This is a genomic window from Gracilimonas tropica DSM 19535, assembly GCF_000375425.1.
Classification (GTDB): Bacteria; Bacteroidota; Rhodothermia; order Balneolales; family Balneolaceae; genus Gracilimonas; species Gracilimonas tropica.
This window is the reverse complement of the sequence record NZ_AQXG01000002.1, coordinates 115,343-173,013: the sequence shown is the minus strand read 5'-3', so window position 1 is coordinate 173,013 and position 57,671 is coordinate 115,343. Positions and strand designations below refer to the sequence as shown.

General features: G+C 42.6%; 51 protein-coding genes, 1 tRNA gene and 1 other RNA gene (1 of these 53 cut by a window edge). 33 read left to right on the top strand and 20 right to left on the bottom strand.

The genetic code is table 11. The features are described 5' to 3' along the window. The 11 genes in view from B151_RS0104425 to B151_RS19365 are tightly spaced (at most 16 nt apart) and all read right to left on the bottom strand, a layout consistent with a single transcriptional unit that may run on beyond the window. A protein-coding gene (locus B151_RS0104425; RefSeq protein ID WP_020402397.1) for a Na(+)/H(+) antiporter subunit D crosses the window boundary here: on the bottom strand, nucleotides 1-753 show its start. The gene continues 975 nt to the left of window position 1, outside the view; only the first 753 of its 1,728 coding nucleotides appear in the window; its start codon is at nucleotides 751-753; its stop codon lies beyond the left edge, outside the window. Beyond that, nucleotides 743-958 (bottom strand): hypothetical protein, encoded by a 216-nt coding sequence (locus B151_RS0104420; protein WP_020402396.1) that lies wholly within the window; start codon nucleotides 956-958, stop codon nucleotides 743-745. Before B151_RS0104420 ends, B151_RS0104425 begins: the two co-directional genes overlap by 11 nt. 2 nt (nucleotides 959-960) lie before the next feature. Further along, nucleotides 961-2,445, bottom strand: a complete 1,485-nt coding sequence (locus B151_RS17965) for a monovalent cation/H+ antiporter subunit D family protein (protein ID WP_020402395.1) — start codon at nucleotides 2,443-2,445, stop codon at nucleotides 961-963. Nucleotides 2,446-2,461: 16 nt separating this feature from the next. Beyond that, complete coding sequence (locus B151_RS0104410; RefSeq protein ID WP_020402394.1) at nucleotides 2,462-3,955, bottom strand: complex I subunit 5 family protein; 1,494 nt, start codon at nucleotides 3,953-3,955, stop codon at nucleotides 2,462-2,464. Continuing rightward, nucleotides 3,952-4,320, bottom strand: a complete 369-nt coding sequence (locus B151_RS0104405) for a cation:proton antiporter subunit C (protein ID WP_020402393.1) — start codon at nucleotides 4,318-4,320, stop codon at nucleotides 3,952-3,954. Before B151_RS0104405 ends, B151_RS0104410 begins: the two co-directional genes overlap by 4 nt. Then, nucleotides 4,313-4,753, bottom strand: coding sequence for an MnhB domain-containing protein (locus B151_RS0104400; RefSeq protein ID WP_020402392.1), 441 nt, complete (start codon nucleotides 4,751-4,753; stop codon nucleotides 4,313-4,315). The genes B151_RS0104405 and B151_RS0104400 overlap by 8 nt, the downstream gene beginning before the upstream one ends. Then, the gene (gene mbhE, locus B151_RS0104395; RefSeq protein ID WP_020402391.1) at nucleotides 4,743-5,057 is read right to left on the bottom strand and encodes a hydrogen gas-evolving membrane-bound hydrogenase subunit E; all 315 of its coding nucleotides are present in this window, start codon (nucleotides 5,055-5,057) and stop codon (nucleotides 4,743-4,745) included. Before mbhE ends, B151_RS0104400 begins: the two co-directional genes overlap by 11 nt. Continuing rightward, nucleotides 5,054-5,299, bottom strand: coding sequence for a Na(+)/H(+) antiporter subunit B (locus B151_RS0104390; RefSeq protein ID WP_020402390.1), 246 nt, complete (start codon nucleotides 5,297-5,299; stop codon nucleotides 5,054-5,056). The genes mbhE and B151_RS0104390 overlap by 4 nt, the downstream gene beginning before the upstream one ends. Further along, nucleotides 5,299-5,628, bottom strand: a complete 330-nt coding sequence (mnhG, locus tag B151_RS17960; protein ID WP_020402389.1) for a monovalent cation/H(+) antiporter subunit G — start codon at nucleotides 5,626-5,628, stop codon at nucleotides 5,299-5,301. Before mnhG ends, B151_RS0104390 begins: the two co-directional genes overlap by 1 nt. Next, a complete protein-coding gene (locus B151_RS0104380) occupies nucleotides 5,621-5,902 on the bottom strand; it encodes an MrpF/PhaF family protein (RefSeq protein ID WP_020402388.1) in 282 nt (93 codons plus the stop codon). Before B151_RS0104380 ends, mnhG begins: the two co-directional genes overlap by 8 nt. Further along, nucleotides 5,902-6,462: a Na+/H+ antiporter subunit E gene (locus tag B151_RS19365; RefSeq protein WP_020402387.1), complete on the bottom strand. Its 561-nt coding sequence runs from the start codon at nucleotides 6,460-6,462 to the stop codon at nucleotides 5,902-5,904. Before B151_RS19365 ends, B151_RS0104380 begins: the two co-directional genes overlap by 1 nt. Nucleotides 6,463-6,859: 397 nt before the next feature. Here B151_RS19365 and B151_RS0104370 point away from each other — a divergent pair, with 397 nt between their 5' ends. The 25 genes from B151_RS0104370 to arsB all read left to right on the top strand — a co-directional run bounded on the left by B151_RS0104370 (nucleotide 6,860) and on the right by arsB (nucleotide 36,409). Continuing rightward, nucleotides 6,860-8,590 (top strand): sensor histidine kinase, encoded by a 1,731-nt coding sequence (locus B151_RS0104370; protein WP_020402386.1) that lies wholly within the window; start codon nucleotides 6,860-6,862, stop codon nucleotides 8,588-8,590. 580 nt (nucleotides 8,591-9,170) lie between these two features. After that, nucleotides 9,171-11,192, top strand: a complete 2,022-nt coding sequence (gene nuoL / locus B151_RS0104355; RefSeq protein WP_020402383.1) for an NADH-quinone oxidoreductase subunit L — start codon at nucleotides 9,171-9,173, stop codon at nucleotides 11,190-11,192. 16 nt (nucleotides 11,193-11,208) lie between these two features. Beyond that, a complete protein-coding gene (locus B151_RS0104350) occupies nucleotides 11,209-12,819 on the top strand; it encodes a complex I subunit 4 family protein (protein WP_020402382.1) in 1,611 nt (536 codons plus the stop codon). A 7-nt stretch (nucleotides 12,820-12,826) separates the two neighbouring features. After that, on the top strand, nucleotides 12,827-13,111 hold the full coding sequence (locus B151_RS0104345; protein WP_020402381.1) for a 4a-hydroxytetrahydrobiopterin dehydratase: 285 nt from the start codon (nucleotides 12,827-12,829) through the stop codon (nucleotides 13,109-13,111). Between the two features lie 9 nt (nucleotides 13,112-13,120). After that, the gene (locus B151_RS0104340; protein ID WP_020402380.1) at nucleotides 13,121-14,584 is read left to right on the top strand and encodes an NADH-quinone oxidoreductase subunit N; all 1,464 of its coding nucleotides are present in this window, start codon (nucleotides 13,121-13,123) and stop codon (nucleotides 14,582-14,584) included. 130 nt (nucleotides 14,585-14,714) lie between these two features. Then, nucleotides 14,715-14,963: a CopG family ribbon-helix-helix protein gene (locus tag B151_RS0104335; protein WP_020402379.1), complete on the top strand. Its 249-nt coding sequence runs from the start codon at nucleotides 14,715-14,717 to the stop codon at nucleotides 14,961-14,963. Next, nucleotides 14,944-15,357, top strand: coding sequence for a type II toxin-antitoxin system VapC family toxin (locus tag B151_RS0104330; protein ID WP_020402378.1), 414 nt, complete (start codon nucleotides 14,944-14,946; stop codon nucleotides 15,355-15,357). The genes B151_RS0104335 and B151_RS0104330 overlap by 20 nt, the downstream gene beginning before the upstream one ends. Nucleotides 15,358-15,483: 126 nt before the next feature. Next, nucleotides 15,484-15,876 (top strand): 30S ribosomal protein S6, encoded by a 393-nt coding sequence (rpsF, locus tag B151_RS0104325; protein ID WP_020402377.1) that lies wholly within the window; start codon nucleotides 15,484-15,486, stop codon nucleotides 15,874-15,876. 27 nt (nucleotides 15,877-15,903) lie between these two features. Next, entirely contained in the window at nucleotides 15,904-16,155 is a 252-nt protein-coding gene (gene rpsR / locus B151_RS0104320; protein WP_020402376.1) for a 30S ribosomal protein S18, read from the top strand. A gap of 19 nt (nucleotides 16,156-16,174) precedes the next feature. Beyond that, nucleotides 16,175-16,621, top strand: a complete 447-nt coding sequence (gene rplI, locus B151_RS0104315; protein ID WP_020402375.1) for a 50S ribosomal protein L9 — start codon at nucleotides 16,175-16,177, stop codon at nucleotides 16,619-16,621. 124 nt (nucleotides 16,622-16,745) lie between these two features. After that, nucleotides 16,746-18,668 carry a protein-disulfide reductase DsbD family protein gene (locus tag B151_RS0104310; protein ID WP_020402374.1) on the top strand — a complete coding sequence of 641 codons (1,923 nt, stop codon included), beginning with the start codon at nucleotides 16,746-16,748 and terminating at the stop codon, nucleotides 18,666-18,668. A 130-nt stretch (nucleotides 18,669-18,798) separates the two neighbouring features. Continuing rightward, nucleotides 18,799-22,215 (top strand): hypothetical protein, encoded by a 3,417-nt coding sequence (locus B151_RS0104305; RefSeq protein ID WP_020402373.1) that lies wholly within the window; start codon nucleotides 18,799-18,801, stop codon nucleotides 22,213-22,215. Nucleotides 22,216-22,384: 169 nt separating this feature from the next. Beyond that, nucleotides 22,385-23,098 (top strand): MotA/TolQ/ExbB proton channel family protein, encoded by a 714-nt coding sequence (locus B151_RS17950; protein ID WP_020402372.1) that lies wholly within the window; start codon nucleotides 22,385-22,387, stop codon nucleotides 23,096-23,098. Between the two features lie 31 nt (nucleotides 23,099-23,129). Next, nucleotides 23,130-23,396: a hypothetical protein gene (locus B151_RS0104295; RefSeq protein WP_020402371.1), complete on the top strand. Its 267-nt coding sequence runs from the start codon at nucleotides 23,130-23,132 to the stop codon at nucleotides 23,394-23,396. A gap of 15 nt (nucleotides 23,397-23,411) precedes the next feature. Further along, complete coding sequence (locus tag B151_RS0104290; protein WP_020402370.1) at nucleotides 23,412-23,957, top strand: ExbD/TolR family protein; 546 nt, start codon at nucleotides 23,412-23,414, stop codon at nucleotides 23,955-23,957. Then, entirely contained in the window at nucleotides 23,957-24,403 is a 447-nt protein-coding gene (locus tag B151_RS0104285; protein ID WP_020402369.1) for an ExbD/TolR family protein, read from the top strand. Before B151_RS0104290 ends, B151_RS0104285 begins: the two co-directional genes overlap by 1 nt. An 81-nt stretch (nucleotides 24,404-24,484) precedes the next feature. After that, entirely contained in the window at nucleotides 24,485-25,519 is a 1,035-nt protein-coding gene (gene thiL / locus B151_RS0104280; RefSeq protein ID WP_020402368.1) for a thiamine-phosphate kinase, read from the top strand. A 129-nt stretch (nucleotides 25,520-25,648) separates the two neighbouring features. Then, the gene (gene ftsH, locus B151_RS0104275; RefSeq protein WP_020402367.1) at nucleotides 25,649-27,763 is read left to right on the top strand and encodes an ATP-dependent zinc metalloprotease FtsH; all 2,115 of its coding nucleotides are present in this window, start codon (nucleotides 25,649-25,651) and stop codon (nucleotides 27,761-27,763) included. A 128-nt stretch (nucleotides 27,764-27,891) separates the two neighbouring features. After that, nucleotides 27,892-30,759: a TonB-dependent receptor gene (locus B151_RS0104270; protein WP_169332183.1), complete on the top strand. Its 2,868-nt coding sequence runs from the start codon at nucleotides 27,892-27,894 to the stop codon at nucleotides 30,757-30,759. Nucleotides 30,760-30,793: 34 nt separating this feature from the next. Further along, nucleotides 30,794-32,434, top strand: coding sequence for a T9SS type A sorting domain-containing protein (locus tag B151_RS17945; protein WP_020402365.1), 1,641 nt, complete (start codon nucleotides 30,794-30,796; stop codon nucleotides 32,432-32,434). Nucleotides 32,435-32,711: 277 nt separating this feature from the next. Then, on the top strand, nucleotides 32,712-33,044 hold the full coding sequence (locus tag B151_RS0104260; RefSeq protein WP_020402364.1) for an ArsR/SmtB family transcription factor: 333 nt from the start codon (nucleotides 32,712-32,714) through the stop codon (nucleotides 33,042-33,044). Between the two features lie 218 nt (nucleotides 33,045-33,262). Next, a complete protein-coding gene (locus tag B151_RS0104255; protein WP_026166467.1) occupies nucleotides 33,263-34,165 on the top strand; it encodes an arsenite methyltransferase in 903 nt (300 codons plus the stop codon). Between the two features lie 89 nt (nucleotides 34,166-34,254). Beyond that, nucleotides 34,255-34,863 carry an arsenate reductase/protein-tyrosine-phosphatase family protein gene (locus B151_RS0104250; protein ID WP_020402362.1) on the top strand — a complete coding sequence of 203 codons (609 nt, stop codon included), beginning with the start codon at nucleotides 34,255-34,257 and terminating at the stop codon, nucleotides 34,861-34,863. 51 nt (nucleotides 34,864-34,914) lie between these two features. After that, nucleotides 34,915-35,364 carry a DUF6428 family protein gene (locus tag B151_RS17940; protein ID WP_020402361.1) on the top strand — a complete coding sequence of 150 codons (450 nt, stop codon included), beginning with the start codon at nucleotides 34,915-34,917 and terminating at the stop codon, nucleotides 35,362-35,364. 1 nt (nucleotide 35,365) lies between these two features. Further along, the gene (gene arsB / locus B151_RS0104240) at nucleotides 35,366-36,409 is read left to right on the top strand and encodes an ACR3 family arsenite efflux transporter (RefSeq protein ID WP_020402360.1); all 1,044 of its coding nucleotides are present in this window, start codon (nucleotides 35,366-35,368) and stop codon (nucleotides 36,407-36,409) included. Nucleotides 36,410-36,769: 360 nt separating this feature from the next. Here the strand turns inward: arsB and B151_RS0104230 are convergent, their stop codons facing one another. After that, nucleotides 36,770-37,657, bottom strand: a complete 888-nt coding sequence (locus tag B151_RS0104230) for a DUF72 domain-containing protein (protein ID WP_026166465.1) — start codon at nucleotides 37,655-37,657, stop codon at nucleotides 36,770-36,772. 116 nt (nucleotides 37,658-37,773) lie between these two features. On the opposite strand from B151_RS0104230, the gene ssrA reads away from it, so the two are divergent. Beyond that, nucleotides 37,774-38,142, top strand: a transfer-messenger RNA (tmRNA) gene (gene ssrA, locus B151_RS19855). A gap of 113 nt (nucleotides 38,143-38,255) precedes the next feature. Continuing rightward, entirely contained in the window at nucleotides 38,256-38,642 is a 387-nt protein-coding gene (locus tag B151_RS0104225; RefSeq protein ID WP_020402357.1) for a RidA family protein, read from the top strand. Nucleotides 38,643-38,649: 7 nt separating this feature from the next. Here the strand turns inward: B151_RS0104225 and B151_RS0104220 are convergent, their stop codons facing one another. The 4 genes from B151_RS0104220 to B151_RS0104205 form a co-directional block, all read right to left on the bottom strand. Continuing rightward, complete coding sequence (locus B151_RS0104220; RefSeq protein WP_020402356.1) at nucleotides 38,650-41,286, bottom strand: TonB-dependent receptor; 2,637 nt, start codon at nucleotides 41,284-41,286, stop codon at nucleotides 38,650-38,652. Continuing rightward, nucleotides 41,286-42,242 (bottom strand): FecR family protein, encoded by a 957-nt coding sequence (locus B151_RS0104215; protein WP_020402355.1) that lies wholly within the window; start codon nucleotides 42,240-42,242, stop codon nucleotides 41,286-41,288. Before B151_RS0104215 ends, B151_RS0104220 begins: the two co-directional genes overlap by 1 nt. 77 nt (nucleotides 42,243-42,319) lie before the next feature. Then, nucleotides 42,320-43,612 carry a hypothetical protein gene (locus B151_RS0104210; protein WP_020402354.1) on the bottom strand — a complete coding sequence of 431 codons (1,293 nt, stop codon included), beginning with the start codon at nucleotides 43,610-43,612 and terminating at the stop codon, nucleotides 42,320-42,322. 147 nt (nucleotides 43,613-43,759) lie between these two features. Continuing rightward, nucleotides 43,760-44,365, bottom strand: coding sequence for an RNA polymerase sigma factor (locus B151_RS0104205; protein ID WP_020402353.1), 606 nt, complete (start codon nucleotides 44,363-44,365; stop codon nucleotides 43,760-43,762). A 60-nt stretch (nucleotides 44,366-44,425) separates the two neighbouring features. Between B151_RS0104205 and B151_RS17935 the strand changes: the two genes are divergently transcribed. Continuing rightward, nucleotides 44,426-45,232, top strand: a complete 807-nt coding sequence (locus B151_RS17935; RefSeq protein WP_020402352.1) for a M23 family metallopeptidase — start codon at nucleotides 44,426-44,428, stop codon at nucleotides 45,230-45,232. Nucleotides 45,233-45,296: 64 nt separating this feature from the next. On the opposite strand, the gene B151_RS0104195 is transcribed toward B151_RS17935, so the two are convergent. Both B151_RS0104195 and B151_RS0104190 read right to left on the bottom strand, forming a co-directional pair. Beyond that, entirely contained in the window at nucleotides 45,297-48,134 is a 2,838-nt protein-coding gene (locus tag B151_RS0104195; protein WP_020402351.1) for a M16 family metallopeptidase, read from the bottom strand. 416 nt (nucleotides 48,135-48,550) lie between these two features. Beyond that, nucleotides 48,551-51,007 (bottom strand): penicillin acylase family protein, encoded by a 2,457-nt coding sequence (locus tag B151_RS0104190; protein ID WP_020402350.1) that lies wholly within the window; start codon nucleotides 51,005-51,007, stop codon nucleotides 48,551-48,553. A gap of 298 nt (nucleotides 51,008-51,305) precedes the next feature. Here B151_RS0104190 and B151_RS0104185 point away from each other — a divergent pair, with 298 nt between their 5' ends. Beyond that, nucleotides 51,306-51,791: a DinB family protein gene (locus B151_RS0104185; protein ID WP_020402349.1), complete on the top strand. Its 486-nt coding sequence runs from the start codon at nucleotides 51,306-51,308 to the stop codon at nucleotides 51,789-51,791. Nucleotides 51,792-51,904: 113 nt separating this feature from the next. On the opposite strand, the gene tnpA is transcribed toward B151_RS0104185, so the two are convergent. Together tnpA and B151_RS0104175 are read right to left on the bottom strand one after the other, a co-directional pair. After that, a complete protein-coding gene (gene tnpA, locus B151_RS17930) occupies nucleotides 51,905-52,339 on the bottom strand; it encodes an IS200/IS605 family transposase (RefSeq protein WP_020402348.1) in 435 nt (144 codons plus the stop codon). A 215-nt stretch (nucleotides 52,340-52,554) separates the two neighbouring features. After that, complete coding sequence (locus B151_RS0104175) at nucleotides 52,555-53,598, bottom strand: GMP reductase (protein ID WP_020402347.1); 1,044 nt, start codon at nucleotides 53,596-53,598, stop codon at nucleotides 52,555-52,557. 202 nt (nucleotides 53,599-53,800) lie between these two features. On the opposite strand from B151_RS0104175, the gene truA reads away from it, so the two are divergent. The 4 genes from truA to B151_RS0104155 all read left to right on the top strand — a co-directional run bounded on the left by truA (nucleotide 53,801) and on the right by B151_RS0104155 (nucleotide 57,493). Continuing rightward, nucleotides 53,801-54,538: a tRNA pseudouridine(38-40) synthase TruA gene (truA, locus tag B151_RS0104170; RefSeq protein WP_020402346.1), complete on the top strand. Its 738-nt coding sequence runs from the start codon at nucleotides 53,801-53,803 to the stop codon at nucleotides 54,536-54,538. A gap of 70 nt (nucleotides 54,539-54,608) precedes the next feature. Next, a tRNA-Asn gene (locus B151_RS0104165) sits at nucleotides 54,609-54,680 on the top strand. Nucleotides 54,681-54,974: 294 nt separating this feature from the next. Further along, a complete protein-coding gene (locus B151_RS0104160; RefSeq protein WP_020402345.1) occupies nucleotides 54,975-55,304 on the top strand; it encodes a nucleotide pyrophosphohydrolase in 330 nt (109 codons plus the stop codon). Continuing rightward, the gene (locus B151_RS0104155; RefSeq protein WP_020402344.1) at nucleotides 55,301-57,493 is read left to right on the top strand and encodes a DNA/RNA helicase domain-containing protein; all 2,193 of its coding nucleotides are present in this window, start codon (nucleotides 55,301-55,303) and stop codon (nucleotides 57,491-57,493) included. The genes B151_RS0104160 and B151_RS0104155 overlap by 4 nt, the downstream gene beginning before the upstream one ends. The last annotated feature ends 178 nt before the right edge of the window (nucleotides 57,494-57,671 follow it).

Here is a 57,671-nt window from a genome sequence, read left to right as displayed (position 1 = left end):
CATGATCACCCCAACCCAAATGAGTATATCCCAACCCGGGAATAAACGGATCATTACATATACTGCCGATTTTGTTGTGAGCGCACACATGAAGATGGCTCCGGTGATGGTGGCTTTAGGATATGCATCTGCAAGCCAGGCATGTAATGGAGGAACGGCCGTATTAAGGGCTACTCCAAGTAACATAAATATATTGGCAAGATTATAAACCGGCTCAATGCTTTCAACCATCATAGAGCCGCCATTGGAAAGATGTAACAGAATGCCGGTGAGCAATAAGCCTCCTCCAAATGAGTGAACCAGGAGATAGCGCATACCGGCCTTATCAGACTCTTTTGTTTTACGTGCCCATATCAGGTAAGCGGAAGTAACCGCCATAAGCTCCCAAAAAATAAAGAGGGTGAAGAAATCACCGGCAAAAGTAACTCCAAGTGCTCCACCGGCATAGGCAAGTGCTGATGTTTGTTGTACCAGGTCTTTAATATGGAAAGCATAAATTCCGCCAATAATGGTGATCAACGAAAAAACAATACCAAACACTCTGCTCAGGCTGTCAACGGAAAGAAGATGCAGCTCGTAACTGGCAAAAGAAGTTTGCAATAGGCTGCCTTCCGGGAGAGTCCAAACAAGGAACAATGCTATACTGGGAAAAAGAATAAACGCAGAATTCCGGGCCCGCTCCGGTATCAGCGGGAGAACAACGGCTCCTAAGATCAAAATAACAGCGGGTACAGAAAGAAGCTCAACGATCATAATAGTCTTCGTCGCTTAAGATGAATATTTTGCCTAATCCTTTGGTCACAAAAATCAGTGCTAAGCATCCCAAACCTCCCCAAATGGCATAAAAAGCGGGTACATGGTTCCACCAATGGGAGGCATAGTCGGCGAGGTAAGTAAACTCGAGGATCAGGCTTACTATTAACAAAATTCCAAGTACGATCCAGTGCCAGTTTTTCATGATTACATAGGATTAAAGATGCTTGCAGCAACAGTTGATGCCATATCAAAAAAGTGAAAAAACAGATCCGGGTTCAATCCAAAAAGAATGGACAGCAGGGCCGTTCCACATAATGGAACCACCATAAATGGGGAAGCTTCTGTATGTCCTTCTAACTCAGGTCCACCTTTCTTGAAGTAAGCGCGGTGAATGATAGGGAAGAAGTATCCCACATTCAGCAATCCACTGATCACCAGGATCAGGACTGGGATCAACATCCCACCTTCAAGCGAACCGGTTGCCAGATACCACTTACTCACAAATCCATTTACCGGGGGAATTCCAGCCAGTCCCATTGAACCAACCGTGAATGCAGCCATGGTCCAAGGCATAACTTTAGCGATTCCGTTCAGGTCGCTGATATTCTTTTTGTGAAGATTGACCATAATGGCACCTGCACAGAAGAAGAGCGTGATCTTCATAGTGGCGTGAAACGAAATGTGGAGCATACTTCCAATTAGTCCCGTCTCAGTTAGTAATGAAACCCCTAACACAATGTAAGAGAGGTGTCCAACCGTGGAATAAGCCAATCGCCTTTTTAGGTTATCCTGAGCAAAGGCTAACAGGGAAGCCACGATAACCGTGACTCCTGCCAATACCATCAAAATATCGTTCAACCCGAATTCGGCCATCATTTCAGGCCCGAAAATGAATCCTACTACCCTGATAACTCCAAAAACGCCAGATTTTACAACAGCCACAGCATGCAGCAATGAACTTACGGGAGTGGGTGCAGCCATCGCCGAGGGCAACCAGCTGTGTAGCGGCATGATACCTGCTTTCACCCCAACACCTCCGAGAAATAGTAAAAAGATGACAACGGCCATGGAGTGGGAGACCTCAACATCCCCAAAGATACCACCGGGTCTGAATTCCAATGTTCCGGTTAATGCATAGGTTATTCCGGCGGCAGCAATAAGCAATAGGCCGGCTGTAAGGGTGTAGGTCAGGTATTTTCGTCCGGCAGCAATGGCTTTTTTATTCTCACTGTGAATCACAAGCGGATAGGTTGCCAGTGTCAGCATCTCGTAAAAGATTATGAATGTCAACAGGTTACCGGAGAAGGCAATACCGATGGTGGAACTCAAACAAATGGCAAAACTTGCAAAGTAGCGGGTCTGTTTCTTCTCGTGGTGACCACGCATATACCCGATGGAATAAAAAGAGGTAAAGATCCAAAGTCCGGATGCGATCAAAGCAAAGAAAACCCCAAATGTGTCGGCTTTTAGTACTAGTGGCAGGTTGGGAGCGATCTCCAGAAGTTGAAGTTCAATGGTATTTCCCTGCAGTGCAGAAGGTAATAGCGATAATACGAGCAGAAATTTTATGACTCCTGCCAAAATAGTCCAAAATTCGCGCAGGTTGGGTTTTCGTGAACTCAGCAAGATGAACGGTACCGCAGCCAGCGATACAAGAACAGCATATAAAGGGATGTACGTAAGCTCCATGGAGTTATTTACCTATTTAAAATCCTGCCGGAAACATGGTGAAAATTACATTTACGATATAAGCATTAAAGATACCTACCAACAATAACCCGATCGCCATTACGGCCATTGGGAACATCATACTTGCAGAAACTTCATTACGTTCTGCAACATCTGTTTCGTCAGATGTCTCGGCTTCGGGATCATTGAGATATACTTTCTCTAAAATTCGGAAGAAATAGACGGCATTCAGCAATGAACTGATCAAAATGACAGCCAATAATATCCAGTTACTGTTTTCAATGGTTCCCAATGCCAGGTACCATTTCGAGAAAAAGCCCGCAAGGGGAGGCAAGCCCACCATTGAGATAGCTGCAGTTGTAAAAGCAGCCATGGTCCAGGGGTATTTCTTCCGGTAAGAATTGTTGAATTTCGTGATCAGGGAATGGCCTTCTTTTAAGCGCAGGCTGCCGGATACAAGAAATAGTAATGCTTTCATCAGAGCATGGTTCAAAACATGGAGAACGGCTCCGATAAAACCAAAAGGGTTAGCCAGGCTAATTCCCATAATGATATATCCGATCTGGGAAACCGAACTGTAAGCCAGCATTTTCTTAAGCTCACTTTGTGCAATAGCCATCACCGATCCATAGAGAATCCCAATTCCGGCAAAAATACCTATGATGGTTGTGATGGGTAGCTGGTGATCGATGAGTTCAACCCCAAAAAGAAATAAAACGATTCGAAGCAAAATATAGGCCGCAACTTTGGTGCCTATAGGCGCAATCAGTGCTGATGAAGTGGAGGATGCAAAGGTATACGAATCGGGTAGCCAGCCATGTAACGGGAAAAGGGCTGCCTTCACACCGACTCCAACCAACATTAAAATGAGCGCGGCCACTACCGACGAATGCCCTATAACCTGAGGCAACATAGCATGCATATCTATGATATTCAGCGTACCGGTTACGGTGTAAAGGAACCCAACACCTAACAAATAAAGTGAACCGCCTACTGTACCAATGATCAAATATCGAAAAGCAGAAAAGGGAGCTCGTTTGGAACCGATGCCAATCAGTGCATAGCTGGAAAGGGAAGATATCTCCAAAAATACATATAAGTTGAACAGATCTCCGGTAAGTACCATGCCATTGAAGCCAAGCATCAGTAACATGGAAATAGCGTAAAAAGCCATTTTTTTGCCTGGGAATTCCCTATCGCTAATAAGCTTGGAATGTATCAGTACCAAAAATGCGACTGTATTAATCACAAGAACTATGAAAGCCGCAAGTCCGTCATAAACAAATTCAATTCCAATTGGAGGAGCCCAACCGCCAAAGGCATACCGGATGGTTTCTCCGGTTTGGATGATATTCATAAAACCCCAGGCCGAAAAGAAAGTGGCAATCCCACTGCCAAGTAAGCTCAGGTGCCTGACAACCTTACGGTTCCAGAATGCGACCACAGGAATCAGAATCGCAAAAAAGATATATGTAGCAGGTATTAAAGCCGGTATATCGGATCCGATCATTGAATCTTATCTAAAAGTTCTTCTTCGTTTAAGGTGCCGTAGCGGTTATAGATGTTGATCATAAGTGCGAAAGCAACCCCAAGAGTGGCTACCCCAACAACAATAGCAGTAAGCATTAGTGTGTGGGGCAGAGCGTTCAAATAATTTGATACTTCACTGACGGGAAGGTTATCGGCTTTTACCGGTACGGTAGCCCCATTTTTCATGGCAACTGAAACAAAAAACAAAATAACGCCTGCCTGAAAAATGGAGAGTCCGATGATCTTCTTCACCAAATTCTTTTTGATCAACATGCCATAGAGGCCAATCGCCAGCAGAATAATGGTAAACCAATACGCATAATGTCCCATAAAGAAATCAAGCATAGTCTTCTCCTTTTACCATGTTGTCATAGATCAGAGTTAATACCGTCATAACGGTAAGTCCAACCCCGATCTCGATGATGAGAATTCCCCAATATCTCAGGTATGCAGGCTCAAGGCCCGGAATGGGAAGTTCTCCGTAATCTAGGAAATATCCGCCCATTAAAAGTGCAAGCAACCCCGTTCCGAAATAGATAAATACTCCAAAAGCTGCCAGGGGCCGTGCGAGATAATCCTTGAATTGAAGTTGGGCAAGTTTGGTCCCACTGGCAATACGGATCAACAGCAATGCTGCGGCCAGCAAGGTACCGCCTTGAAATCCGCCGCCTGGAGAGTAGTGGCCGTGGAAGATCACATAAAAACCAAAGACCATGATGTATGGACTTAAGAACCGGGTTCCCAATAACACAATAGGACTTGGAGATCTATTCGTCATCTTCTTCTCCTTCTTTTCGGTTTCTTAGTAATAAAAAAGTGATAAGTCCTGCAGTGAAGATCACGATCTGCTCGCCAAGGGTATCAATAGCACGATAGTCACCGAGGATGACCGTTACGATATTTGGGGTATGGGCATCGTGATAGGCCTCCTGAATGTAATAGTTGCCGGGAACAGGAGTTCCGGTCATGCTAACTTCCTGATTCATCTGGTTGTCAGGATCTCCACGAAATGGAAGATCCGATGCAGCAAAAAGCAGCAAAAGAGTAAATGCTATGATCAAAAGTAATTTAAGGTACTTCAATCTTCTGTCTTATAAGTGGTTTGGTAAATGGCAACAACTAAAAGGATCCCGGTAACACCGGCTCCTACAACCGCTTCGGTAAAGCCCACATCAACAGCGCCCATGGTGGTAAACATCAAGGCCATCAAAAAACTGAACATGGTTAACATGACGGAGGCTACCAGCAGATCTTTAGATTCCAGCGCAATAACAGCGGTGATCAGCAAAAAGATGAATAAGATGAGTTCAAGTTCCCAGTACATCAGCCTTCCTTATCTTCTTTTTTATGATCTTCAAATGTGGGTTTGAGTCCTGCATGTAAAGCTGCCCGTGCCAAAGCATGAGCACCAATAGGATTGGCAAGAAGAATGAATAACAGGACCAATATCAGTTTTCCACCGTCGATGGTAAAGCCTTCATAAATGATCAGGCCAATGATGACAAGCATCATACCCAGCGTATCACTTTTACTGGTGGCATGCGTGCGTGAGTAAAAATCAGGGAGCCGTATAGTGCCAATGCTTCCGATCAATAAGAAGAAAATGCCGGCAGTAACAAGAATTATGGTAAAAACAGAGGTTATATCAATCATCGAAACGGACATTTACTTTATCGGAAGAAAAGTATTTGGCGATGGTTAACGATCCCACAAAACCGAGGATCGCATAAGCCAGTGTAATATCGATAAACATGCCGATACGGTCGAAAATGTAACCGATCAAACAAATCAGGACAATCGTTTTAGTGGCTATGGCATTGGTTCCCACAAGCCGGTCAAAAACGGTCGGTCCTTTTACCACACGATAGGCCGGTACGGCTATAATAGCCGTTAGAATAACTGCAGCATAGAGAAAGAAAGAATCCATTATCCTAATTCCTCCTTACTTTGTAAAACCTTAAAGTCAGAAACCACGGGGTGTAAATCTTTAGTGAATAATTTCAAAACTTGCCGGGGCATCTCGTCGCTTGCGATACCTTCAAAAGAATTGGGGGAAATGGCATGTACGATGAATTCATCCCCCTGAATATCAACGGTAAGGGTTCCGGGTGTCAATGTTATAGAATTCCCAAGAATCATTTTACAATGAGGGTTTGGGTAGTTTACTTTGAATTTTACCACGGATGTTTGAATGGGCAGGGATGGGCTCAAAAGGATCTTGGCTACATGGATGCCGGAAATCACGATCTGAACAAGCAGCCATCCAAAATAAAAGGGGACATAACTAAACCTGATATCATAGATGACATCGGTTTCCCCTTCAAAATAGGTATGCTTTTTGAGGCGATAGTTAATGGCCAATACAATACATACACTGATCACTCCCATCAAGCTGTGGGTGAAGTCAAAATAACCGCTCATCAGGTACCAAAATCCCATAAGCACAACAAAAGAAACAATAAGACTCTGAGAAGATATTGACTTCAAGTGATCATCAATTTTAGGTTAAGGGAATTTTATGGCCTCAAACATACAAATTCTGAGAATTACGCGAAACGAAAATCAGGCAGTTCTCAATACTATATTATATAACCGACCAGGATTGCTAAAAAACGAAACTAAAAATGAATTTTTTGTGAACACAGTTCCAGGCTGCGGACAAAAAAAATTAAGCGATTAAAATAATAGCCAAAGTGTTTATTTGAAAACGGGGAGGATTAAGTTTTGTGCCCGAAGCGTTTAAAGATTGTAAATGGGAGAGACGGAATGAGAAAAAAGGAAAGTGCGAAAGTTTTTTATTGAGCTGAATTTTAGGTATTTAACATATAAATGTGGGAGAGTTGGGTTATTGGAACTCACCTGTTTAAAAGTAGAAAGGTACGATATGGCTAATAAGGTAGAACAGGTGACCCGGTATTTTGCTGTCGGTGTGGTAATGATTTTCGCATTAGTAATGGGGTACATTCTGTATGAGTTATCCGGTACCAAGAGGTACTTTGGACGTCAGTTGGTAGAACAATCATCCCAACGAATTCAAAGTGAATTGGATGAATTTTTCAAGCCGATTGAAAATATAATGCTGACTGTAAAAAAACAGCAGGAACTAAATTTGCTGGAGAATTTTGATGTTGTTTCTTTGAACCGGTTTTTAATTCCTATAATAGACAGGTACCCGCAGGTTTCTTCCATAGCACTGGCCGACAGCAGGGGCTACGAATTCAATGTTCTACCCGCTGATTCCACAGGCTATTATTGGTTAAACCGGGAAGTCTATGTGGATAAATGGGGTATGAAAGAAAAATGGCAGCAATGGAATTTTAAGGATTCTCCTAATCGAGTTCGACTCTGGGAAGAACCCTTGCAAACTGACCCCAGAAATCGTGCCTGGTTTCAAAATGCACTTAAAGAAAAAAGCAGGCAAATATATTGGGCCGAACCATATGCTTATATGACCGGTCAGCTTGGCCTAACAGCTTCCGTTGCCTGGAATTCATCCGTGGATACCTTACAGCATATATTGGCTTTCGATGTGACTCTGGATGATCTAACGAAGTTGTCACAAACATTGAGTGTTACCGATAACGATAAAATATTCATTCTCACGAAGACCAATAAAGAAATCGTAGGATTTCCTAAAGAGTATAAGGAGTCCGATTCTTCAATGATTTCCAATATATACCTTTCTAAACCGCAGGAGATTGGCAATCCTGCACTAACTAAACTTCTTGATCATCCTAATGATACCATAGTTTCATTTTCGAGTGTGGGGCAAAATTGGTGGGGAATCACTAAAACTTACTCGATCAATTCCTCTCAAGAACTTTTGATCGCTGTCCTTGTGCCGGAACAGGATTATGCATATGAAATAAACAGCACCCGTAATGTCATGATCTTCGGTTTTCTATTGATCCTGCTCCTTTCATCCATATTGATGTTAAATCATAACAAATTGATAAAATTGGGAGTTGAGCTGAATAGAAAAAATGATCAGATCAATCAGCAAAAGGATCGGTTATTTGCTGAAGTCCACCACCGGGTAAAAAATAATCTTGCAGTAATGGCGGCCTTACTTGAGTTGGAGCAGATGGAAAATGAAAACCGGGAAGTACAGCAAGTGTTAATCCAATCACACCGAAGAATAAAATCTATGGCCACCATACAAGAAGTAATGTATAAGTCTGATGAATTGAACAGGGTTTTTGTAGCGGATTTTGTTCCCGGAATATTAAATTTAAGTAAAAGTGATTTTACCAAATTTGGAACCACTATAAACCATTCGATTGATTCGGTACAAATCAATACAAACCAAGCATTGACTTATAGCCTGCTGCTTAATGAGTGTATGAACTGTATTTCAAAATCAAGAATGGAAGAGGATAAGGAGCTAAGTTTTACGATTAAACAAACAGAAGGTCATCTTATTACAGAAATTGGAACAGATTCCAAGGTAGATTTCTTTGAAACAAGTGCTGGGATCGGGAAACAGTTAATTACCGTCTTATTGTCTCAGCTTGGGGCAAAAATTGAAAAACTCCGTGAGGATGAAGATATAACCTACATTATTTCTTTTGTGCTAAAAGATAAAAAGGGAATAGCCAGTAACTTTAATTATTAAACACCAGTGTGTTAAAAGCGGAGTCCCCGGGAAAGTGAATTTTTAGCAATGAGAGCACCATTGCCAGGAGAAGATCAGGGAGAGCTTGAATATTTTTTTAGTGTTCATGCTGATATTTTCAGTTTCAGTCCTTCTTTCCACTTTAGGTTTCCAACGCTCTTCCGCTTAAGGGGTATCCGCCTGAACGATCCGGTTGTTGAATTTAAGCTGAAAGGCCTGGTGCGATCCATTTACCTTCTCTCTGTTATATTTGTTACTAATTGAGTGTTCTTTGAGTTTATGTAACATTGCATATCATTAAATAAAAAATCGCCCCCTCGATCTCTCGCAAATCATTGTCAAAAAAAACCAAAGCCGATAAATCAAACGACCGGTTTATAAATTAGAATCCCCATTCGAAACCACTTCACAATTCAATCTTCCTTTCTGAATGTTCGATGTTCTTAAACCCATTCTAAATTCCGTAAAATTCATCCAAAACAGTCTTTACCTTGCAGAAGATTTTTGTATCTTTGCCATCCATTTTGGAACCGTGATCAGCGCGGTTCCCTTTTTATTGCAATTAAATAAAGACTAACTGATGGAATCCGCCTCGGCGTTATTTACTCTCATTATTGCTCTTCCACTGCTGGGTTTTCTGATTAACGGGATTACCGGGCTTTTTGTAGAAAATTATCGTACCAAAAAACAGCTGATCGGGATCATTGCCAACACAATGGTATTTATTCCATTTGTGATCGCGGTGTATTTCTTCCTGAACATGAATGCCGAGTCGGAAGCAGTGGTATTCAAGCTGTTCACCTGGATGGATGTCGGTACATTTAGCGTTGATTTCGCTTACCGTATAGACCAATTGTCTATTATGATGACCATGGTGGTAACCGGAGTTGGATTTTTGATCCATTTGTACTCCATGGGTTACATGGCCGATGATGAAGGATATTGGAAATTTTTTGCCTATCTGAACCTCTTCATCTTTGCGATGTTGAATTTGGTGCTGGGTAATAACCTGTTGCTTCTTTTCCTTGGATGGGAGGGAGTAGGAGTTTGTTCTTATTTATTGATCGGATTCTGGTATACCGATATGGCAAAATCAGATGCTGCCAAAAAAGCTTTTATTTACAACCGAATCGGTGATTTTGCATTCCTGATTGCCATGTTTATGGTCTTTCAAACAGTAGGAAGCCTTAGTTTTGATGTGATATTAGGGAACCTGGATGCTTTCTCCAGTGAGTACACCTTTATGATCGGGTTGCTGATGTTCATTGGGGCGACCGGTAAATCTGCACAGATCCCGCTATTTGTTTGGCTGCCTGATGCCATGGCCGGACCAACTCCCGTTTCTGCACTTATCCACGCTGCTACCATGGTAACTTCTGGTATTTACCTGATCTCCCGGATGTCTCCCATGTATGTGTTATCTCCTGAGGTGATGCTGATCGTAGCCGTAATCGGAGCTTTGACAGCCATTGTAGCTGCTACCATCGCCATCACTCAAAATGATATTAAGAGTGTGCTTGCTTATTCAACCGTTTCACAGTTGGGGTATATGTTTCTTGCACTTGGTGCCGGTGGATTTACCGCAGCTATGTTTCATGTTGTAACACATGCATTTTTCAAAGCTTGCTTATTCCTTGGATCGGGTTCTGTGATTCACGCAATGCATCACGTAGAACATGAGTTGGAGCATGATGGTAAACACGTTCATTTCGATCCGCAGGATATGCGAAATATGGGTGGACTTCGAAAATATATGCCTTCTACCTATAAGACGTTCCTTATTTCCACTATTGCGATTGCCGGGATTCCTCCATTAGCAGGATTCTTCTCAAAAGATGAGGTGCTCGCTATGACAGCAAATGCCGGAGCCGGAGAATTTGGTCAGTATATGTATATGGCACTATGGGTAGTGGGAATCATCACTGCATTTTTAACGGCTTTCTATATGTTCCGACTCACCCTTACAACGTTCCACGGAGAGTTCAAGTTGGGGCAGCGTTTTAAAGAAGCTGTTGGGGCCGAGAAGTACTTACATGAAAGTCCTGCTACCATGACTATTCCACTCTGGACTCTCGCCGGCCTGGCTACTGTTGGAGGATTTTTAGGTGTGCCGAATTTTATTGTTGAGACTTTCACTCACGAGGAAGCACACATCAATTTACTGCACAATTGGCTGTACAACATCACCGCTGATTATGAGCTAACCCTTTCACATGGCATAGAATGGGCGTTGATGTCTGCGTCTATTATTATCGCGATTGCAGGTGTGTTTACAGCATTCAAGATGTACAATAGCAATCAGCAAGAAGCATCGGATGCCAAATTGGCTTCTATGTTTGGCGGTTTATACCAAACCTGGAAAGACAAATATAATCTGGATGAAGTTTATGAAGGATTAATCGCTCGTCCTATTGTCCGTCTTTCAGACAAAGTACTGGCCGTCTTCGATATGAAAGTGGTAGATGGTATTGTTAATGCTACAGCCGGAACCGTACGTCTTTTCGGTTCACTATTCCGATACGTGCAAACCGGTGTGGTTTCAAGCTATGCGCTGGCTTTTGTAATTGGCGTGATCATAATTCTCTATTTAATGGTAATGTAATTTCCCAGATCTCTTGATGGAAACACTTTTAAATATCGTCATTTATTTACCGTTGGTTGGCATTCCGCTGATCGTTTTATCCAAGAATGAAACCACCCAAAAGTGGATTGCCTTGCTGGTGACTTCTGTTACTTTCATTGCCTCATTGCCACTTATGTTTGGTTTTGATGTTGCCAATTCCGGAACCGCTCAATTTTTGACGGAAGGGGGACGGTTGATCGAATCGCTGGATATCAAATATCTGGTGGGACTCGATGGATTGAGTTTGCTTCTTTTCATGCTCACCACATTTATGGGGCCGATTGTAATTCTTTCTTCCTGGAATTCCGTAACCAAACACCTGACCGGTTACTGGAGCATGTTGCTGCTGCTTCAAACCGCTTCATTGGGAGTATTTTCTTCTCTTGACCTGATGGTCTTTTACGTATTTTTTGAGCTTTCATTGATCCCAATGTATTTCCTTATCGGAATTTGGGGTGGTGCCGGACGAATACAGGCTACCATTAAGTTCTTTATTTACACTTTGGTTGGATCCCTTATCATGTTGGTTGGCTTGATCTACCTCGGTTACGATGCCGGCGCAGCAATGGGTGCCGGTACAACTTTCACCACCGACTGGCGATTCCTTTCCAGCGACATGTACACCATCGGCTTGGTTGAGCAAACTTATTTATTTCTGGCTTTTGCACTGGCCTTTTGTATTAAAGTGCCGTTATTTCCTTTTCATACCTGGTTGCCGTATGCGCATACCGAAGCTCCTACAGCCGGCTCTGTGGTTCTTGCAGCCATCATGCTGAAGATGGGAACCTATGGTTTGATCCGCGTTTGTTTACCGATCTTCCCTAATGCCTTTATGGAATTTGCCCCGTGGATGGCCGCTCTTGCCGTGATCGGAATCATTTATGGAGCACTCGTGGCCATGGTTCAAAAAGATGTGAAGAAATTAGTTGCGTACTCTTCTGTGAGTCACCTCGGTTTTGTGGTTTTGGGAATCTTCGCGTTAAATACGGTAGCCGTGCAAGGAGCCATCATTCAGATGATCAACCACGGACTTTCAACCGGTGCACTTTTCCTTATTGTAGGAATGATCTATGATCGTCGCCATACCCGAATGATCAAAGACTTTGGAGGTATCGCCAAGCAGATCCCCATTTTCACCGTAATGTTTATGATCGCGACTTTTGCTTCTATCGGATTACCCGGGCTGAACGGTTTTGTCGGTGAATTTTTGATTCTTAATGGTTCTTTTTTCTCTGAACTGTATAACAATAAGATCTTTGCCATTCTTGCAGCAACCGGTGTGATATTGGCAGCCGTTTACATGCTATGGATGTTCCAGCGCGTGATGTTTGGTCCTATTACTAATGAGGAAAACAAGAAATTAATAGATCTGAATGGGCGAGAAATTGGGTTATTGATTCCGTTAGTAATCTTTATGTTTTGGATCGGAATTCGTCCGGTTGATTTTACCAAATATTCTGAAGCTCAGGTGAATGAATTGATCGAAGCCTCTGAAGCCAAAAGTATGGCGGTATTGGAAGAGGCTCGTAACGAAGATCTGCCCAATTGGACGGCAAAATTTTACGATGTACGTGAATCAGAATCACAATTAGCATCAACCAAATAACAGTACAATGGCACAACCACTTTCCGAAGCAGACATCAAACAAGCGTTGAGTTCTCTGGAAGGATGGGAGTTCAGCGACGACAAGATCAGTAAAGAATTTGGTTTTAATGATTTCAGTGAAGCCCTGGGATTTATTGTCCGCATAGGGCTGGAAGCTGAAAAACAGGTTCATCATCCCGAACTGTTTAATGTGTACAATACGGTTCAAATCAGCCTTAGTACACACGATGCAGGGGATAAAGTTACCCAGAAAGATGTAGACCTGGCCAAAGCAATAGAAAGCGTTTCATAAAATTAGCTAATGGATTATTTAGGCGATATACAAGCTTTTTTACCCGGAGTGATCACCGCAATAGCCGGATTGGTGGTTATCGTAATCGAATCTCTTAAGAAAGAGAGTCCCCTTAATTTCTACGTTACCATTTTATCACTGGCATCAGCCCTGATCATAAGTATTCTTTCACTTGGAGGTGAGATGCAAACAGCATTTTCAGGCATGTTAGTGCATGGCGGCGCTGTTGCATTCGGCAATATGGTAATCTTGGCGGGAGCCCTTTTTTGCGTGTTCATTAGTGAAGATTATCTGCGGGGAATTAACCATTATTACGGCGAAACCTACGCACTGATATTATTCGCCACCACCGGTATGCTTGCCTTAGCAGGGGCCAACGACCTGATCACCCTTTTTGTAGGATTGGAAACTATGTCCATTTGTTTATATGTGATGGCCGGGTTGATCAAGGATGAAAAATCAGGAGCTGAATCTGCTCTTAAATATTTTCTGCTGGGCGCATTTTCTACCGGATTTCTTCTTTACGGAATGGCGTTGATTTATGGTGCTACGGGAACCACCAACATCCCAGAGATTGGTGCTGCTGCCAGTACTGAACTTCTTTTCTTGGCAGGAACTGCACTTCTTCTGGTTGGATTTCTATTCAAAGTTTCGGCAGTTCCTTTCCACATGTGGACGCCGGATGTATACCAGGGAACACCAACTTCTCTTACCGCATACATGGCAACAGCTTCGAAAGCAGGTACTTTTGTAGCTTTTATTCTGATTTTGTCGCGTGCCCTTCCGGTTATGGAAGGCCTGAACTGGCAGTTAGTGCTTAGCGTGATCGCTATACTGACCATGGTATTTGGTAACATTATCGCTTTAGTACAGGATAATGTAAAAAGAATGTTAGCATATTCCAGTGTGGCTCATGCCGGATATGCACTTGTTGGGTTAGCAGCTGGTACTTTTGAAGGATATAATGCCGTATTGTACTACTTGTTCGCTTATACCATTATGAATGTGGGAGCCTTTGGTGTGATCGCTTATTATGAGCGTAACAAAGGATTGGATTTTACGCAGGTTCAAAATCTGGCAGGACTCGGATTCAAGGAGCCGTTAATGGGGGTTGCACTTTCCATATTTTTGTTCTCACTGGCAGGAATTCCACCATTAGTAGGTTTTGTAGGTAAGTACTACGTATTTGCTGCTGCTATTAATGCGGACATGGTTGGCCTTGCTATAATTGGTGTTTTAGCTAGTGCTGCAAGTGTTTACTATTATTTGAGAGTCATGGTCTATTTATATTTCCGTGAGGAGCATCAACCTATTTCTCTCTTCACACCAACGTTAATGTATAAAGGAACCATTGTAGTACTTGCTTTGCTGACCATTTATTTTGGAGTTGAACCGGTACTGCCAGCTGAAGGCTTGATGGATATTCTGAGCGGCTTTGGCGGATATGGAGGAGCAACTGCCCTCATCCCGTAAGAGTGTAGAATTTTAGTGTATAAATTTAAAAAGTCTTTCAGATGAGTCTGAAAGACTTTTTTTATACTCAATTGGAAAGTAATACAAATTGTGTTACATTTTTGGAGAATATCAAAAGCATGGTAATAAAATGCGTTCAATACGTTTATCCGAAGAAATGGAGAAAGATCTTGAGGCTATTGCGGCTCAAAAGAAAACCTCACGGTCCAACATTGTAAAAGAAGCTTTGGTGGAATATATGGCAAAAGAGAAAAAATACAATCAACCTTTTGAGATTGGAAAACGCTACTTCGGGAAATATGGCAGCGGGGAAACCGACCGTTCAAAAACCTATAAATCCAGCATAAAATCTAAGATACGTGACAAGCACGCTCATTGATGCCGGTCCCATTATTGCGCTATTTGACAAAGATGATCAATATCATCAGAAAGTGATGGAGTTTATGGGAGGATTTGAAGGCCGTTTGATCACTACCTGGCCGGTGCTCACGGAAGTTTCTTACATGCTCGATTTTCACAAACAGGTACAGTTAGATTTTTTGAGTTGGGTGAGTGAAGGTGGAATAGAAGTGATCAATCTGGAACAGTGGCAGCTTTTGAAAGTAAGGGAGATCGTAGATAAGTACGCTGACTTACCTGCTGATTTTGCAGATGCATCGTTGTTAGTTGCTGCTGAAATGAGAAACTTGGACTCTATTGTTTCTTTAGATAGTGATTTTTCGGTATACAAATTAGGAACGGGGGAGCAACTAAAGAATTTATTTAACTTGTAAAAGAATCATTTCTCAATAGTTGGAATAGACTGCAAAAAAAGTGTATCTTTGAAAGCTCTGTTGCCCGGCAAAGTGCCAGGGTGACTGTTTTCATCTTAGAAAACAACCAAAGAAACACATACACAGATGAGTAAAAACTATTACGAGTTTACCTATATCATAAATCCTGTACTCGAGGATGACCAGTTTAAAGAAGTCGTCGATAAAGTATCCAAGCTAATCGAAAGTAACGGCGGCGAAATTGAAGAAGTAGATGAGTGGGGATTACGTCAGTTTGCCTACGAAATGGACAAAAAAGGAAGCGGTTATTACGTAAATATGTACTTCACTGCTCCTGCTGAAGCCATTGCATCCGTTGAAAGACAGCTTCGCATTGATGACAACATCATGCGTTACCTTACCCTAAAATACGATGCCAAAATGTTGCGTCACCGTGAGCTTCAAAAGAAAAATGAAGTTCCGGACATCTTCGCTTACGAAGAAGAGGATGATGACAACAACGACGAAAACGACGATTAAGAATAACCCCTCCAAAGAATATAGATTATGATTAAGAATCCATCACATCCAAAAAAAGGCCAGCGCAAGGTGAAGCAATGCAAGTTTACCCGTGCCGGCGTTGAGTACATTGATTACAAAGACACTGATACCCTTCAGCGATTCACAAACGACCAGGGTAAAATCTTACCACGTCGTGTAACCGGAACAAGCGCTAAACATCAGCGACAGCTAACTACGGCCGTTAAACGAGCTCGTTTCTTAGCACTGATGCCTTACGTAGACGAAAACATCCGATAAACCAAGTTGATAGAATATTATGAAAATCATACTTAGAGAAGACGTAGAAAAATTAGGACAATCCGGTGAGATCGTTGACGTAAAAGACGGATACGGCCGTAATTTCTTAATTCCACAAGGTAAAGCAGTAATGGCTACCAAAGGTGCCATTCAGGAGCTTGAAAGAAGGAAGAAAGAAGCTGCTCGCCAGGCTGAGTTTACTGTTAATGAAGCCAAAGCATTGGCTAAGCAATTAGAAGTTACTTCTTTGACCATTGCAGTAACCACAGGTGAAGAAGACAAAATTCACGGTACCGTAACAAATGCGGATATAGCCAAAGCGCTTGAAGAGCGTGATATTATGGTAGACAAGAAAGATATCACCTTAGATCAAGATGTGAAAGCATTAGGTGAATACACTGCTACTGTAAATCTGGTTGGAGATTTAAGCCCGAAAGTGAAATTTTGGGTTGTTAAAGACGAATGATACTTGTCATTCGGATTTAGATTTCAGGCACTAATTTCGGATGAAGTAAGTTTCATTCAGAGAACAGCATCTGCTAAGATGTTTACCAAACAGTTACCTGATCAACTTTTAGAAATCCGTGTTCATGAAATCAGTGCAAATCAAATTAATGGGGATCATCATTCTGATGTTATCCCCATTTTTTATTCAGGCACAAATCCCTGATCCTGTTAAATTCTCCCTGTCTGAAGCTCCCGATTCCGTTTTAGCAGGAGAAGTTTTTGAAGTTAAAGTACAAGCCTCCATTGAAGGCAACTGGCATCTCTATTCTATTTTGAATGATGAAGATGCCGGCCCTTTTCCCACCGAGTTTTCTGCAAAATCCTCAAACTTTGTTATTGCCGGTGATGTTAGGGAATCTGAGGCCGATGTAGAGTTTGATCCCAATTTTGAAGCTGAATTAGGGTGGCACAGTAGTTTTGCGGAATTCACGATTCCGGTAGCAATAAAAACAAGTGAGTCGGGTAAGCAAGATCTGGATATCGAAGTATTTTACCAGGTTTGTGATGATAAAGTGTGTCTTCCTCCCACTACAAAATCCATTATCGCAGGTGTGACGGTGACCGGCGTTTCTGCGAATCCCGTTGAGGCAGTTTTAGGAAGCAGCTCCTCAGATGGAGAAGAAGTATCCGGTGAGTTAGCAGAGATCAAAGAATCTTCAATGGGCGGTGAAGGTATTTTTGGGTTTTTATGGATCGCAATTTTGGCTGGTTTTGCAGCCTTACTAACGCCTTGTGTATTTCCGATGATTCCGCTCACCGTTTCCTACTTTTCAAAATCGGAGGAACATGGAAAAGGTGTCGGAAAAGCATTTTTATTTGGGATAGCGATTGTAGCCACCTTTACTGTGTTAGGAATTTTACTGGCGGCAGTCTTCGGTGTATCAGGAGCTCAGAATTTTGCATCTAATCCATGGGTGAATTTGTTTATTGCGGCCGTTTTGGTCGGCTTTGCTTTCAGTTTGTTGGGAATGTACGAATTGAGATTGCCTTACCAACTTACCAATTGGTTGAATAGAAAGAGTAACGAAAGCGGAGGAGTTGGTGGAATTTTATTCATGGCGCTAACCATAAGCGCCGTTTCCTTCTCTTGTACCGCTCCGTTCGTGGGCGGTGTATTTGCTGCAACCACCGGGGGCGAATGGTTTTATCCCATCATTGGGATGATCGGTTTCTCGGCAGCGTTTGCAAGCCCTTTTGTGATTCTGGCTATCTTTCCAAGCTGGATGCAATCGCTTCCTAAAAGCGGTTCATGGATGAATATTGTGAAAGTGCTTCTTGGTTTTATAGAGCTTGCAGCAGCTATTAAATTCTTATCCAATGTAGACTTGGTTTGGGAATGGGGACTGATTTCACGGCCGCTTGCCATTGCCACGTGGATTGCCATTTTCCTGCTTACGGGCTTATACCTCATCGGAAGTTATTCACTAAAACATGAAAAACGGCCCGACCAAATTTCAACCGGCAGAATGTTGCTAGCTATTCCATTTTTCCTCTTCAGTTTTTACCTGATGCCCGGATTATTGGGAACTTCACTTGGATTCTGGGATGCCTTCCTGCCTCCCAAACAAGTAACAGATGTTAGTTTAGTAGCCACGATAGGAACCGGCGGAGTATCAGGAACGAATGCCGATGCAGACGATGGCTGGTCCAGGGATTACGCCACTTCTGTGGAAAAGGCAAAAGCAGAAAATGTACCGGTCTTTATAGATTTTACGGGGTATACCTGTACCAACTGTCGGGCCATGGAATCAAATGTTTTTCCCTTGGATGAAGTGGTTTCACGGTTCAACCAAATGGAGCTGGTAAAGTTATACACCGACGGCGGTACGGGAGCCAAAGACAATCAAATGCTTCAATTTGAGCTAACCGGGAATGTGGCACTTCCAACTTATGTGATTATGGATCCGGAATCGGGCCGGGTTTTAGAGCAGCGATTAGGATATACAGATGCCGATGATTTTGTTGCTTTCCTGGAGCGTGGATTGCAAGCCTATTCCGATCTTTGATTGTTGACCCTTTCCGCGGAAAGCTTTAGCCTTCATCACACCTCAACAAATGTAGAAAACACTGACTGCAACGGCACGAACGTATCGGCTTTGGATTTTTTGCTGTACAACAGCACTATGCCTGATTTCTATGCCTGAGGGTCTGGCTCAAACGACTATCTCCAATCAGAAGACCCTTGAGCCGCTTTCGGTAGATTCAACATACTTTTTAGGAAACTGGGTACTTCGGGAAAGCATCCTGATCAAGGCGGGAGAAGAGGTCATTTCCGGTGAAAACTGGATCTTTGTTGAACAATCGGGAAGTATTCAATTTACTCAGCCTTTTTGGACAGAACGGGAAATCACATCCGTTACTGTTTTCTTTGAGGAACTGCCGGTTTCATGGCCCCGCTCTTTCCAGTCATTGGTTCCTGTGGAATTAGATTCTGCATTTTTCGAAGATCGGGATTCGCTTCAGTTACAATTACAATCCGGCACACCACAAACAGTTTTTGGTCCATCGGGTTTACGACAATCAGGGAGCTTGAGCCGCGGAGTGATTGTCGGCTCAAACCAGGATTTTTCCCTGGAAAGCGGATTGAATTTTGAGTTAAGTGGGCCGCTTACCGAGAATATCAACATTACTGCATCATTGACTGACCAAAGTATTCCTATTCAACCCGATGGAACGACTCAAAATCTTCGGGAATTCGATAAAGTCTTCATTCAGGTAGAGGCTCCAAATGCTTCAGTTGAGATGGGAGATGTGGATGTAAGTTTGCAGCAAAGTACTTTTGCCCAATATAATCGGCGTTTGCAGGGGGCTGCGGGCAGTGTGAATTCAGAATATGGGGATTATACCGGGGCGGCATCAGTAGTTAGAGGCACATATAAATCTATGCAATTTCAGGGACAGGATGGAGTTCAGGGTCCTTACAGGCTCACCGGAAGAAATGGCGAACAATTTGTGATCATCCTGGCCGGAACCGAGCGGGTTTATATCAATGGACAGCAGGTGCAGCGCGGAGCCGAGAATGATTACATTATAGACTATGGCCTTGGAGAAGTGAGTTTCACTAACAATGTACTGATCAAAGACGAGACCCGGATTGTGATCGAATATGAATATATAGATCGGGATTTTAACAGGACGGTGGTCGCGGCCGAAGGTGGAGCTGAGTTATTTGGTGGGCGAGCTTCCATCGGGGTCAGTGCTATCCGCCAGGCCGATGGTGATGACTTGCTTTCTCAGCGAAGTTTGTCGGAGCAGGATATTGCACTGCTTCAGGATGTGGGGGATGATCTGGACGAAGCCGTAGTAAGCGGAGCCTCTGTTGCCTCCGAAGAAGAACGGGATCAGTTTTTGCTGTATGCAAGAATTGACACGACTGTGAATGGGGAAACGTATACGATCTTTCAGCACCAGCCCGGGGCCGAAGGAGCTATTTATCGGGTTCGGTTTTCGAATGTGGGAGAAGGAAACGGGAGTTACCTTCGGGCCAGTGGACAAACGAATGGATTGTTGTATGAATGGGTGGGGCCCGGTGCAGGAAATTATGAACCGGCACGACAGCTTCCGGCTCCTCAAAAACAACAAATGGTAGCTTTGAATGGAAATGTGGAGGTTTCTAAAAACATCGAGGTATTTGGAGAATGGGCTGTAAGTGATTTAGATAAAAACCGGTTTTCTTCGCTGGATGATGGAGATAACACCGACCTGGGTTACGAGGCGGGACTCCGAATAAAAGAAGCAGAAACCGCCATTGGGGTGATAGATGCAAGGATCACTCGCCGTTACACCGGGCGAAGATTCGAATTTTTTGAAAGAACAAGAGATGTCGAATTCGATCGCAAGTGGAATATTACCCGAACCGGGCAAAGCAGGGAAGCTATCGATCAGGTAGCACTTTCGGTTCAACCCACAGCATTTACGCGCATTGCCGGTGAAATCGGGCAAGTACAAAGGGATGGCTTTCGGGGAATCCGTCAGGCTTCTTCAATTCGAAGTGAGGAAACGGGCTGGCTGGACTTGAGTTACTCACAGGATTGGGTACAAAGTGATGACGAACTACTTGATCAGGATGGAACCTGGTTCAGGCAACAGGGGAATATGAGCAGAGGTTTTGGCTTGAATGATAAAATTACCATCACCCCATACGTCCGGTTTGAGCAAGAAAAAAGGTTGCAACGGTCTTTGACAAATGATTCACTGTTATCGAATTCCCTCTCTTTCTATGATATCGGTCCGGGCCTTCAAGTCAATTTGGCTTCGCTTGAGTTGAATGCAGGGATTGCCTATCGCGATGAGAGAGGCGTTTTGGGCAATAAGCTTGAGGATCTATCCACCGCGGTTGAGCAGCGGTATAGTCTTCGGTTCAGCCCAAGTACTAATTTTGAAACACGGAATGAAATCCGGTTCAGGGATAAAACGTATGCGGAAGATTTTGTTGAACCGGGACGTCAGAACAGGAAGGGTATATTGGTTAAATCAGTGACCAATTATTCTACCAAAAGCAGGATTTTGGAAGGGGAATTCTTCTACGAAGCCAACACACAACGGCAGGCTTTGCTTCAGGAAGCATATATAGAAGTGGGACCTGAAATTGGGCAGTTTGTCTGGGACGATCTGAATGGAGACGGGGTTCAGCAAGTGGATGAATTTTTCCCGGAAGTGAGTGCCAATGAAGGAACCTTTATTCGACAGTTTTTACCATCTGACGAACTGTTACCTGCGGTAGATCTGAACGTTCGCATGATAAATACTATTCAGCCTTTTGTGAAAGCCGATGAGACGCTTTGGTATCAAGGTATTCGTCTTCGTTCCCGGGCAGATATCCTGGAGAATTCTACAACACAGAATCTGAAAGATATTTATTTATTGAATTTAGCATCGTTTCGGAACGATTCTACGACTATACAAGGCCGGATTTTTTGGGAGCAGGAGTTGGATGTTTTTAGAGACTGGCAGGGGGTGGATCTTAAATTTGGGGCAGGGGAGTCTCGAGGATTGAATCGAAGGAGCAGTGAATCCATCCAAAACTATTCAAGCCGTTTTTATGTGAACACGGGATACGGAATAACAAATCGAATCCGGCTTAAGCTGGATGCACAGCGCACGGAAAATTCAAGTTCAAGTGACATTGTATCTAACAGAAACTTTGATATAGAGTCATATAGTTTGGAGCCCGGACTCAATGGGACAATAAGTCGAAATTGGAATGCAGGATTGAATGTTTCATTCATCAGGAAAGAAGATCGGCAGCCGGTTGAGAATACAAAGGCGAGACTCTTAAAAATTTCAACAACACAGCGGTTATATCTTTGGAGAAAAGTTCAATCCACTTTAAGAATGGAATTCAGAAATACGGTTGTAGATGGAAATTCAACACCATTTGGAAGATATGAACTAACAGAAGGAACCGGGGAAGGAATAAATTTTTTATGGTCGCTCAGAAGTACCTACCGGATGAGCAATCTGATTCGTTTGAGTCTCGATTATGACGGGCGAACCGTAAAAGACCGTCCCACAATTCATACTATAAAATTAGTTATGAGTGCAACACTCTGAAGAAACTATATAATTTTATACAACTTATAACGGCACTTCTTGATTGCAGTAACAATACGTAAAAAACAGGTTTAAGAAGCTTTGTTACTTTGACATTTAGTATAAAATGAACTATTCTTTCGCTTCACAAATCTTAGCCTTTAACAATTAAACAATTAGTGGAGTAGACATGATATCGTCGATTGCTCTTTTTCTTTTACAAGCCCCTGCTGACGAAGGGTTTTTTAATGTCGTTGTAGCAAAATTTAATGATGGTAATGATGGTGGTTGGATGTGGCCTGTATTGGTTACATTGATCCTCGGTCTCGCCATTTTCCTTGAGCGGATCATTACCCTGAACCTTGCTGACATCAATACACGGAAATTTATCGTTAACGTACAAGAAGCTCTTCAAGATGGCGGTATCGAAGCTGCTGAAGAACTTTGTGCTCAAACCCGCGGTCCTGTTGCTTCTGTATTTCAGGCCGGTTTGATGCGAGCTCACGAAGGAATTGAAGCTGCTGAAAAAGCAATTTCAGCTTACGGTTCCATTGAGATGAGCTTCCTTGAAAGAGGTCTTGTATGGTTGTCGCTCTTTATTGCGATTGCTCCACTATTTGGATTCCTTGGAACGGTAGTAGGTATGATCGCGGCCTTCGATGATATCGAAGCTGCAGCTGATATCTCCCCAAGTATTGTGGCCGGTGGTATTAAAACAGCACTTTTAACCACAGCCGGTGGTTTGATAGCGGGTATTATTCTCCAGATCGGTTACAACTATTGCGTATCCAAAATTGACCGCCTGATTGCAGAGATGGAAGAAAGTTCAATTACATTGATCGACTCTATCATTATGCTAAACGAAGGTAAAGACCTTATTCCTCCGCAAGAGTCTGAAGCCTAATTAGAATCCAAACAATAAACAGGAAAGTAAAATGGTTGCAATTAGTGTAGGTCTTGCTTTTGGCTTATTGGGACTTGGCTTGCTATTTATGGTATTTGCCGGAGTTCGCAGCTTGACGTTAGGAAAGCAAGACTTTAAGAAAATTGGTATGATGGCCATTCCATTTGTTGTGTTTGGAATCTCATTTGCAGTCTTTGGCGAGTATGCCAAGGCAGGTATGATGACCGCCACAGTAATGATGGCCACTATGGTTTTAGCGATAGTTCTTACCGGACTTCGCGGAACATTCAAGTTTTAAGAAGAAGGACGCATTATGCTACTTAAGAAACGTAAACGAGAGAGTGCCGAAATCAACGGCTCCTCTATGGCTGATATCGCCTTTCTTCTGTTGATCTTCTTTTTGGTGACAACTACCATTAATGTTGATACAGGGATAGGTTTGGTATTGCCTCCTCCTCTTGAGGATGATCAGGAACCCCCTCCAATTAAAGAGCGAAACCTGATGAACATTCTGGTTAACGCCGAAGGAAGGGTTCTTATGGATGATGAACCAAAACAACTTAATGAAGTGAAAGCTTCATTGATTGAGTTCATCAAAAATCCAACCAATGATCCTGACCTTGCTGAAACACCGGAACTTGCTATCGTTTCCATTAAAACACAGCGGGCAACTCCATATAAAATTTATGTGGATATGCTTGATGAAGTGATGGGAGCATATAAAGATCTGAGAGACGAAGCTTCTCGAGCTAACTATGGAGTTCCTTTCAGTTCCCTGCAAGATGAAAGTCCCCAGCAAGAGCAAATTCAGGATATGTATCCCAAGAAAATCTCAATTGCTGAAGGAGGAGACAGCTAATGGCACATTTCAAGAAAAAACAGGCCGGCAGCAAACAGGAAATCCCTACATCTGCGATGCCTGATGTTGTATTTATGTTGCTCTTCTTTTTCATGGTGACAACTGTATTGCGTGAAGTGACACTCAAGGTACGTGTGAACCTCACCCAAGCAGAAAACATTGAGAAGATTGAGCAGAAAAGGTTGCTTTCATATATCTACATTGGTCCTGAACGACTACCCGGTAATAGACTGGGTGAAGATAAGGTTCAGATCGACGATGCTATCATCGAAGATATTGGAGCTATTCGTACGCTGATGTACGACAAACTTCGTGAACAACCTAAGCTAATTGTTTCCTTACGCGTTGATGAGGCTTCTGAATTTGGATTGTTGACTGATGTTCAAAAAGAACTTCAGCAAGCCAGTACGTTCAGGATCAACTACTCTACCCGTAGAGAACCTTAGTATAAAGTATTTATCAGAAAAGGCATCTGTGCGTTTAGTGCAGCTGCCTTTTTTTATTTCTAAAATCCCGATATACAGTTAATGTCAGAATCTGATTCTTTTCAAACAATACAAAGCATAGGCGTGAAAGGCTTGTTGGATAAGATCACAAGCTATGATGCCTATAAAAATGATAAAGTTCTCAAATCTATTGGGGATGATGCCGCTGTAATTAAAGAAGACGGCGATCAGTTGACCCTACTTTCATCCGATACCTATGTGGAGGGAGTAGACTTCGATCCGACTTACACGCCATTCAATCATTTGGGATATAAAATATTGTCAGCAGCGGTTAGTGATATTTATGCAATGAATGGAACCCCTGAAGCAGCTCTGATCAATCTTGCAGTTCCAAACAGAATGTCGGTACAAATGATTGAAGCATTATACGAGGGAATTTATGCTGCCGGAAAAAAACATAAGGTAGAAATTGTAGGTGGAGATCTGAAAGCCAATCATGCCAACCTTGTAGTTTCAATAAGTGTGTATGGAAAAGTAAATAAAGATGAGATCACCTATCGGAATACAGCCAAAGAAGGAGATGCCATTTGCGTAACAGGGGATGTGGGTGGAGCTCTGGCCGGTCTCCGTATTTTGATGAGAGAAAAGAAGTTTTGGGAAGAACACGGCGACGAATCCGTTCAACCCGAGTTAGGTGATTATCAATTTGTGGTAAAACGTCAGTTGGTTCCGGAAGCACGAAAAGATCTTATCGATGCGTTTAAAGCAGAAGGAATTGTTCCTTCATCAATGATCGATCTTTCCAAAGGGATTGTTAATGAAGTAAGTGCGCTTTCAGAAGCTTCACAATTGGGAGCACAGATCTATCAGGCGGCACTTCCAATAGCTATTGAAACCAGACAGGTAGCAGACGAAATGCAGGAAGATGTAGATCGGTATGCTTTGTTCGGTGGAGAAGATTTTGAATTAATGTTCTCACTACCCGAAGAAAAAGTCGAAAAATTTGTAAATCATTTTAAAGATTTTGTTGTGATTGGTCGCTTCCTTCCCAAAGAAAAGGGCTTGAGAATGCAAACAGCAGAAGGAGATATTCTATCTTTTGATGATTTGTCATAATAAGAGAGGTGGCACGTTTTTTGCCAACAACACGTTCAAATAAATAGTTTTAAATTTCATCAGATAAACTCATCTGAGCGCCAATTTCGTTATATTGCCGATCTCAGAATAATTATATAAGCTTTTTTAATGGCTCAGAATAACCCTAACAAACGTAAAACGATCAAGCCGGGCGGTGACAATAATAAAAAAGGAAATTCACCGAAATTTCCTACCTGGAGTATTTTTGTCCTGTTCTTTGTACTGCTTTTGGCTCAAATCCTTTTTTTTCCGGCCGAAACTGGAAATCGTATCAAATACAGTGAGTTCCTTAATTATGTAGAAAACGGATATGTGACGGAGATCACCATTACCAATGGTGTAGACGTTACCGGTATTTATTCTGACAAAGCTATTGAGGAAGGTATTGTAACGCCTCCACAGGATGGCGGTAGCAGCAATCCCTTTACAACCGGAGAGACTCAAGATTACAAAAAGTTTAAAACTACCATGCTTCGCGACGACGATATTCGTCCTGTTTTGGATGCCAATTCAGTGGAGTATGATGTAAGAATCGAAGAAGATTGGTTCAGCGGGATCTTTATTTGGCTGATACCTCTTGCCATTTTGATCGTAATCTGGATATTCATTTTCCGCAAGATGAATCCGGGACAGCAGGTATTGAACATTGGAAAAAATAAAGCATCTCTATACGATCAACAGAAAGAGACTAAAGTTACCTTCGAGGATGTAGCCGGACTTCAGGAAGCTAAAGCTGAAGTTGAAGAAGTCGTTGAATTCCTTAAGAATCCACAAAAATTTACCAAATTAGGTGGTGTGCTTCCCAAAGGAGTATTGCTGGTGGGCCCTCCGGGAACGGGTAAAACCTTGTTGGCAAAAGCTACCGCCGGTGAGGCAAGCGTGCCCTTCTTTAGCCTTAGCGGGTCTGACTTTGTTGAGATGTTTGTTGGAGTAGGAGCTGCCCGTGTTCGAGATCTTTTCAAACAGGCAAAAGAGAAAGCGCCTTGTATCATATTTATAGACGAGATCGATTCCATTGGTCGTACCCGTGGTCGTGGAATGGCTATGAGCTCAAACGATGAGCGTGAGAATACTTTGAACCAGCTTTTGAGCGAAATGGATGGCTTTAACTCCGATAAAGGAGTGATACTGATGGCTGCAACAAACCGTCCTGATATTTTGGACTCTGCGTTATTACGCCCGGGACGTTTCGACCGTCAGATCATGATCGACAAGCCAGACTTGAATGGAAGGGTGGAAATTCTGAAGGTTCATACCAAAAAATTGAAACTCACAGATAATATTGATCTTCGGGTTTTAGCTTCTCAAACTCCAGGTTTTGCCGGTGCTGATTTGGCGAACCTCTGTAACGAAGCGGCTTTGCTTGCGGCCCGCCGAGAGAAGAATGCGATTGAAATGGAAGACTTCCAGGATTCTATTGAAAAAGTTATTGCCGGTTTAGAGCGTAAGAATAAACTCATTAGTCCGGATGAGCGTAAGATCGTGGCTTACCACGAAGCCGGGCATGCTATTGTAGGATGGTTCCTTGAATACACCGATCCGGTGCTTAAGGTGAGTATTGTGCCCCGTGGGTTGGCGGCTTTAGGATATACGCTTCAAACTCCATTGGAAGAGCGGTTCCTGATGACTACCGAAGAACTTAATGACAAGATATGTGCATTATTGGGAGGGCGTGTTGCAGAAGAGATCATTTTCGGAAAAATATCGACCGGTGCCCAGAATGATCTTGAGCGAATTACCACGATGGCATTTGCCATGGTAGCCGAATATGGTATGAGTGATGAATTAGGATATATTTCCCTGAAAGATTCACAGAACCCTGAAAACAGTTATGGGTTCAATAAAAAATATTCTGAGCGTACCAGTGAACAAATAGACCGGGAGGTACGCAATATTATTGACAAGAATCATGACCGAACCCTTGAGCTGTTGAAAAAGCATCGTGATGAGCTTGAGAAACTGGCAGAGGCCCTTCTGGAGCGCGAAGTTCTGGATCATCACGCATTGAGAGAGTTGCTTGGAGACCGTCCACACGGTAAATATCCTGATGGTATCTTTGATGCCAAAAAGGACAAGTCCAGCCAGAATGGGGTTTCCGAACAGAAGGAAGAAGCTTCAGAAAATAAAAAGAGATCTGAGGATACGGTTCAGTCAAAAAGTAATGAACCGGAAGATTCCGGGAATACAGACGGAGAAACAAAAAATGAGGAGACTGAAGCTTAAATCAGGCTCCTTAACATTCACGTAATCTACGCATAAAGAAAGCATAACTCCGGCTTAACAGTACGGAAAAGGCTGAGTTTTAGTTTTGCATCACCATGTTGAACGCAAAACTAAACAACTCAGCACACGTGAAAAAACACATATTATCAGCACTCGTTTGTTTTGCGCTTTCCTTGACTAATAACCTGAAAGCGCAAGAAACAGGTACCATCTCAGGTACCGTTGTAGATGCCGAAACCGGCGAAACTCTGATCGGAGTTAACATTATGGTGGAGGGAACCGCTACAGGAACCGCCACCGACCTTGATGGAAACTATTCCATAAAAAACCTTGCTCCCGGTACTTATACCCTGAACGCAAGCTATGTCTCTTTTCAAAAGCAAACCATTACCGGTGTCGAAGTTACGGCAGGTCAGGTAACAAGATTAGACCTGGCTTTACAACCCGAAACGGAAGACTTAGGTGATGTAATCATCACTGCCGAAGCCGTTCTGGATAACGAAGCAGGACTACTTCGTCAGCGCCAAAAATCCATTTCCTTCAGCGATGCCATTTCTGCTGAATCCATTTCAAACTCAGGTAGTGGAGATGCAGCTGGAGCGCTTCAGAAAGTAGTTGGAGCTTCTGTTGTAGATGGTAAGTACGTGTATATTCGAGGACTTGGAGATCGCTATACAAGCACGCATCTAAACGGTTCAGAGTTACCAAGTGCAGATCCCAACCGGAAGTCCTTCCAGCTCGATATGTTTCCAAGTAACTTGTTGGAGAATATCGTCACCTTAAAAACATTTACTCCGGATAAACCCGGTAATTTCAGTGGAGGACTTGTAGATATTTCTACCAAAGATTTTCCTGAACAATTTTCTTTTCAACTTTCCGCTTCCTCCGGTTTTAACACTATGGCTTCTTTTAGTGAGTTGAAAATTGGTGAAGCCAGTGATACCGATTTCCTCGGTTTTGATGGGGGAAGACGTGATATTCCTAAAGAGGTACGCGATTATCTATCATCAGGAAAAGAGATTCCAACCTTACGAGATACGCGCAATGATCCCGATGCTGCAGAAACGTTGGATCGATTATCTAAGGCTTTCAATAACGAATTTCGTCCGAGAGAACAGCAATCGACGATGAATCAGAGTTATGGATTCTCTATTGGTAATCAAATTCCGGTGTTTGGTAAAGACTTGGGCTATACCGCCAGCTTTTCATATGGTCAGAGTTATTCAGGTTATAACGATGGAGTAGTTTCCCGCTATGATCTGGTTGGTAATTTTGATAGCTCAGAGCAGCTTTTCAGAAGGCTCGATGTGCAAGATATCAGAGGACAGCGCACTGTTGATTGGGGTGGAATGGCCTCACTTTCTTATCGATTGACTCCCAATCACAAAGTATCAGCCCGTTTTCTAAGAACCCAAAGTGGTGAAGCATCCGGCCGGTATTTAGAAGGTTTCCAGGTTGATATTCCCGATGCTCTTTTTCAAACCCGCACAATTCAGTACACAGAACGAAGCCTGACTTCATTTCAACTAAGCGGAAAAAGTTACTTCGAAGACCTTCTGAAAACCACTATCGAATGGAAAGCTTCTTCCGCAACCAATATTCAGGATGAACCGGATCTGCGTTATTTTACCACGCAGGTAGATACCTTTCCATCCGGGGCAATTTTACACTCCAGCCCAACCAATAACTTCCAGCGCCCTGGCCGGTTTTATCGTGATTTGGAGGAAGGAAACAGAACTGCCGGAGTAGATATAACCATTCCATTTGCGTCCTTCAACCAGAATTCAGCCAACTTAAAATTTGGGGGGAGTATCGTAGATGTAGATCGTGAATTCCTTGAGCGCAGATTCGATTTTTATACCGACAATACCAATTTCACTTTGAATGATGTTGGGGGAAATGAGGACGCATTTTTTGATTCCCTGGGAATTCTTGGATACAGCAGTAGTGGTCGGCCTCAGTTTGGAAACTATGTTCAAGATGCTTCAGCGCCCCGAAGTAACTATGATGCAGAAAGTCAGGTGAATGCTGCTTACATCATGACGGAGCTGCCCCTTACCGATTGGTTCAAACTGGTTGGCGGTGTACGTTTAGAAGATGCCAGTATCAATGTGGTCAGCCAGGATACTTCCATGCAAGAAGGAATACTTCGCAATACAGATTTACTGCCATCGATAAATGGGATTTTAAGCCTTTCTGAGAATATGAACATCAGGGCAGCGTATACCCAAACAGTTGCACGACCAACATTCCGGGAACTTGCCCCTTATATTACTTTTGATTTTGTGGGCGGATTATTATTCCAGGGGAATGCTGAGCTTAACCGAACTCTGATTACTAATTACGATGTGCGCTGGGAATTTTTCACGGCTCCCGGCGAGATCTTTGCTATTAGTGGATTCTACAAAGAGCTGCAAAATCCATTGGAACGAGTCATCAGAACTGACCTTGGAAACGATGCTCTTTCCATCCAAAATGTAGATCAAGGTAAAGTGTATGGGATTGAGTTTGAAGTTCGCAAGAACCTCGGTTTCATCGCAGATCCCTTCCGCTATTTCTCATTCGGTTCAAACCTTACACTGGTTCGTTCTGAAGTGGATATTCCAGAATTGGAACTCACGGTGATTCGAAACGCTCATCCTGATGCAGAATCATCCCGGGAATTACAGGGGCAGTCACCCTACTTGTTTAATCTCGACCTGGGATACTCTAACCCCAACCAAGGGCTCAAATCTTCCATAAGCTACAATTATTTTGGAGACCGCCTCTCCATTGTTGCAGAAGGAGCCACACCGGATATTTACGAACGAGGGTATCCATCGCTGAACTTTACGGCTAATAAGACAATCGGCACACACTTTGAACTCAGCCTGAAGGCCAGCAATCTCCTTAATCCGGATATTGTGGAATCTCAACGATTTAAGGGCGATGAATACTTTTACCAGCGCTACAAGCGTGGTCAGACTTTCTCAATTGGAATTAAGTATAAAATTTAAACCCAACACATAAATCAAAAAACCAAACGTACAAATGAAGAAAGCAACGCTACTTATTGCAGCATTTTTGTCGATGTCATTCCTCGCGATGGCGCAGACAACAGTGACTGTGAGTTCAAATATCACCACCGACACCGAGTGGACCGCCGATAACGAATACCTGCTGGATGGCATGATCTTCGTAACCAATGGCGCCGATCTTTATATCGAAGCCGGAACCACCGTTCGCGGAGCTGAAGGACAAGATTTGGATGCATCCGGACTTGTAATTACTCGCGGCTCCCGCATTTTTGCAGAAGGAACTGCTGAGAACCCGATCATCTTTACTGCCGAGAATGATGAAGGGCTTACCAAAGACGATGTAGGAGAGTGGGGCGGAGTGATCATACTTGGCCGTGCTTCCACAAACAATATCGTAGAAGCAACTATCGAAGGAGTAAATGAAATCACCGACGATCCTGCTTTGGTAGGTTATGGCGGAACCGATGATATGGACGATTCCGGAATTTTGCGCTACGTTTCCATTCGTCATACCGGGATTAANATTGGTTCCAGTTCAGGTAANGAGATCCAGGGANTNACTNTNGGTGGNGTNGGAGCNGGNACNACNATNGAATANGTNGANTCNTTNGCNTCNGGNGATGANGGCTACGAATGGTTTGGCGGTACGGTGAACACCAAGTATTTAGTGTCTGCTTTCAATAATGATGATGCTTTTGACTGGGATCAGGGATTCCGTGGAAAAGGACAGTTCTGGTTTGTGATTCAGGACAGCGATCAAGCCGGACGTTCTGCAGAAATGGATGGAGCCGGTGGAGATGAAACCGGAACGCCATTTGCTTATCCTGTGATCTCTAATGCCACTTATATAGGTCCGGGAGTGACTGCAACTCCATCCGGAGATCCGGGACAAATGCTTGAGTTTCGCGATAATACCGGAGCGTTGTATGCAAACTCGGTATTTACCGATCATCCCGGAAATGCGCTTCGTGTGGAAGATGTAGATGGAGTAGATTTCTTTGACTCCAGAGCCAGACTTGAAGCCGATTCCCTGAACATAACTAACAGCATTTTCTTCAGTTTTGGAACGGGAAGCACACTCGATGAAATGGCTACAAATGCCTATGAAGCCACCATGCTAAACGCTAACAGCAACTCAGCAATAGATCCCGAGCTTAGAGGGATTTCTCGCTCTGCTGATGGCGGGTTGGATCCTCGCCCAAATCCAGATAGCCCTGTTTATGGATTGGCTGAAAGTGTAGGTGATGGCTGGTTCCAGAATGTTAACTATGCAGGTGCGTTTGACGGTTCAAACTGGCTCGCTGGATGGACTGCACTTGATGCCTATGGATTCTTGGGCAAAGGGTTGGTAACGGATACAAAAGAGGAGACATATATCGATCTTCCTTCCTCTATCAAGCTCAACCAAAACTATCCTAACCCATTTAACCCAACTACGCAGATCAGCTTTACGCTGCCACAAGCGCAGGAAGTAACGCTGAAAGTGTACGACATGTTGGGCCGTGAAGTGGCTACACTGGCAAATCGTGAAATGTTCTCTGCGGGGATGTCAACGCTGAACTTCAATGCAAGCAGCCTTTCAAGTGGTATTTATATCTACAGGCTGACCAGCGGCAACATAGCACTCACAAGAAAAATGTCTCTTATAAAGTAGTAGCAAGTAGATTCCTACTCACAACATAAACGTCTCACATCACTGTGAGGTGTGCTGATCAAGAAAGCTCTGATGATATCGGAGCTTTCTTTTTTTTGTTTTATAGATTTAGTCCGGTAAGTCATTCCCGCGGATGCGGAATCTAATTGATGGAATTCCCCAACCTAATTCAAGCCTCCGCTTGGACTACACGTATATTCCACTAAAATATTTTAACTATACATTGATTTGATAGTGAAAACAGTTTATTTTCATCGTAAAATTACGATATACGATCATGGCTATCACAAAAGCACAATTGTTTAACGAAAAACAAATCAAAGCCGCGGAGTTTGCCAAGGCAATATCTCACCCCGCACGCATTGCCATTTTGCAGATATTAGCAAAAACGAATGCTTGTTATTGCGGAGACATCACCGAAGAATTACCCCTCGCCCAGTCCACGATCTCTCAGCATTTAAAAGCGCTGAAATCGGCCGGCATTATCAAAGGAGAAATAGAGGGGGTGCGAACCTGCTACTGTTTTGATGAAGAAAATCTTGCCGAATTCAAATCCGTGATGGAAGCCATGATAAATGAAATTTCAATTCCCGATTCCTCTTGCTGTTAACACTAATGGAAAATTTGATCAACATGAATTACAAGTGATATACGACGAGAATAAATTAGTCCCGTTAGGGACGAACTACATAATAGCCACGGGTTAAACCCGGGTTAGGAGCAACCTAAAGAAAAACCTCCGCCCGAATGTTGAATTGTCTAAATGCAGATCGGAGGTTGGGCAACAAAGTCTCCAAAGATAAAATTACAACAAATGAAATCATCAAAATGAAAACGCAAACAAAATCTCCCGAAGAACTCAAAGAAGCGGTTCGTAAAAAATATTCCGAGATCAGCGAACAATCCAAAGATTATAACGCATCATCTTGCTGCGGAGCCGGTGGATCATCCCAGGAAGTTTATAATATTATGACGGACGATTATGGTGAAGTTGAAGGCTACAATGCTGATGCAGATCTTGGTTTAGGCTGCGGGCTTCCCACACAATTTGCCCAGATCCAGGAAGGGGATTACGTTATTGACCTGGGTTCGGGAGCCGGCAACGACTGCTTTGTAGCTCGCCACGAAACAGGAGAGAAGGGTAAAGTTCTGGGTATTGACTTTGCAGAACCGATGATTAAAAAAGCTCGTGAAAATGCCGAAAAGCTTGGCTTCAACAATGTAGAATTTCGTTTTGGGGATATTGAAGAACTGCCGGTTTCAGATAGCGTTGCCGACGTAGTTGTCAGTAATTGTGTACTGAACTTGGTTCCAAATAAACCCAAAGTATTTAAAGAAATTTTCAGGGTGCTTAAGCCCGGCGGACATTTCAGCATCTCAGATATTGTGTTAGAAGGTGAGCTCCCGGAAGCATTGCAGGAAGATGCTGAAATGTACGCCGGATGCGTAGCCGGAGCTATCCAAAAAAAAACTTATCTCGAGTATATCAAAGAAGCTGGATTTGAAAACATTACTATTCAAAAAGAAAAAGCCATCAATATTCCTACGGATATTTTAAGTAAGTATCTAACTGAGGAAGAGATCGCCTCATTCAATGATGGAGGAAATGGAATTTATAGCATCACGGTTTTTGCTCAGAAAGTGGGAGAGGAAGCATCCAAGAAAGAGGCTGTCACTATGTTGGGATCTAAAAGCGCAGGATTTTGTGAACCTGGCTCAGGGTGCTGTTAACAAATAGTTTTGGCTGACATTTAATATGCAATACCGTAGGGGTAATTCATGAATTACCCCTACGGTTGTAAGAAATATCACTAAAGAACATGTACAAAGATTTAACGAAATACATCACCGAGCTGGAAGCTAATTTTGATTCCATCTCTTCCGAAAGAAAAGAAGATCTGGCAAAACTGACGGATTATATTCGCTCAAAACAAGAATCAGGTGAAACCGTCAAACTCAATTTCATCTGCACACACAACAGCCGGCGAAGCCACCTCGCACAGATATGGACTCAGACTGCAGCAAATTATTATGGGATTGATGACATCGAAACCTATTCAGGCGGAACCGAAGCCACGGCCTTCAATCCAAGGGCTATTGCTGCTTTGGAAAGAGCCGGATTTGCAGTAGAAAATCCTGGTGGAGAGAATCCGAAATATCAGGTCAAATTTGATAAAGAGGCGGACGCATTAATCTGTTTCTCGAAAACCTTTGATCACGAGATCAATCCAAATAAAAACTTTGCAGCCATTATGACCTGCTCGGATGCGGATGAAAACTGCCCGTTTGTACCGGGCGCTGAATTCCGGATTCCCATAACCTATCGAGATCCCAAAGAATCAGATGGCACGGATCAGGAAGCAGAGATTTATGATGAGAGATGCGCGCAAATAGCAAAAGAAATGTTCTATATGATGAGTATGGTCTAACATCCATAACACAAAAAAATTTACACCAAATAATCGCAAAAATACGATCAAATGAACACATCAACTTTTATTCAAAACCTGGTATCGAATACTGCCAAGGACTTACAATTCACCCTGCCGGATCAAACCAAACTTTCCGGAGATCTGCATATCACCGAGATTCAAAATCACAATGTGGATTCTGTGGATTGTGAAGGAAATATGCATCAGTATGTTGAAACCGTGGTTCAGCTTTGGATCAATGAAGCCTCAAAAGATGTAGCGGAATGGAGAACTGAAAAGGCATTGCAGATCTTTGAAATCGTTGGAAAGAAAATAGACTTTAAAGACGATGCTGAACTTTTTATTGAGTTTGGAGATACGGTTCACCCCACAATCAAGTATTCGGTCAGGGAAATTGAGTCTAATGGTGAAGAAGTGAATGTTGTATTGATGGTAAAACCAACAGCTTGCAAGCCAAAGTTAAATCTTGAAGCGACAAAAATGGGAGCTTGCTGTTAAGATGAGTAAATCAGAAAAAAGGATGGACTTTTTTGAGCGGTATCTCACGTTTTGGGTACTGCTTTGCATAGCAATTGGGATCGGTGTGGGCTATCTGGCAGGGGATTCTATCCAGGTCGTCAGCGAATGGGAGATCTACAAAGTGAATATTCCGGTCGCTATTTTGATCTGGCTGATGATCTACCCTATGATGCTTCAGGTTGATTTTGCATCCCTCAAAGAGATCAGAGAAGCTCCAAAAGGCGTAGTGTGGACCGTAATCATAAACTGGGCCATCAAACCCTTTACAATGGCTTTTTTTGCCTGGATCTTTTTTGATCAGATCTATGCTGCATGGCTCACACCCGAATTGGCCGACCAATATATAGCGGGGGCGATTTTATTGGGAGCCGCTCCGTGTACCGCCATGGTTTTTGTGTGGTCCTATTTGTCGGACGGTGACCCGAATTACACACTAGTTCAGGTTTCGGTAAATGATCTGCTCATCTTGATCCTATTCATCCCGATTGTGGGGTTATTGCTGGGTATTACCGATATCACCATTCCCTGGAATACGCTGGCAGCTTCTATTATTGTATTTGTCGTCATTCCGCTGGTTGCCGGATATCTGACGCATAAGATAGCGATCAGGCAAAAAGGGAAAGAATGGTACACGTCTAAATTCCTTCCAAGGTTTAAGCCGGTTTCCATTTCAGCTTTACTAATTACATTGATCCTGTTGTTCGCTTACCAGGGAGAACGGATCATCAATCAACCTATAGATATTTTGCTGATTGCTATTCCTTTGATCATCCAGACCTATTTTATTTTTGCATTGGCATGGTATGGCGGCAAGAAGATTGGTCTGCCCTACCAGGTATGTGCGCCCGGTTCCATGATCGGAGCCAGTAATTTCTTTGAACTGGCTGTTGCTGTGGCTATTGCACTATTCGGACTTCAATCTGGCGCAGCTTTAGTAACCGTAGTTGGCGTTTTGATCGAAGTCCCGATCATGCTTTCGCTCGTCAGATTTGCAAATAACAGGAGATTTGGTGGTGTATCCTAAACGTGAATTGCGGATTGTACGGATTTTGTGATTTCATGGATTTGGTTGTGGGGAAAGACAAATTCCGTGAAAGTCCCTTTCTGATGACAAAAGGTTTCCAGCAGTATTATGGTAGAGTTCATGAGTTAGAAAAAAGTCCCGATAGGGACGACCGAAATAATAGCCCAGGGTTTCAACCCGGTGTCAAAAAGATCATAAAGAAAAACCTCCGCCCGGTTGATATAAAAGTTTAGATGGATATCGGAGGTTGGGCAATCAAATGGCCAAAGAATACTGGAAGCAGGAGCTTCCGGGACTGCGTTACGAAGATGGACCTTCGTAACGTGATAAAAGGAGATTCAAAATCAGATAATCGAATAATTATAGTCCGAGGTCACCTTGTCCGCCTTCACCCGGAAGTCCAAGGTCTGTACCTAACTCCTTGTTAATTTTTTTAATAAAATGCGCTGAGAGCAGCGGCGATTCCTTCTCCAAATTCTGATGCACAAAGAAATACAGCTTCTCCAATCCCTGGTCTTTCCAGAATTTCAGTCGTTCAACCCAGTCATCTAAACGCGTATAATCGGATTCGTGATTGGCACCGACATATCGGATAAAAGCTACCGGAGAAGTGAGCCGCATGTGTAGCAAGTCTCTGCGTCCGGCGGTATCGGTTATGATATTAGCTACCTTATTTTCCTCAAAAAGTTGATACAGCTGATCCGCAACAGCCTGATCCTCAAACCAATCGCTGTCGCGAAGTTCGATAGCGAGGGGAATGTCATCTGGCCAGATTTCCACGAGTCGCTGAACACGATCAAAATTCTTTGGTTTGAAATCATCCCGCAGCTGCAGAAAGATCATTTCCAACTGATCTCCAAAACCGCGCATACCATGCAGATATTCTTCAAGCGGAGCCTCAATTCCCTTCAGCCGTTTAAAATGAGAAATACTATTGACTACCTTTGGGAAGAACTTAAAATGGTCAGGCGTCTTCTTTGCCCAGGTTTCAGCCTGATCAGGTCCATAAGTGCGATAATGCGTAGCATTCAGCTCGATAGAATTAAACTGTCGGGAGTAATATTCAAGTTCGTCTTTAGTGCCCCGGGGATAAAATCCTTTTAGATCCGATTTATTCCATTTCGCGCATCCCACATAAGCCTCAAAGCCATCGCTGCCCTTTTGGTTAAGGATTTTTAGAGTATCGGGATGATCAGGAGGGAGGGTGAAATCAATTTCACCGGGGTTATTTACTTTACCAAACTTCATACTTAGATCGATTTTTGTTCGTTTTTTCTTATCGAAGGTATTGGAGAATTCAACATCATCCAAGATTAAAATTGGCAGGAATTCTTCGTATATTTGAATCAGTTCATTAACGTAATGGGGGTGTTCTGGATTCGACGGGTTGAGTATCACCGTTGGTTGCATGTCGAGATTGTCCAATGATTCTCGTAATAACAATCATTATGGAACAAAAGTAATTGACAATAATTACTCATACCGCTTAGCAGCATAGACTGACTAAGCCGTCCCGCTGGTTAAGTGCCTGTCATTGCCAGCCCGGACGTCATACAAGACAGGATAGCGTAAGTGTGCTTTCTGTCGCATTTGCGTGAAACTAAAACAGAATAGTTGGAAGTCGCTTAGGTACTGGGCTCGGCTTTCGGCGAAATTATAATCAGTGCCTAAACATGTAGATACTAACAGGTCTACCTTCTCGGACCGGGGTTCGACTCCCCGCACCTCCACTAAATTTTTTAAAGCCAACTTGAGAATTATTCAGGTTGGCTTTTTTTGTTTGGGGGATTTCAGGTAAATGATAAATTTAAGGCATAAGCTTTTTTAGAATGTAAATGAGTTATATATGAGAATAAATATTTCATCCGGTGCAGAATGGGAAGATGTTGTTGGATATAGTCGTGCAGTCAAGGTTGGAGGCCTGATCGTTGTTTCGGGGACTACCGGTATTGATAAAAATGGCGAAGTAGTGGGAAAAGATGACATCTACCGACAAACCAAACAGTGTATTTTGAATATTGAAGAGGCGCTGAAAAAGGCAGGGGCATCACTGGAAAATGTGGTTAGGACTCGGACTTTCGTTACAGATATAGATCAATGGGAAGCTTTTGGAAAGGCACATCAAGAGTTTTTTGGGAAGGTGAAGCCTGCGGCTACTTTGGTTGAAGTTTCTAAACTCATTCACCCGGATCTATTGGTAGAGATTGAAGTGGATGCAGTGTTGGAAGAATAAATGAAAGCTAAAACCACACCATCACATTAAAGGAGGGCTGAAACCCCAGGTCATACACATCTATTGCCTGAGAACTGATGCGTCGCCTGTTTATGGGAGCGGAAGTGTCAATAACTAAATTGAGTTCCCGGTACCAGTCATTTTGATGATCAAAAAGGTTATATACTGAGGCGTTAAACTCCATTCGGGCATTATTGATTTTCAACTGATACTCCAGACCGGCATCAACACGGCGGTAAGGATCTAGTCTTTCCTGTTCTTCAACCTCTAAAAAATACAGCCGGTTTGGTACTCCTGTCGACCAATTAAACCCCAAAAAAAGATTAAGATCGGAAATGATCTCGTAATCAACTATGATGTTGATGCTATGCGTACGATCCCATTCTGCGTAGAAAGATTCCCCGTTAAATAAGTTTGGGTTACTGAAAGTTGCTTCAGTCCAGGCATAGGAATTCGTTATACTGAATTTCTTGAATCGATTCTTAAGAAGGATTTCCACTCCTTTGGCCGTCCCTTTGTTTCCATAGAACCATGGTGAGGCATTAAAACCATTCATTAAAGTTTGGGCATTTATATCGAATAAACGCGCGTTGCTCAGGTTCTTTAAGTAGCCTTCTATTTGAAATATGGTACTGCTTGCGGGCTTAAAATAAAGTCCTCCGCTGAAGTAATCAGCTGAAGTGGGAGCCTGTTCCCGTGAGCTGATGACCCATACATCCGGACTGCTTACGTTATAAAAGGAAAGCCGGTGCGTAAACTGATAGTTTCGGCTGTATCCCAGTCCAAATGAGAGATCTCTGTTTTTGAAAAACTTCAGCTTAATGCGTGGTGAGTAATACAGGTAATCGCCGTCCGTATAATAGTGTAGCCGGGATCCGATGTGTATATCCAAATCTTTAAATGAAGTGAGATCCATCTGTGCATAAAGATCGAATAGATCAGACCGAAATGTGGTTAGGTATCCCGGACGGTCAAAAGAGGATTCGAAATATTCCCCCATAAAGTATTGATAGGAAGCTCCAAAAACCCATTGAGTGTTTGGTAAAATAAGGTCAAGGGATTGATCTATTTTAATTTCATTAAAAACACTCTTATTTCTCAGAGGATAGGTAAATACTTCAAACCGATTGCCACTCTGTTCTACCCGGTTATAGACAAAATCGTCTTTACTGAATTCCGAATTATAAATACTAACACCGGCTAAAATACTGCTGTAAAGCCGGCTTGAAACGGGTGATTTAAAGGAAAGGCTTGAACTGAAATTTCCCCAGCTGTTCAATGTTTCAACCTCATCTCGTGCAAACCGCTGATTGGGGGTGCTCGGTTCAAAATTACGAACAAATCGTTCTGCATTTTGCGACACATCATCAGCACCATAATAAGCTCCTGCTATCAATCGGCTTCCATTCTTGAATTCAAAGTATAACTTACTGTGCAGATCAAAGAAGTTTGCATCATAAGTTCCGGGAAAAACTAACCGCGATTCAAGATCAGAAACTGTTTCGGATAGATTATTAGGCCGATCCACATTCAATCCAAAAGCGATCAGTTGATCATTTTGAAACCAGTTTAGGGCATTCATATATGAAGTACGTCCTGAGACCAGCCAACTGCTTTTACCTCGTGAAATAGGCCCCTGCATCGTTGCATTGAAAGAAGTATTGCTCAATCCGGCTGAGGCGCTAAGATCGTTCAGGGAACCTGTCTTGGTTAGTAACGAAAGCGTACCTCCGGGAGAGGATGGAAACTGAGCCGGCGTGACATCATAGAAAAAGCCGGAAGTTTTAAGTGCACTGGGGTTAAAACTGTCGAGCAGGCCAAACAGGTGACTTTGGTTGTATATCGTAATTCCGTCCAGCATAATATGAGTGGCATCGGCAGAACTTCCCCGGACATGTACTCCGTTATTTAAGGCCGGACCTGTTGAAACTGAGGGCAAAGATTGCAGCGCTTTGGTTATGTTATTTTCTCCAAGTGGATTCAGTACACCTGCATTTACAAAATTTCGGTAGATACTGTCAGACAGCACAGGAAATGAAAATCCTGTTACGATCAGATCGTTGGCTTGCAGGGTTGTGGGCTGAAGACGAATCGTCAGATCTTTGAAAACCGTATTTTTTGAGAGATCCAGTGATACTTTGTTGGTTTCGTACCCAAGAAAAGAGGCATTCAATACAATCGTTTTCTCCCGGAACGAGTCTTCGACCCGGAATACTCCTGAAGAGTTAGAGGCCACACCGTTCACAGCTCCATTTCTTTCCCAAAAAACAGTGGCATATGGAAGTCGTTCACCGCTTAGAGCATCCACAACCTGACCTGAAATAAGAATATTCTGGCTGGAAATTCTATTAGTCTTGTATAGTACAATTTGTTTTCTGGCGGTGTCTGTTTCAACTGAAACATTGTATCGTGCAAGTTCCGCTGTAAAGGTTTGAAGCAGAGAAGAGGAGGTTGCAGAAAATGACAGGGAGATGTCAGCCAGCTGAGATTCCCGATACAGGATGCGGTAGCCGTCCTTTTCTTCAATTTCATCCAAAATTTGAAGGACCGGAACATCCTGAAAGTTATATTGAGCTTTACTGAGCTGTGGGATGAAAATAAATATCAGTGATCCCCAAAAAATAAACCGCTGTAATTTTTTCATTAGTTGGGGGTGAAGGAATAAGTGGTTGGCCCGGTTTTGCTGAAGGTGCCATCCAGAACCAATTCGAGGTCTTTAAGCACGGAATCAAGATCATCCAATGGTATGGAACCGCTAAGGTTTTCATTAAGTATGGACTGATCTGAGGTAACACGAATGTTAAAATGCTGCCCAAGTTCGCTGAATACTTCTCTGACAGGCTTATTTTCAAAGACCAGCTCATCATTCAACCAGTCTGTGAATTGAGTTTCATTAGCTTCTTCTATCTGGATCTTGTTGTTTTGATCGATGGTTGAAGACTGTCCGGGGTATACCTCAACCGATTCCCGGCTTTCCAGTGAAGTATATTGGATTCGACCTTCCTGCAGATAAACCGTAGAGGCATTTCCCCAATTGCTGAGCACAAAACGGGTTCCCAAAACACGTACTTCAGAAAGATCAGTTCTTACCGTAAAGGTACGGCCGGAATGCTTAACAACTTTAAAATAAGCCTCTCCTTTGAGTTTATAAGATTCCAAATGAGATGATTGCTTTATGCTATATAATTCGGAATAGGGACGAAGGGTTACTTCGGATCCGTCTGCGAGAGTTACTACTTTTGATGAACCCTTACTTTCCGCGATGAGCCTGGGCTGGGTTAAATTTTGATATAAGAATATCCCCAGGAAAGCAGCTAATAATATTGTGGCCGCAATTGCATACCCCCGGAACTTTGGAGATAAGGAAAATATGTGTCCTTTTCTTTTTTCAGGATTGATCTGACCGTAAATGGCATTCCATATTGAGGCAGTATCAGCTTCTACAAATTCATTAAACGAGGAGGTTTTATATGCTAAAAGGGTAGATAAAAGAGGATCAGAAGAGGCATCTAACTCGTCAATATCAGGTAAAGTCCGGCCTATCTGTTTTGCAAGGATCAGGTCTTTATCGTTGGGAGATATGTCAGGGGTCTTTGGCATCTTTTATCAGGATAAACCGAACAAACCCGTCATGGGCTTGTTCGGTGACGTTTGAAGAATTGTGCTATATCTTTTGGTTAGTTATCATCATCACTATCATCATCACTATCATCATTATCATTATCATTATCATCGTTATCGTCATCGTCATTACTGTCATCATCATCACTGTCGTCATCACCGTCGTCTGAATATTCAAATTCGATCTCATCGGCAATAAACTCTGAGCTGTCGTTTGGATTCTGATATCCTTCCACTTCAGCTTTCACTGCTTTTCCGGCACTCAGAGCCATAGCAACGGCTTCAAGCGATTCGAGCTCGTCATCACCTTCCACTTCTGTTCGTCCGGTGATCACAACTACAATATCATTATCAAGAGTTACCGTTTGATTTAAAGTATCGACGGCGGCAACGGTTGCTTCCAGTTCATCATCTTCATCCGTTACAAAACCGGAACTGAGGTTAACGCGGAACAATCGATTGATGTTGGCAAATTTGAGCAAGGCTGTTCCATCACCATTCATTTCTATAGTACCGGTGATGGTTTTAGAGGAGCCATTACCGTTTGTACTGCGGAAAATGGTCAATTCGTAGTTAAGGGTACCGGTTACACCATTCGCCAATGAACCGCTTTGGGCAACAGAGTCTTTGTTGATCTGTATATCAAGGAAACTGATCTCATTAACATAGGATCTTTCAAAAGTATCACCATTTCCGGTCACTCCGTTTACGGTACCATTACCATAATGCACTCCATCTATAGTCATAACGGTGGTAGCACTGCTTACACCTGTTACAGAAAAAGTATCGGCCCTGGCAAACTCTGAACTTCTAAAACGGTTCTGTGTGGTTCCATTTTTGTCTGAGGTAAAATCAATGTTCTCGATACGCTCCCGGTTCATTCTTGGGGCTGCAATAAATTCACCGTTGATATCAGTAAATACGTATGTAAGTACTGCTGTCAGATTCTTTTGGAAGTTCTCTTTATCAACCGTGCGTTCAAACTGTATCGTATGCGTCCCGGTTTTGGCATCGTAATTGTACTGATAGTTTCTTTCACCGCCACGGCCGGAATAGCCTTTACGGTCATCATCTTCGTCATCGTCGTCATCATCATCTTTCATGCGGGAGTCAGATCCAAAACCGGAAGAAGAAACGGTAGTTAAGGCATCATTTAAGCTTGAAAAGACTCCGTCATTATCATCTGACAGGGCTTCACCCATGATTTGGCTGGCTGCTTCAATTTCTTCTGCTGTCAGTTCCTGGTTGATCTCTTCGGGAACTTCTCCAAGAGTACAAGCGGAAATGATAGCTGCAAGGGTTATGAGGGGTAAAAAAGGAGTAGGAATTTTTTTGAATAGTGCTTTCATAATGGTTTGATTGATTATGTGTTCACTGCTATTACACATGAATAACAAAGTTCCCCTAATCAAATATTACTTTTTTTCTGAATAAGTAAACAGGGCAGACTAAGCTGACTCTTAGAATACCCGTTTAAAACGTTGGGCCGATGCACATCACAGGTAATCTTTGGCAGCTCTTGAAAGGGTGGTACGGAGATCTTTCAGTGCAAGAGTCATATGGTTTTCAATAGTTTTAACAGATACTTCAAGAAATTCGGCAGCTTCTTTATAGGTGAACTCTTGCAGAAAACACAACCGAAATACATTTTGTCGTTTTTCCGGCATGGCTGTTATGGCATTATCTATCGCTTTTTTTAATTCGGCTTGATGAAGGTTGTTATCGGCTTGGGTAAGTGGATCTGTGGCATGCAGGTCCTGAATCTCTTCATCTCTGTCAAATTTTTCATGATCCCGAAATAAATTCAGCATCCGGGTGTAAGCTATTCTGAATAGATATGAACGCAGTGATTTTTGTTCTTCAATGGCGGACCGGTGTTCCCAAATGTATATGAATGCTTTTTGAATGAGATCTTCGGCAGACTCTTTTGCAACGCCTCTGGAGATCAGAAATCTAAATAATTCTTTATGATGTGCATCAAAAAAGGCTTTAAAAGCCTTTTGGTCTCCGTTTTTAATTTTTAAATACAGCTCTGTTTCGTTAGACTCCTCACGGATAGAAGCACTAAGGATCAGCAGTAAGTGAATGATGAATACATCCATGTGAATTTTTTTAGGTCTTAATTTTACAAAGATACCAAAGAATAAGAATAGGATATAAGAATGAAGATATTTTGGAGCATTTTGTTTCTGCTGGCAGCTTTCATTTCTCAGGACGATGGGACTGTTGAGATATACCAGGTAGAAGAAGATGACCGGATTGAACTTCACGGAAAGAACAAGAATATATATCCGGTTACGGTAGAATTGGATGCTGATACAAAGAATCTCAAGCCTGACCGAAAGCTTCCATTACTTGAAGTGATATCTCCGGAAAGTGAGAAAATGTTGTTGAGTTTAGATTTCCTGAATGGACAGAAGACATGGAACCTGAAAACGAAATATCGTTACTACATGGGAGATATCAATGCACGGCATAATGATGCCTATAGTTATCATTTACCTTTTGAAAGCGGTTCATCTTTTTTGGTGATGCAGGGTTATGGCGGGGAATTCTCTCATAAGGGAGAATTACAGTATGCCATGGATTTTGATATGCCGGAGGGCACTCCGGTTCATGCTGCAAGAGCCGGAACGGTAGTGAAGTTAGAGGAAAAGAATGCAAAAGGAGGCCCCAGGAAAGAAATGATGGATTTTGCCAATTATGTGACCATTATGCACGGAGATGGGACTTTTGCCGATTACAGCCACCTGAAAAAAGGAGGAGTTGCAGTTGAGGTAGGACAACGTGTACAAACCGGCCAATTGATTGGCTACTCGGGAAATACCGGTTTCTCAACCGGACCACATCTTCACTTTATCGTCAAAAAAGTAAAACGAGGAGGAGGTTTTATCTCCATCCCCGTCAAGTTTGTGACCGTAAATGGCATCGAGCTTTTGGAAGCCGGCCAAAGGTATACCGGCTACTAATGTTGAATTTGAAGGATAATAAATCACTTCTTTCTTCAATATTCCTTGTTGAATATTCGATATTCTACCGGCCTTCTTCGAAATAGTCATTCACTAAAACCGGCTTACCAAAACCAAGCTGCTCCAAACGGTCCATTTGCGTTTTGGCATCGCCCACTACCAACCAGATCATTCGGTCTGGATTGGCGTATTCTCTGGCAAGCTGCTGAATTTCTTCTTTGGTAATATTTTGGACGATTTCCTGACGATCCCGAACGTAATCCGGTTCCCAGCCATACGCGCTGATGTTTGCCAGCATATTCAATTTTGAACCGGATGTTTCAAATTGTCGGGCTGAGCTTTTGATCAGGTAACTCTTTGTGTTTTCAAGATCCTGATCGGTAAAGGTGTTGGGATAATCTTCCAGGATCTGTTTCACCAAAGCTGCCGACTCATACGTAACATTCGTCCGAACGCCACTGGAAATTGTAAAAGGCCCGGCAATATCGGAGCCGGAGAAACCGGATCGAATGCCGTAAGTATAGCCTTTTCCTTCCCGAAGCTCTTGGGTCAGTCGGGATGCAAAGCCACCGCCACCAAGCTTGTAGTTCATAATATTTGCTTTATAAAAATCAGGATCGGTTTCCGGCAAGGCCAAATAGCCAAATTGAAGTACAGACTGCTTGGCATTGGGAACATCATAGAAATATACCGTGGAAGATTCAGGCGCACCCGGTAACTCAAATTCCGGGATCGTGACGTTTTTACTTTCCCATTTCTGTGTAAGGGTTGTGAGCGAATTTACAACTTCACTTTCATTGATAGCCCCAACCACGTGCATATCTGCAACAGTAGGAGAGAAGTAATTTTCGTAGTACGTTTTCAGATCTTCCAGGGTGATATTCTCAACGGAGGTCGTCGTGCCGATCGGATTGAAGGAGAGAATATTGTCCTCCCCGTAAAGCAATTTGTTATAGGTGTTGGAAGCAATGCTATTCGGGTTGGCACTTTGCTGGGCAATCTGGCTGAGCGTACTCTGTTTGGCGAGTTCAAACTCACGTTCATCCCAGCGCGGTTCCTGCATAATCTCTTCTACAAGATCCATAGTGGCATCATAATTCCGGGCCAGGGTGTTTCCGCGAATAGTGATGGATTGTGGACCTGAATACACATTTATGCTAGCCCCTAAAAGGTCTATGGCTTCTTCCAATTCTTCCGGCGTTTTGTTGGCAGTTCCTTTGGTCATAAGTTCAGCCATCAGGCTTGAAACGCCTACTTTGTTGGCGTCCTCAAGCATCAGTCCGCCTTTTAGGGTGATCTCAAATTCTACGAGTGGAAGCTCATAATTTTCAATCCCGTAGATTTCCAATCCATTGGCCAATTCGGTCTCCCAAACTTCAGGAATAGCAGGTGTTGGGGTTTCTCCATAAGGAGGCTCAACTGTTCTGTCAAAGCTGGATGGAGTGCGTTCGTATTCGGTTTCTTCGGGAATCGTAAACTGTTCGCCTTCTGCATTGGCGACAATTTTTTCTTCCACTACTTCGGCTTCTTCAGATCCTTCCAAAATCAGATCGGTTTGCCCCCGGGGAACAAAACTGGTTGCCACAAAAGGCTGTCCCTTAATATACTTCTCATACACACGCATTACATCATCTTTGGTGACCGCCAGCGTTTTCTGAATATCTTCATTGATATAACCGGGGTCGCCCGCAAAGATATTATACTGAGCCAGTTGAAATGCTTTCCCAAGTACGCTGGATAATCCGCCATAAAAGTCCGTTTCAATGCCTGCCTTGATCCGTTGTAAGTCCTCATTCGTAAACCCTTCTTCCTCAAAACGGGTGAATGCTTCATTTACTGCTGCTTCAACCTTATTCAGATCTGTTCCCGGATAGGCACGGGTAATCAGGGAGATTTCTCCTGCGATTTCTGAATTTCCACTACGCATGAAAATATTGGAGGTTAACTCCTGTTCTTCCACCAATACTTTATACAGCGGGGCTTTTTTGCCATCTGAAAGCAGCTGGGTCAGAATATCGAGGGCATAGGCGTCCTTATGATAAAGATCAACACCGGGCCATACCATTCGTAGTTCGGGAAGACGGGCAAAATTATCTTCGTAGTATAATCTTTGGGTTTCATTCAATGAAGCAGGCTGATCAACTAACGGCTCAATCTCTTCACCACGTGGGATTTCATCAAAATACTTGTGAACCCATTCCCGTGCTTGTTGAAAATCAAAATCACCGGCTATTACCAGGGTTGCATTGTTTGGTACATACCAGCGGTTATAGAAATCCTTGACATCCTGAAGGGTAGCGTTTTGGAGGTCCTCCAGCGAACCGATCACTTGCCAGCTGTACGGATGTCCTTTAGGATACAAATTTTTATCTACCACATAACTCGCGTGTCCATAAGGCTGGTTGTCAACGCCTTGTCGTTTTTCATTTTTAACGACCTGTTTTTCTTTGGCAAGAACGGCTTCCGTAACGGTGTTGATGAAGAAGCCCATTTTGTCAGCTTCGGCCCATATCATTTTTTCGAGGGCATCATTAGGAACCGTTTGAAAGTAGTTGGTTCTGTCGCGACTGGTGGAACCGTTGGCGCCCGAACCGCCTATACGAGAGCTCATTTTATCTAAACCGCCCTTCCCAAGGTTTTCTGATTCCAGAAAGAGCAAATGCTCGAAAAGGTGGGCAAAACCGGTTCGACCTTCAATTTCCCGGGAAGATCCCACATGAAATGTAAGGGCAACCGCTGTAACCGGATCGGAAGCATCTTTATGGAAAATGACTTCCAATCCATTATCCAAAGTAAATTTTTCGTAATCCACCGAAAATTCATTTTGTTTTTTGGCACAGGAGGAGATCAAAAAAGCTCCAATCAACAGAAAGGAGAAGAGGAGGGAAATGCGTGATTTCATAATGGTAAAGTGATTAATGTTTGACGAAATATAAGAGCGGTAAAGGTATGGTTTTGTAAATGTTTTACCGCAGCAACCCTCTCTTTTTCCCTCCGGCTCACCTGGAAAGCATCCTAAACCTAAGCACCGCCGCAAGGAAAGAGGACTCCATGGTGATAGTTTATCCGATTCAGATAATTTACTTGAAATGAAATTATTACAAAGAAATATGTTTGAACCAAAAATCAAACTCACCAAAGCGTCTCCTTCCTTGGCGGACTTGTCCGTTAGGGAAGGAACAAGGATGGGTTCCTGTCAGGAAAGGCAACAAAATCCGCACCAACACGGAGCAAAGGAAAAAACTTCTTACGTGAATGTTCCTTGTTCGATATTCGATGTTCCTTGCCTGCCTGCCGGCAAAGGCAGGTTCGATGTTCTCACTCCCCCGGCACCAACCGCATTGTCCGTACATCAGACTCCTGAAATAAAGCAATTGAGTCTTGGTATAACCAACGATATTGACCGCTTAGCCACATCTCGGTTTGATCCCCGAAGTGATCTGAAAGTGGATTTCCGGATTGTCCGGTGGGGAGTATACTTTTGCTTTTACTCATATCCGACAGATCGGAGATACGGCGGATGGAAGGGCCTAAGACCATCTCAAATGGATTTTCCCATCTATATTGTCCATTATTGACGCTCATTCCGTGACTTTCCACTTCATACGGGCCTTTGCTCAATAAATTATTAACGATCAACTTAAGGGAAGAGGGAGCATCGGGGGCATCTGCGGCTTGCGCAAAGAGAGGAGGTTCAAAGGTTATCGTATGAAGCTGCTCCCACCGCCATTCGTAAGGTTCGCTTCCCAGAGAATCGCTCAGGAAGAGGATCGCATCCTGCATGCTTTTGATCACTATGTCTTCCTTGGTTTCCACCGAATCGGTAGATGTATCATCAAATAAAGGACTCTCTGTGTTTATGAGTGACGTCATGGTACGAACAGGTATGTTCTCGTAATGCACAAAATTATTGTATGCAACCTCACCGAAATCATCTAGCAAAGAATTTTTGGTGAAGTTCAGCATAAAGACATCAAATATAGAAGCCGCCGTGGAGCTCAGGCTATACTCAAAGTTCCAATTTTCGAGGTATGAGATGGGAAGATCAAAATTATACTCATCCTGACTTTTAATGATCTGCAGTATTTGTGGAGTGAGTTTAGCGGCAAAGTTAGAATATGAGTCGTTTTGAAGGTCCTCAAAATCACGGTATGTGAAAGTCTTGTCATCGGTCAGCTTTTGTTCGATGCGCTCAATACGGCTTGGCGGTTCCCAAAAAGTAGCAATATAATATGGATAGCTGTCGGTAGTAAGCTTGTTATTAGCATTGGCGATCCATCCGTTATCGGGATTTATGACACGAGGCATTTGCTCATGAGGGATGAAACCCTGCCAGTCCTGTTCCGGATCCCACCCCCGGCGCATTGTAATGGGGTCGCCGGTTCTGATGGGCAATTTGGCTACCGAATACATGGCAATATTTCCTTCAGTATCCCCATACATAAAGTTCAAACCGGGAACACCAAATGAGGGCAGGGCATCTTTGAAATCCTGAAAATTATCCGCCCAGTTAATTTTATAGAGCGTGCGTAATTCGTTTGTAATTTCATACCCGGTCCATCGCATAGAAATAAGCTTGTTGTCGGTAAGGTCTTCGGCCGGGTAGATGTCTGAGATCACCGGGCCGTGCTTGGTATATCGAATTTCAAAAGACCTGTCGTCACCGTTTTTCACCTTGATGATCTCTCTGATGCGATCAAATTGTTGATATTCTGCTTCCCCATTTTCGAGGGAATCAACCACATATCGTCCGCGGTCTTGCGGATCCTGTTGTTCTACAAAGAAGTCGGTATCGTCACTCATAATACTCGTAAAACTCCATGCCATATCATCATTTTGTCCGATGATAATCGCCGGGACTCCGGCCAGGGTTGCTCCCGAAACGTTTTTTCCATTGAGATTAAGATGCACTTCATACCACTTACCCGGCATATCAAGTCCAAGGTGGGGATCACCTGCCAGCAGCGGATAACCGGACTCCGTTTTAGAACCATCCACAACCCAGGCATTACTGCCCACATGTGTTCCTTCCATTTCCATCAACTCTCTTTTTTTGATCTCCTGCTTTAACATGGGCATCAAGGCAGAGGACAATCCGAGTGATTGTTCATCATTTAGAGTAGTTGGAGCCGTATCGGGAAAGCGAAGCTGCAGCTGATCGAATTGAGCAGGAGGCAGTTTTTCTTTTAGGTATGAATAGGTGACCTCACTCCACCAGCCCATATTCAGTTCCCAGCCCATCATTCGGCTCACCGCTATGGAACGAATCGGATTCCATTCAAGAGGCTCAATTTCAGCTAATGAAAATTCAACAGGTAACCGATTTCGGTTGTTGTTTATAAACGCATTCACTCCGTTTGAATAGGCTCCCAAAACCTGTCGCTCCTGTTGATTCAGGGTATCAACCAACTGCTCTGCCATCTTCCAAAAGCCCAGCGTACGCTGATATTTATCCAGGTTAATGAGCTCTTCATCATTCCCGAAAAACTCCGCAAACCGGCCTTCTGCTGCAATTTGAGTGAGATTCATTTGCCACAAACGATCCTGCGCATGCACATATCCCAAAGCATAATACAGGTCTTGCTCGTTCTTGGCATAAATATGAGGTACGCCAAATTCATCCCAATGGATTTCAACCGGTTCAGAAAGTCCGTTCAGTGAAATAGATTCCTCATAATCCGGAAGTGGTTTATAGAAGGTCCAGTAGAATGCAAGTCCGGCAAATCCAAGGATAAGGATCAGGAAGAAAATCAGCAGTTTGATAAACGTATTCATGGCAGAATTTTGAGGTTTATTCAGTTCCCAAATTTACACAATCTGAAGGGGAGATAAATAGATGATTTTAATTACGAATGTTTCTATTTCGAAGGATTAGAATCCTTCGTTTGTGTACTGGAATAGAATTATTGCTTTGATAATATGATCGCCAAAGAAAAGTAGGTTTCTGATAAGTCATTGAGGTCATTTATGGCCTCTGAGAAAATAAAGCCTTCTGCATTCAATATTCCCCGGCTTTTTGAATGATTCCGACTTAACTCGTATTTACCCAATGAATCGCAGAAAGAAATCAACTATGGAAGTCAATTCACATCGCATCACCCGAGAACAAATTGTACAGCAACTGGAAGGCGGACAGGCTTTTCTGAAGATCGAAGATCTTCTGGAAGAAGTTAAATTTGAAGATCTGGGAAAACGCCCCGCAGGTCTCCCGTATTCCTTTTACGAGCAATTTTTTCACATCCGTGTAGCCCAGTTTGATATCCTGGATTACTCGCGGAATAAATACTACCAGTCCAAAAAGTGGCCCGATGATTACTGGCCGCTGGAAGCTGAGCCCGAATCCAAAGCAGAATGGGAAGAGCTAAAAGAATCCTTTTTCAAAGAGCGGGATGAAATGATGAATCTGATCCTGGATGAATCCAACGGCTTGAACGCCCCGGTTGCAGGCGGACCTGATCATTCCTTTCTAAGAGAAGCTTTGTTGGTATTACAGCACAATGCGTATCACACGGGGCAGCTGGCTATTATTTACCGCCTGTTGAATGGGGAAGAGGGTTAGATCTTGTTTAACGAAGGGTTGAAACCCTTCGTTGGTGTACCGGAATAGATTTTTGATCAAGGGTTTGTTCTATATAATAGAAATGATCGTTTCCGGTACACCAGAGAGGTCATTCATGACCTCCCTTCTTCAGAAGATTTTGGTACGTACTCAAATCTATCCACACAGGAATTTTCTTTATGATGCTTTTCCTGATTATAGATGTAATTGCGGATCATTTTTATATCATGAAGACTTACTGAAAAGACTCCATATCCTTCCTGCCAGGCAAATCCATCTTTCCAGTTATATTTTGTATTTAACCATCTGGAAGATGCACCTTTGATCCAGTGTACAGCTTCAGCTACTGTTTGAGTAGTTTTGATGCGAAGCAGAACATGAAGGTGATCTCTTACACCATTTACCGTATCAACATTGTAGCCCTTTAAATTTCCCTTAGTTTTTATGTATTCACAAACCTCATTTCGAATTTCCCAGGATAGATAGGGTCTGCTCAATTTCGTCCGAAATACAATATGCAACCATATAGAATTGAATGTTTTTGGCATCTGTAAGGAATTTATTCACGCTTATTAGTTAGAGCGTTTTAAGATCAATTCCTTACAATTTTTTAACGAAGGGTTGAAACCCGTCGTTGGTGTACCGGAATAGATTTTTGATTGTGGCATTTTTGTACTAATAAAAATGAGTGTTTCCGGCACACCAGCGAGGTCATTCATGGCCTTCTAAAACAAGCGAGAAAAAATGTTAAATGTTCGATGTTCTACTCTCCCTCAAACATCTCATTCAATTGTTCTTGAACGCGGATGAAGGTGGTTCTTTTGGTGAGTTCTTTCAGTTTTTTAGCTCCAACATAGGTACAGGTAGAGCGGACACCTCCCAAAATATCCTGCACGGTATCTTCAACGGGGCCTTTAAAAGGGACCTTTACTACTTTTCCTTCTGAAGCGCGATATTCTGCAACGCCACCGGAGTATTTTTCCATGGCTTTCTCTGAGCTCATTCCATAGAACAGTTTGAACTTCTCTCCATTTTCTTCCACCAGTTCTCCGCCACTTTCCGTGTGACCTGAGAACATTCCGCCGAGCATCACGAAATCGGCTCCGCCTCCAAATGCTTTGGCCACATCACCGGGCGATTTACAGCCGCCGTCCGAGATGATCTGTCCGCCTAAGCCGTGAGCTGCATCCGCACATTCAATGATGGCCGAAAGCTGAGGAAATCCGACACCGGTCTTGAGCCGTGTTGTGCAAACCGATCCGGGGCCAATGCCCACTTTGACGATGTCGGTGCCTGCCAGTAATAATTCCTCCACCATTTCACCGGTCACCACATTCCCGGCAATGATCACCTGGGTAGGATACTTCTCCCGCACTTGCTTCACAAAATGAACAAAATGCTCGGAATAACCATTGGCCACATCAATACAAATAAAACGGAGCTCTGGAAATTCAGTCATGATCTTATCCAGTTTATCCATATCCGATTTACCTGTACCGGTACTAACAGCTATATACTCGGTGATCTCATCAGAAGCGAGATCCATAAAATCCTTCCACTCATCCAAGCTGTAGTGTTTATGGATCGCGGTAAACATTTTGTGTTCTGCAAGGGCTTTAGCCATTTCGAACGTGCCGGTGGTATCCATGTTGGCCGCCATCACAGGGACGCCCGTCCAGTCTTTTTCGGCATGCAGGAATTTGAAGGTGCGTTCCAATGAAACATCTGCTCTTGATTTCAGGGTGGATCGTTTAGGGCGGATCATCACGTTCTTAAAACCCAATTTTATGTCTAATTCAATACGCATGGGGGAAGTGTTAAATTGAAAAATTAAATGTTGATTCGTTCTTCTCTTAAGGTGCAAAAAAAGCGAGCAAATTTGAATGATGTTTTTGGTCTTTTTACCGGATAGTTCCTATTGTATTCATAAAGCATAAAGCATAAAGCATAAAGCATAAAGCATAAAGCATAAAGCATAAAGCATAAAGCATAAAGCACAAAGCACATTCATGCCCCGATACAAACTTACCATTGAATACGACGGCACCGATTTCAGCGGCTGGCAAATTCAACCGAATGCCGTCACGATCGAAGAAACACTGGAAAAAGCATTCTCAACAGTTCTTCAGCAGGATGTCGATTTAGTGGGGCAGGGGCGAACCGATGCCGGTGTGCATGCCCGGGGACAAGTAGCGCATGTAGATCTTCCGGATCATACAGATCTTGAAAAGTTGCTGCCGGGAGTTAACAGAATGGTAGGGCAGAAAATACAAGTTACAGAAATTGAACCGGTAAGCGATGATTTTCATGCTCGTTTTGATGCCATTGCCCGACAATACGAGTACACGATAACCACACGGAATATTCCGGTTATGCAACGTTATGCCTGGGCTTTGTATCAACCTGTGGATAAAAAACTGCTTGAAGAATGCGCGGCACTCCTTAAAGGAGAGATCGACTTCGCCGGTTTTTCGAAATTCAACGAAGATAATTTCACCACGCTATGTGAAATCCAGTTATCAGCATTTGAATTTGACGGAGAAGTGATCCGTTATCACATTCGCGCCAATCGCTTTCTGAGAAATATGGTTCGCCGCCTGGTTGGGACTATGGTGCATGTTGCACAGGGAAAAAAATCGATAAATGATTTTCAAAAGAAATTGCAAAAACCTGCGTTTAAAATACCTACGCACACCGCACCCGCCAAAGGATTAATACTGGAAAAAACTTTCTACAAAAAAGTTTAAAAAATTGTTGAAAGTAGTTGGTATAAGTGGTTATCTTTGTCGCCCCTCAAAGAGGGCAACACACTGAAATTCCTCGGTAGCTCAGTGGCAGAGCAGTTGACTGTTAATCAATTGGTCGTAGGTTCGAATCCTACCCGGGGAGCTTCTTCAATAGCCTGATTCGCAAAAAGCGAGTCAGGCTTTTTTGTTTTAATGAATTTAGCAATTACAGAACTGTTTTTTGCTACTTCGCATCTCTTTAAAAAAAATGCTTATCGTTTGACCAATTGATGCTTATGTTTTGAGTGTTTGTTGCTTATGAGTTATTGGGCTTGTAAAAATGGCTTATCTTCACAACGAGTTCAAATGTTTAAAATTTGTCCAAAACCGTCTTTCCAATTAACCGTTGCTTTTCCTATAATCGGTTGTTATTAAGAAGCTTTATAATAATTTACCGATGAGTGAGATTAAGAAGATTACAGATGCCATTATAAAATTCAGGGATGATCGAGACTGGGAACAGTTTCACAATTCAAAAGATTTGGCTGTAGCCTTGAATATTGAAGCAGGTGAACTTTTAGAACTATTTTTATGGAGGGGAGCAGAAGAAGCTGAACCTGAAAAGGTCAAAGAAGAATTAGCAGATGTTTTTAATTACGCATTTCTTATAGCTGAAAAATATGGCTTTGATATTGAACAAATAATCCTTGAAAAACTAAAGACTAACGCCACAAAATACCCTTCTGATAAAGCAAAAGGTACTGCTAAAAAGTATACTGAGTTATGAATTCTGAACAACAGTATTCAGTAAAAGAGTTAGCTTTTTCAGCAGATAATCTTCCCTTATTAGATAATGACTACTTTGCTAAAGATTTTTGGCCGGTAGTCTATATCCTTAGTGATGGAAATGTTAAGGAAGCATATGTAGGAGAAACTACCGATGCCTATGCCAGGCTGAATACACATCTCAAAAATAATCAAAAGAGAAAGCTTTCTTCAGTTCATTTAATTACAAGTAAGAAGTTCAATAAATCAGTTACACTCGATTTTGAGTCAAACTTGATACAGTATATGTCAGGTGATGGCCAGTATAAATTGCTCAATGGCAATTTGGGTTTGGCAAATCACAACTATTATCAAAAGTGGGATGTATATCGAGAGATTTTCCATTCTGTTTGGAATACACTACGGTCAAAAGGTGTTGCCAAGCATTCTATCGAATACATAGATAATTCAGATTTATTTAAATACTCTCCATATAAAAGTCTGACCAAAGAGCAGATCAAAGGATTAAAAACAATCCTAAAAAGTATTCTTGATCAGAATTCTAAAAATGTGATCATTGAAGGCGGAGCTGGGACAGGTAAAACAATTCTTGCAGTGTTTTTATTTAAGATGCTGAACTCTGATGGTGAAGATTTCAATTTCGAGGAGTTTGGTGAAGAAGAAAAAAAATTTATTGAGTTGATCAACAAAATAAAATCGATATACCCTGATCCTAAAATGGGATTAGTAGTACCAATGTCATCGTTTAGAAGTACTTTGAAGAAAGTTTTTAGGAATGTCGGTGGATTAACTGCAAGCATGGTCATAGGGCCGGCAAAAGTCTCAAGAGAACATTATGATATACTACTTGTAGACGAGTCGCACAGATTGAGAAGAAGAGTTAATCTTGGGGCATATTTTGGGGCATTTGATAAAGCTTCTGAAAGACTCGGATTTGATAGTAACAAGAATAATGAACTTGACTGGATAGTAAAGCAGTCAGATAAGGCGGTACTTTTCTACGATGAAGGGCAATCTATTAAACCTTCAGATGTATTGAAGGAAGATTTTGATAAGCTTAAAAAAGCGAAAGGAACACGTATTGAGAGGTTGGAGTCTCAATTCAGGGTTAAAGGCGGAAACTCTTACGTTAATTTTATTGACAAACTTCTGAATACTCGTTTATCGGAAGATCAGAGTAAATTTGAGGCTAAGAACTATGAGTTTTTGTTATTCGATTCAATTGAAGAACTTATAAAGACAGTTCGTGAAAAAAATGAAGAGAGTGGATTGTCTAGATTGGTAGCAGGGTACTCTTGGGAATGGGTTTCTAAACGAGAACCAGAGAAGTATGATATAGATATAGAAAACGTTGAACTTAGATGGAATACCACGAATGATGATTGGATAAACTCAGAAAACTCAATTGATGAAGTCGGGTGCATTCATACAACTCAGGGTTATGATCTGAATTATGCAGGGGTAATTTTTGGTAATGAAATTTCTTACGATCCCGAAAATGACCAGATAATTATAAAGGAAGAGAATTATTACGATAGATATGGAAAGCAATCAATAGAAGATCCTGAAGATCTCAAAAACTTTATTATAAATATCTACAAAACGATATTGCTCAGGGGTATAAAGGGAACTTATGTATATGTATGTGATGAAAATCTCAGAGAATATCTTTCGAAATACATCCCAAAAAGTCAAACCGATGAGAATACAGACACGGAAGTGTTTTCTTCTAATGAAGTAGTTCCATTTGAAAACAGTGTGCCACTCCATAGTTTAAAAGTTGCCGCTGGAGAATTTGGTGACTTTCAAAAAGCTGAAGAGCATGATTGGGTCAAAGTTCCAAATAGGTATAGAGACTTAAAAAATCTATTTGCATGTCAGATTGTTGGTGAATCGATGAATAAAGTAATTCCGAATGGTTCGATATGTCTTTTTAGAAAATATACCGGAGGCTCCAGGAATGGAAAGATTGTGTTAGTTGAACATTCGGATTTTATAGATGCAGATTATGGATCGTGCTATACCGTGAAAGAATATCATAGCAAGAAGAAACAAAAAGATGGTGAATGGGAGCATGAATCAATTCTTCTAAAGCCATTATCATATAATGAAGAGTTTGATGATATTGATTTAAGTGAGGATGGAGAAAGGAATTTCAGAGTAATTGGTACTTTCGAGTGTGTATTATAAATAAACAAATGTCTGGGAATCTTAACCTCAAAACCAAAATTGTCCAAACCAATGCCGCTGCATTTATTAAAGAGTATCGTTAAAAAATTCCACGGACTTATATGAGTAAACCGGAATAAATCAGCATTCCTTACAGCTCAATTTTTTTAAAAAAATCGTGAAAATTAACTATCGTTTA

Bases quoted from the DNA above. Each gene is read 5' to 3' on its own strand.
- B151_RS0104420 (WP_020402396.1), bottom strand. From the start codon at position 958: ATGAAAAACTGGCACTGGATCGTACTTGGAATTTTGTTAATAGTAAGC.
- B151_RS17965 (WP_020402395.1), bottom strand. From the start codon at position 2,445: ATGGAGCTTACGTACATCCCTTTATATGCTGTTCTTGTATCGCTGGCT.
- B151_RS0104410 (WP_020402394.1), bottom strand. From the start codon at position 3,955: ATGATCGGATCCGATATACCGGCTTTAATACCTGCTACATATATCTTT.
- B151_RS0104405 (WP_020402393.1), bottom strand. From the start codon at position 4,320: ATGCTTGATTTCTTTATGGGACATTATGCGTATTGGTTTACCATTATT.
- B151_RS0104400 (WP_020402392.1), bottom strand. From the start codon at position 4,753: ATGACGAATAGATCTCCAAGTCCTATTGTGTTATTGGGAACCCGGTTC.
- B151_RS0104390 (WP_020402390.1), bottom strand. From the start codon at position 5,299: ATGTACTGGGAACTTGAACTCATCTTATTCATCTTTTTGCTGATCACC.
- mnhG (WP_020402389.1), bottom strand. From the start codon at position 5,628: ATGATTGATATAACCTCTGTTTTTACCATAATTCTTGTTACTGCCGGC.
- B151_RS0104380 (WP_020402388.1), bottom strand. From the start codon at position 5,902: ATGGATTCTTTCTTTCTCTATGCTGCAGTTATTCTAACGGCTATTATA.
- B151_RS0104370 (WP_020402386.1), top strand. From the start codon at position 6,860: ATGGCTAATAAGGTAGAACAGGTGACCCGGTATTTTGCTGTCGGTGTG.
- nuoL (WP_020402383.1), top strand. From the start codon at position 9,171: ATGGAATCCGCCTCGGCGTTATTTACTCTCATTATTGCTCTTCCACTG.
- B151_RS0104350 (WP_020402382.1), top strand. From the start codon at position 11,209: ATGGAAACACTTTTAAATATCGTCATTTATTTACCGTTGGTTGGCATT.
- B151_RS0104345 (WP_020402381.1), top strand. From the start codon at position 12,827: ATGGCACAACCACTTTCCGAAGCAGACATCAAACAAGCGTTGAGTTCT.
- B151_RS0104340 (WP_020402380.1), top strand. From the start codon at position 13,121: ATGGATTATTTAGGCGATATACAAGCTTTTTTACCCGGAGTGATCACC.
- B151_RS0104335 (WP_020402379.1), top strand. From the start codon at position 14,715: ATGCGTTCAATACGTTTATCCGAAGAAATGGAGAAAGATCTTGAGGCT.
- rpsF (WP_020402377.1), top strand. From the start codon at position 15,484: ATGAGTAAAAACTATTACGAGTTTACCTATATCATAAATCCTGTACTC.
- rpsR (WP_020402376.1), top strand. From the start codon at position 15,904: ATGATTAAGAATCCATCACATCCAAAAAAAGGCCAGCGCAAGGTGAAG.
- rplI (WP_020402375.1), top strand. From the start codon at position 16,175: ATGAAAATCATACTTAGAGAAGACGTAGAAAAATTAGGACAATCCGGT.
- B151_RS0104310 (WP_020402374.1), top strand. From the start codon at position 16,746: ATGAAATCAGTGCAAATCAAATTAATGGGGATCATCATTCTGATGTTA.
- B151_RS0104305 (WP_020402373.1), top strand. From the start codon at position 18,799: ATGCCTGAGGGTCTGGCTCAAACGACTATCTCCAATCAGAAGACCCTT.
- B151_RS17950 (WP_020402372.1), top strand. From the start codon at position 22,385: ATGATATCGTCGATTGCTCTTTTTCTTTTACAAGCCCCTGCTGACGAA.
- B151_RS0104295 (WP_020402371.1), top strand. From the start codon at position 23,130: ATGGTTGCAATTAGTGTAGGTCTTGCTTTTGGCTTATTGGGACTTGGC.
- B151_RS0104290 (WP_020402370.1), top strand. From the start codon at position 23,412: ATGCTACTTAAGAAACGTAAACGAGAGAGTGCCGAAATCAACGGCTCC.
- B151_RS0104285 (WP_020402369.1), top strand. From the start codon at position 23,957: ATGGCACATTTCAAGAAAAAACAGGCCGGCAGCAAACAGGAAATCCCT.
- thiL (WP_020402368.1), top strand. From the start codon at position 24,485: ATGTCAGAATCTGATTCTTTTCAAACAATACAAAGCATAGGCGTGAAA.
- ftsH (WP_020402367.1), top strand. From the start codon at position 25,649: ATGGCTCAGAATAACCCTAACAAACGTAAAACGATCAAGCCGGGCGGT.
- B151_RS0104260 (WP_020402364.1), top strand. From the start codon at position 32,712: ATGGCTATCACAAAAGCACAATTGTTTAACGAAAAACAAATCAAAGCC.
- B151_RS0104255 (WP_026166467.1), top strand. From the start codon at position 33,263: ATGAAAACGCAAACAAAATCTCCCGAAGAACTCAAAGAAGCGGTTCGT.
- B151_RS0104250 (WP_020402362.1), top strand. From the start codon at position 34,255: ATGTACAAAGATTTAACGAAATACATCACCGAGCTGGAAGCTAATTTT.
- B151_RS17940 (WP_020402361.1), top strand. From the start codon at position 34,915: ATGAACACATCAACTTTTATTCAAAACCTGGTATCGAATACTGCCAAG.
- arsB (WP_020402360.1), top strand. From the start codon at position 35,366: ATGAGTAAATCAGAAAAAAGGATGGACTTTTTTGAGCGGTATCTCACG.
- B151_RS0104230 (WP_026166465.1), bottom strand. From the start codon at position 37,657: ATGAAGTTTGGTAAAGTAAATAACCCCGGTGAAATTGATTTCACCCTC.
- B151_RS0104225 (WP_020402357.1), top strand. From the start codon at position 38,256: ATGAGAATAAATATTTCATCCGGTGCAGAATGGGAAGATGTTGTTGGA.
- B151_RS0104220 (WP_020402356.1), bottom strand. From the start codon at position 41,286: ATGAAAAAATTACAGCGGTTTATTTTTTGGGGATCACTGATATTTATT.
- B151_RS0104215 (WP_020402355.1), bottom strand. From the start codon at position 42,242: ATGCCAAAGACCCCTGACATATCTCCCAACGATAAAGACCTGATCCTT.
- B151_RS0104210 (WP_020402354.1), bottom strand. From the start codon at position 43,612: ATGAAAGCACTATTCAAAAAAATTCCTACTCCTTTTTTACCCCTCATA.
- B151_RS0104205 (WP_020402353.1), bottom strand. From the start codon at position 44,365: ATGGATGTATTCATCATTCACTTACTGCTGATCCTTAGTGCTTCTATC.
- B151_RS17935 (WP_020402352.1), top strand. From the start codon at position 44,426: ATGAAGATATTTTGGAGCATTTTGTTTCTGCTGGCAGCTTTCATTTCT.
- B151_RS0104195 (WP_020402351.1), bottom strand. From the start codon at position 48,134: ATGAAATCACGCATTTCCCTCCTCTTCTCCTTTCTGTTGATTGGAGCT.
- B151_RS0104190 (WP_020402350.1), bottom strand. From the start codon at position 51,007: ATGAATACGTTTATCAAACTGCTGATTTTCTTCCTGATCCTTATCCTT.
- B151_RS0104185 (WP_020402349.1), top strand. From the start codon at position 51,306: ATGGAAGTCAATTCACATCGCATCACCCGAGAACAAATTGTACAGCAA.
- tnpA (WP_020402348.1), bottom strand. From the start codon at position 52,339: ATGCCAAAAACATTCAATTCTATATGGTTGCATATTGTATTTCGGACG.
- B151_RS0104175 (WP_020402347.1), bottom strand. From the start codon at position 53,598: ATGCGTATTGAATTAGACATAAAATTGGGTTTTAAGAACGTGATGATC.
- truA (WP_020402346.1), top strand. From the start codon at position 53,801: ATGCCCCGATACAAACTTACCATTGAATACGACGGCACCGATTTCAGC.
- B151_RS0104160 (WP_020402345.1), top strand. From the start codon at position 54,975: ATGAGTGAGATTAAGAAGATTACAGATGCCATTATAAAATTCAGGGAT.
- B151_RS0104155 (WP_020402344.1), top strand. From the start codon at position 55,301: ATGAATTCTGAACAACAGTATTCAGTAAAAGAGTTAGCTTTTTCAGCA.